Raw genomic sequence first — 57,671 nt, 5'->3', positions numbered from 1 at the left:
GTTGGCATAAGCGCCTTTTTCGTAGAACAAAGGAGCGTCGCCGTTAAAGATAGATTGGTGAACGTGCATGCCGCTACCATTATCGCCGAACAGCGGTTTTGGCATGAACGTTGCCACTTTTCCGTATTGGCGTGCAGTGTTTTGCACAATATATTTGTAAGTCAGCAGATTATCAGCTGTTTTCTTCAAGGTATCAAAACGGAAGTTGATTTCCGCTTGGCCTGCAGTTGCTACTTCATGGTGATGACGTTCAATTTCAAGTCCGGCTTCAGCCAGCAAACGGCACATTTCGCTGCGGATATCCTGTTGGGAATCCACCGGCGCTACTGGAACATATCCGCCTTTAACGCCAACTTTAAATGCAAGGTTGCCGCCTTCTTCCTTACGGTTGGTATTCCATGCCGCTTCTTCAGAATCTACGAAGAAGGAAGAGCTGTTCATTCCGCTCTCATAACGCACATCGTCGAAGATAAAGAACTCGGATTCTGGTGCGAAGAATGCTGCTGTACCCACACCGCTTGCCTGCAGGAATTCTTCTGCTTTTACTGCAATACCACGAGGGTCGCGCTCGTAACGTTCACCATCAGGGGTGAAAATATCGCACATGATGTTCAGCGTCGGATGAGCTGTAAAAGGATCGATATATGTAGTGCTTGGATCAGGCATCATTACCATGTCAGATTCTTCAATACCGCGGAATCCTTTGATGGAAGAACCGTCAAACGCAACACCATTTTCAAATGTTTCTGCTTCCACTGCGGATGCTGGCAATGAGATATGGTGAGCACGTCCACCCAAATCTACAAAACGAAAATCCACCCACTCGATATTGTTTTCCTTGATCGTCTGCAACACTTTTTCAACCGACATGAATATATTCCTCCCCAATTTCCGAACATTAGGCCGCTCACAGTATCAAATGTTCTTGTTTATAATTTTTTTGCTGTCGTCATTATAAATCTCAAACCTAACATCGTCAATGCTTATGTCAGGTATTTTTGAAGACAATGTAAGATATTCTAACGCTTTAGTGAAAAAAGCAACTTTCTCAATTCCTATGTCACATTCATTCAATACGATACATAAAAACCGTCCTCTCCCTACGCCCGTAAGCGGAGAAGAGGACGGCCTAAAGGCTGATTTCTGCTTCTTGTACTAAAGAATCGGGGCAGCCTCAAGAGACTCCGAGAACTTGCGTCCCACCAGCGGAGCAAGCTTCTCCAGATCTCTCAGCAGGGTGTCAAACTGCTCAGGGAACAGCGACTGGACCCCATCGCCTGTCATGGAATTGTCGGGATCGGTATGCATTTCGATAATAAGCCCGTTGGCTCCCGCAGCAACAGAAGCTTTGGCCATCGGCGCAACCAGTTCACGCCGTCCTGTACCATGGCTCGGGTCAGAAATCACCGGAAGATGGCTGAGGTTCTGAAGCACCGGAATTGCTGACAAATCCAGCGTGTTGCGGGTGTAGGTTTCAAAGGTGCGAATTCCGCGCTCACAAAGCATGACATCGCGGTTGCCGCCGGCCAGAATGTATTCAGCCGCATTGAGGAGCTCATCGTAAGTAGCACTGAAGCCGCGCTTAAGCAAGACAGGACGTCCGCAGGTGCCCAGCTTGCGCAAGAGGTCGAAATTCTGCATATTGCGTGTGCCCACCTGCAGTATATCAGCATGCTCTGCACAAATATCCACATACTCCGGTGTCATTACCTCGGTAATGGTCAGCAGACCATGCCGCTTGCCGGCTTCTGCCATCATTGTCAGTCCTTCTACACCGACACCCTGGAAGCTGTAAGGTCCGGTACGCGGCTTGAACGCGCCTCCACGCAATACTTGACCACCGGAAGCTTTCACCAGCCGGGCGATTTCGTCAATCTGCTCCGGGGATTCAACGGCACAAGGCCCACCCATAATGACAAGATTCTCCCCGCCGATCTTCACGCCACGGATATCGATAACCGTATCCTCCGGATGGAAATCACGGCTCGCCAACTTATAGGATTTGGAGATTTTCACTACGTTCTCTACACCTTTCATCTGGCGCAAATGCTCGGCAAGCTTCGGTGTGACACCACCGATCAGGCCGATAACCGTATGATCCGCCCCCCGGGAGAGATGAACCTGCAGCCCTTCCTTTTCGATAACGGCAATAATATCATTTACCTGCTCTTGCGGTGTTTGATTGGATGTAATAACGATCATATTATAGCTCCCCTTTTAAGCAATTATTTAGCAAATGTTACCTTATAAATCGCACAATACTATCACGCTACGACGCGTGTACGCTTTTAAGCACTAAAGTGATTTTACCGCATTTTGTTCTTTTCGTCAACCTTCAATTACGGTCCCAGCTGCACTAGTTACCATTTATTTGCATAACGAAGCTATCTCTCTGGTGTACATTGGAAAATCAGCTGGTACAGTATGGAATAATTAAAGGGATATCCATCCAATAACAAAGAGCACACAGGCTCCGCTGCCGGAATCTGTGTGCTTCATTTTCACCCAATTTATAAGTTCAAATACCGGGGTAAACCTTAGGTAGCGCTCGCAGTCTTGTTCTTCACCGGAGGCAGCAGCTTCGCCATATTCACCGTACGTTTGATTTCCCATGTCTCCGGAAGCGCCGGATCATACTGCTCCAGGTAACTGATAACTTCCTTCGTAATCGGTGTAGGCGTCGAAGCGCCGGACGTTACCCCTACCTTGGACACTCCCTTAAGCCACTCTGTATTCAGTTCCGACACGTCGGAAATACGGTGGGCAGGCACGCCTGCGATCTCTTCTGACACCTGTGCCAGACGGTTGGAGTTATTGCTTCTAGGGTCGCCAACAACGATAACCAGATCACATTGACCAGCCTGCTCCGCTACAGCTTCCTGCCGTACCTGGGTAGCCATACAGATCTCGTTGTGCACCTCAGCGCCGGGGAACTTCTCCAGCAGCTTTTTCATGATATTTTTAATATCCCACTGGCTCATCGTGGTCTGGTTCGTAATAACGATACGGGAAGAAGGCACAGATAACCCTGCAATCTCCTCTTCCTTCTCAATCAGGTGGACATGCTCCGGGGCAATGCCGACAGCGCCTTCCGGCTCCGGATGGCCCTTCTTGCCAATATAAATAATCTCATAGCCTTCCTCTGCCTTCTCCTTGATGAGGTCATGCGTCTTGGTTACATCGGGGCAGGTGGCATCTACGGTTGTCAGCCCCTTGGCGCGGGCCATCTTGCGTACCTCCGGCGAAACGCCGTGTGCGGTGAAGATAACGGTACCACTGTCGACTTTATCGAGAATATCCAGACGGTTATGCCCGTCTAGAGTTATAATTCCGTCATCCTCAAAAGAATTGGTAACATGACTATTATGAACAATCATGCCCAGTATATAAATTGGCCGGGGCAGATCAAGATTTTGTGCGGCCTGCCGTGCCATTACCATGGCGTCGACGACACCGTAGCAATAGCCCCGGGGAGATATTTTGATAACTTCCATGAATTCACCGGCTTTCTGCTGTCAATGACGGCTGTAATAGGACCTGCCTAATTATACCCTATTCCAGCGGCGGAGCAAAGAGAAGGGGCAGCCAGATGACAAAAGTAGTCCCCTCGCCCTGGCGGGTAACGACCTCCACTGAACCGCCATGCTCATCAATAATCCACTTGGCGATGGATAGCCCGAGACCAATTCCTTCCGTAATGCCCCGCGACTCATCGGCCCGGTAGAACCGGTCAAAGATATGCGGCACCTCATCCTTGTCCATCCCGATTCCGGTATCCGTGATGCGGATCCCCACCTGGCTCTGATAAAAGACAGCGTCCAGCGTCACTACTCCGGAAGGTGTGTATTTGAAGGCATTATCGATAAAAATGAATAACATCTGCTGCAGATAATCCTTGTTGCCGACAATATATTTACCGTTCAGATGCCCCATAGCCCCTACAGACCATTCCGCCTGCCGCGGCAGGAAGGACGCCCGGCGGGCGACCTCAGTCATCATCGGCTCGAGCGCTACCGGCTCCTTATCAAAGGTCCGCCCGGTATCGGAGCGTGCCAATGAGAGCATATCCGCGACCAGCCGGCTCATGCGCTGCGATTCATCGGCAATATCCTTCACCGACTCCATAGAGAGCTGGCGGATTTCCGCCTCGGTCATTCTGCTCTCTCCCGGCTCCATCTCCCATATTTTTTGCAGCAGGTCGATGTTCCCGCGAATCGTGGTAAGCGGAGTCCGCAGCTCATGCGAGGCATCGGATACAAACCGGCGCTGGGTTGCATACGAATCCTCAAGATCCTTATAGAAGCCCTCCATCCGCCCGAGCATGCTGTTGACCGTTTCAATCAGCCGCCCGATTTCATCCGGCGGACCGTCATATTCAATGCGGGAGCTCAGATCGGTTCCCGTCTGAATTCCGTTCGCAGCTTCAATGACCATGCCGATCGGGCTCATGGATTTACGGGCCAGGAACAGGCCGAAGGTGAAGGCTGCGATCAGCGTGGCAAAGGAGCCGACGAGCAGGATGTTCTTGAGCCGGGTCAGCATTGTCACTTGTTCCCCAATATATACAGCAACCTGAAGTACACCTGCGTGATTGCCACTGCTAGTAGCAACATCAACTGCCTGCTGGTAGATCAGAAAGGGATTCCCGCCATAATAGGACTGAGAGAATCCTTGCTGTTTCTGGACGTTATCTTTCGCAGGATATTTGAATTCCAAATTGATCTGTGTCATGTTCGTGCTGAGAATCAGCTTTTCCAGGTCATAAATATACACTTGGGCAAATAAGCTCTGCCCTGCAGGTCCTCTAAGCACCGGCCCCAAAGTACCGTCATTGTTCAGGCCCATGTCGGGTTGAACCTGCTGTGCCTGCAGTTTAAGCCGGTCCTTCAAATCACCATAAGTATTGAAATAGACGAAACCGTAAATTGCGGCTGATAAAGCCAGCAGCATAACGGCCAAAACCCCTGAATACCAGGCTGTCAGCCGCAATTTAATAGACATGTTTAATTGTCACCTCTTAGAATATAACCGGCTCCCCGGATCGTCTGGATCAAACGTTTGCCGCCGTGCTCCTCCGTCTTCTGGCGCAGCATGGCAATATAGACCTCAAGCACATTGGACTCCCCGCTATAATCATAGCCCCAAATTTTATCCATAATCAGGTCGCGGGACAATACACGCTTCGGATTCTGCATGAACAAATGCAGCAGTTCAAACTCCTTGGCCGTCAGCTCCAGACGTTTGCCGGCGCGAGTGACTTCACGCGAGTCCACATCCAGCGTAATATCCTCATACGACACTGCCTGATCTGCGCCGCCCCCCTGCTCGCTCTTGCGGCGAAGCAGTGCGCGCACCCGGGCCAGCAGCTCCTCCAGCGCAAAGGGCTTTACCAGATAATCATCTGCTCCAAGATCCAGCCCTTTGACCCGGTGTTCGATTTCATCCTTGGCTGTCAGCATCAGTACAGGCACACTGCTTCCGCCTTCCCGTAAACGACGGCAAACCTCAAACCCGTCTACCTGCGGCATCATCACATCGAGTATAACTACATCGGGATCGCTGTTCAGTACAGCACGCAGTCCATCGGCCCCGTTGGCCGCAGTTTTTACATCATACCCCTCAAAGGCAAGACCACGGCGCAGCATGGATATAATTTTTTCATCGTCATCAATAATTAGAATATTCGGTCGCATCAAGCAGCCCCCATTGTCTAAATCGTTTATCTCTATTGTAGCATGAATGCGCGGCCCAGCGCCCTGTGCAGCAAAAACGGAAGGGTTCCCCCCTTCCGCTGTTCACTTTACCGTCCGGTGTATTTTACTGCTTCTGAGTTTGGGTGGTGTCAAAATCATTTTTGTTGCCGATGGTAACCGGAAGCTCCAGCGTTTTGCCGTCACGGACCACATTCATTGTGACCTTGTCTCCAACCTTCAAGGATTGGATAAAAGTAATCAGATCCTGGCTGGTTGCATATTTCGTTCCGTTCACACCTGTAATGATGTCATAAGGACGCAGGTCGGCGGAATAAGCCGGTGATTTAAAGACAATCTCAGCAACCACAGATCCTTCTTTGATGTCAGTACCCATTTGCTTCGCCACTTCATCTGTAATGGTCATGAGCGAGGCACCGATAAATGGAACAGGTTCTTTCGGAATTTCCTGGTTGGCTTCAAGTTTGTCTACTACCTCTTTGATGGTGTTGACCGCAATGGCAAACCCGATACCTTGAGACTGCGTGCTAACGGCAACATTCATTCCGATAACCTGGCCGTTCATGTTAAGCAGCGGTCCGCCGGAGTTACCAGGGTTGATTGATGCATCGGTTTGAAGCAGGTTTTTGTAATTGCGTGTCCCGCTGCCGTCTTCTTCGTTAATATCAATGCTGCGGTCCTTCGCACTCAGCACACCAGCAGTGACTGTATGATCGAAACCTTGCGGGTTGCCGATCGCGACAACTTCAGAGCCTACCTTGATGCTGTCGGAATCTCCAAGAGCCACTGTAGGGAAGTCTGCCCCTTCGATCTTCAGTACTGCCAAATCCAGATCTTTGCTGGCGCCGAGCAGCTTCGCCTCATAAGGTTTGGTGGTTCCATCAACAGTTACTTGAATAACATCTGCATTATCAACAACATGCTGGTTAGTCAGTATATATCCGGTCGAATCATAAATGAAGCCTGTTCCAATACCGTAAGGAGTTAGCTGGGATGAATCCGACTCTGGTTCCGACTGGGAATTCCTGTCCGTCCCGGAAGATCCACTGCCTCCGAATTGATCACCGAAGAAAAATTGTGAGAACGGATCGCTCGTGTTTGGATTGGTTGAGCTTCTGCCGGAGCCCGTTTTGACCAATGTCTCGATTTTGACGACTGCCGGTCCAACTCCATCTACTACACTCGACACATCACCTGACCCGGTAACAAGTGCGGTGGTGGACGTCGAAGGAGTAATATGGGCATTGCCGACTGCCGTCTTGGCTGCCGGGCTGGCCACTGTAGCTGTTACCGCCTGTTCACCACCTGTGAACCAGTTACCGCGGTCTGCCATGAACATCGAGCCTGACAGCACGACCATCCCGGCGAGGAAAGAAATCAAGGCGGTTTTTATCGGTCTCTGGGGCTTGCGGTTATACTGCCAGCCGTTGCCGCCATCCGAACCGTTGCCGCCATTGCCGCCCCGTCCACCGCCGTCATTCCCGGTAGTGCGAAGTGAAGTGCTGTAAGGGGCCGGTTTGATCGGCTGCGGAGGAGTGACCTCTACCCGCTCCGACTCCATCCGGTTGTAATGCTGTACATCATCCGGATTCATCTCGTCTTTGTTCAAAGATTTAAAAGGTCCATAGGAATAGTAGTATGAGGATCCTGAATCGGTTGATTGGTTATCATTGCTGCTGTCAATGTTCTTAGTATTATCCCATTCCCGATCCGGTGAAGGTTCATTATCACGATTGAAGTTGTTTTTGTTATCGTCCATGTTTACGTTCCTCCCGTGCCTTGCCTGTTCGACAAGGAGTATTGTGTTGTTCTCTTGTTCTTATTTTGTACTTTAAACCTTAAGGTCACATTAAAAACAATTTAAGCGGAGATAAAAGATAATAGGGTTCAGACAAAACAAAAAGGCCCGCGCGCACATTGCCGCGCCGGCCCTTAACAACATCTTATAATAATCAAGCTTCATCTGTAATGAATCCATTTCCTTTATCCCTGCGCCCAGCCCTTGCGGTGGGCGTAAATCGCCAGCTGTGTGCGGTCGTCCAGTTCGCATTTCATCAGCAGGTTGCTGACATGTGTCTTCACCGTCTTGATGCTGATATGCAGCTCCTCACCGATGTCCTTGTTGGTCTTGCCTTCGGCAATAAGCAGCAGCACTTCCTTCTCACGCTCGGTTAGGCCGGAGGAATCCCCCTGTACGGTCCGCTGGCGGATGCCGCGGGTCAGCGCCTGTGAGACATCGCCGGTCATGACCGGCATGCCGCGGTACGCTCCTTGCAGCGCGTAGATCAGTTCCTCGGCCGAGACTGTTTTGAGCACATAGCTGACCGCTCCGGCTTCAATAGCGTCAACAACCAGATCATCTTCCAGGAAGCTGGTGAGGATGACAATTTTAAGCCCGGGGAATTCGGCTAGGACGGCCCTCGTCGTTTCGGCACCGTTCATCACCGGCATCATCAGATCCATCAGCACAAGATCAGGCAGACCTTCCTGTCCGCCGGCCTTCAGCATTTCCAGCGCTTCCTGGCCATTCGCCGCTTCGCCGATAACCTCGAAACTGGGCTCCAGCATCAGATACGTTTTGAGCCCCATCCGCACCATATCATGATCATCCACAAGCAGCACTTTTATAAGACTCATGTTCTATTCCCCCTGTTCCTGATAGCCCTGCACAAACTTTGGAATATGTACGCGGATCGTCGTTCCCGCTCCCTTGCGGCTGATAATTTCCACTTGGCCGCCAAGCTTTTCCGCACGCTCGCGCATCGTGGTGAGCCCGTAGGACCCCTGCTTGTGCTGCACATGCTCAAAGCCCTGACCGTCATCGCTGATGCTCAGTACGACCTGCCTCGGCACTTCGCGTAACGACAGGCTGACCACCCTTGCTCCTGCATGTTTGACGATATTGGCCATCGACTCCTGAATAATCAGGAACAACTGATGCTCGATCGCTTCCGACAATTCGCCCTGCAGTTCAAGCTCCTTCACGCCTTTTAGCCCATTCTGGCGGCAATAGTCCGGAAACCATTTCTCCAGCGCTTCAAACAGATTACGGCCTTCCAGTTCCACCGGGCGCAGCTGTGCAATCAGCGCTCTCATCTGCTTTTGCGCCATTTGGGACATCGTAATTAACTGGTTCATCACGATCTGGCCCTGCTCTTCATTGCGTTCCAGAACTTTAGGCAGCGAAGAAGCGGACATATGAATCGCAAAAAGCTGCTGGCTCACCGTATCATGCAAATCCCGGGCCATTCGCCTCCGCTCTTCCAGTACCGCGCTCTCCGCTGCCTTTTCTTTTTCAATCACTTCCTGTTCCCCTAGCCGTTGCAGCAATTGCATCTTGTTCTCCACGGTGTCCATCATAATGTTAAATTCATGGTAGACCCGCGCAAAGGACTGATCATCACTTTCAGGCATCCGTACAGACAAATTGCCTTTGGCCACCTGCAGCATGTTCAGATCCAGATGATCGATCCGGCGCTGAATCCGCTGTCCAGCCACATAGCCGATAACCACGGTGAACAGTACAATCCCAACACACAGGTACACCCACATGCGGTAATCCACAACTTCGATATAACCCAGGCATGTTCCGGCATACACAAGTCCGGCAGCCAAACCTCCGCTGAGCAGGAAGTAAACAAGCAGCATCCATTTGGTATTGCTAAAGATCGTCCCCATCCTTAACCTACCGTTTTGACTTTAATGTCGCCGATGAAAGCACTCACGTTAATACGAACCTTTTTGCCTGCTTCCTTGTAATAAGGTGTCTTGCACTGCACATTGCTCATAAACCCGCTACGGGACTGCTCCAGTACCTGCATGTCACCGATAAAGGAACTGCTGGTCACAGATACCCCAAGATTCATATCATCCGGAATATACACTTTGATGTCGCCGACAAACGCGGAAATATTAATCTTCGTCTCCCCGTAAGGAATTTGCGCATTGGTCAGGTCCAGCACCGTGTCACCGATAAACTGCGAAATGTTGGTATGCTTCAATTGAAAATGCTCACGTCCCATATGGACATCTCCGATAAAAGCAGACCGGTTAGTCGTTTCCTTATGATCCTCTGTCTGGTGAAACTCCTCATGCCACTCGCCGTGTCTACGGGCATGCCGGTCCTGGCGCTCCTGCCGTCTGCGTTCATGACGTTCCCGGTTCTCCTGCCAGCGCGATTCCGCAGCCGATTGAAAACGGCCATCCTTAGGGTCAATCTCGTCTTCATTAGTGTCTTTATTTAAATATTCATTCCAGTCACGCTCTCCGGCAGGTTTGCCGAACTTCTGCTCAAACTGCTCATCCAGCGTCGACTCCAGCGGCTTTGGAGGCGGGGCATCCGGCGAACCCTGGCCCGGCGGGTAGAAGCTTGGCGGCACTGGCGGTGCTGGCGGAACGGGAGGTACCGGTGGTGTAGCATTGCGCGGCTTGAAGATCACAAACAGTCCTCCGCCGATCAGCATGACGGGTATCAGCAATTTAAAGAAGTCGCCTGCTGAAACATCAAACCAGTCCAAGTTGCGCCCCAGAAAAAAGACCCCGAGCGCCAGAAAGAAAAATCCGCCAAGCGCTGATGAAAATTTAGATTGATGGTCGTCGGTGGATAGTAAACGCTGTACACCCATAAAAATGAGAATAACCGGCCAGTAGTCAGAAATTAGTGATCCTATGCTGAAATCGGTATAACCCATCTGTCTCAGCAGGAACACCGCGCCGAGTCCAATCAGGATCAGACCGCCAAGTACCTGGCTGGTGAACCTTCTTTTCATAATCCATTTCCCCTTTAGTTGTTATAGCAATCATGTCATCCGTTTCTTATAGCCTTAGTCTACAGAAATACTGGTGCGGGGAACAGCGGCGCGAGAAGTAAATAAGCCTCAGTCTCTGGACGGAGTCCATTGGTATTAATAGTAAGAAATTTCATGGATTATTTCAATGGCTACTCTTTAAAGCCGCAAAAAAAAAGCTGCCCCTCAGCTCATTATGAGCGTGATTGGGACAGCCTGTTTCATTGCTTTTAGATGTAACCCAGAGTCCATCACCGCATTACTGCTGCGGTTTTTGGACCGGTTTGGAGATCGTGTTGCTTTGCGTTGTTGTGCCTTCATTCTCAACAGCAAACTCAGCATTGTATTTTTCATTCGGTGTTTTGTAGTTTTCTTGTACCTTTGGTTTTTTAGCCACGGAATTCACCTCCCTTTTCGGAAGAGGCAAGTGTTTTGCCCCAGTCCGTATTATGGGAAGTGAAGTGCTGTATTATGCATACCCAAGTGAAAAAAACATCAAGCTGCCAAACGTCTGTAATTGCTTTTAAACGATTTCCTCCAGCAGGTCTTGAGGAACGGTCTTGTAAGTCTGGATCGCCCGGCTGAGACTCTTCAGCATGCTTTCCGTGCATTTTCCATTACCGCGTTTGATGAGCTGAACCACAACTGATTTTTTGCCCCACTCCTTATACACCTGCTTGGTAGTGGAAAAATATAAGTCAATCTTCCGTCCTTTAATCGCCGATCCGGTATCTGCAACAACAGCGTAGCCATAACCCGGAATATAAAGGATGCTGCCCAGCGGCAGAACCTTCGGGTCGGCTGCGATGGTGGAGACGGCATTTTTGTCCCTGCGTACCTTGACACCTGAATACGTGATCCCGTATTGCGGATGCTTCGAGGTTTTGCCTGTAGACTCAAATCCGGCCGTATAGCCGGTTGCCATAACCTTCAGCGAAGTGATGATCTGCTCGGGCGCTGGGGCAGCTACAGGCACGGTGGCCGGCTGCTTGGAAGCAGCATTGTTCCTCTTGCGCCCCTCCGTTCCTTCCGCAGGCTGAGGCGCCTGTATTGCGGCAGGACGTGTTGATCTTGAGGCGCCGCCTAGTGAGGATGCTCCGCTGGAGATCATTGTAATATCATCTGAAACCTTTGTATTTTGAGAAGCCTCTGACTCCGTTGTACGGACGTTTAGCGGATTGGCAGTGTCTCCCGTCCCGCTCGCCTCAACCGACTTGCGTCCATAATCCGGATAGATATCCGCAGCAGCCAGCATAAGCACGATGGTAACGAATAGACACCAAAACCTCTGACATAAGCCCATTTTGTTCATTTGTTAAACCTCCCCCTATTAGCGAAGGTTTCCCGTTTCACAAAATTTTATACATGAAGCACCAGCTTCCGGCTTCACGGGGCTTATGACAGAGGTTCATATCAGGTGACTAAATTACACGCTCGGCGATCTCTTTGGCAAGGGAATCAATAACTTCCTGCAGCGGCTGGGCACCGATATCGCCTTCCCCGCGCTTGCGGATGGAGACGGATCCCGCGTTCATCTCGTTCTCGCCGACGACGAACATATAAGGAAGTTTTTCCAGTTGGGCTTCACGGATCTTATAGCCCATCTTCTCGTTGCGCAGATCCACTTCAGCCCGGATGCCACTCTTCAACAGCTTCGCTTCCACTTCTTTGGCATATTCGTCAAAAGCAGAGGATACCGGAATAATCTTCACCTGCTGCGGGGAAAGCCACAACGGCAGCGAACCGGCAAAATTCTCCAGAAGGAACGCTACGAAACGCTCCATGGTGCCGAGAATTCCACGGTGAAGCACAACCGGACGATGTTTCTGACCATCATCGCCTACATATTCAAGCTCAAAGCGCTCCGGCAGCAGGAAGTCGATTTGCACAGTGGACAATGTTTCTTCCTTACCCAGAACTGTTTTGATCTGAACGTCCAGCTTCGGACCGTAGAAGGCGGCTTCGCCCTCTGCTTCGAAGAACGGCAGGCCCGCTTCTTCAACAACCTCGCGCAGCATCCGCTGAGCAGTCTCCCACATTTCATCGTTAGGGAAATATTTCTCGGTATCCTTAGGATCACGGTAGGACAACCGGAACCGGTAATCGGAAATCCCGAAATCGCTGTACACCTGTTTGATCAGCTCAAGCACGCGTGTGAACTCGCTCTTGATCTGGTCCAGGCGGCAGAAAATATGGGAGTCATTCAAGGTCATGGAGCGTACACGGTGCAGACCGGTCAATGCGCCGGACATTTCGTAACGATGCTGAATGCCAAGCTCGGCAATACGGATCGGCAGATCACGGTAGCTGTGCATCGAACTCTTATAGATCATCATGTGATGCGGGCAGTTCATCGGACGAAGCACAAATTCTTCGTTGTCAATTGTCATCTTAGGGAACATATCTTCCTGATAATGCTCCCAGTGGCCGGAAGTTTTGTAGAGTTCTACGTTGCCCAGCACCGGAGTGTACACATGCTGATAGCCAAGGCTTGCTTCCAGATCCACAATATAACGCTCCAGAATGCTGCGCAGCTTAGCGCCCTTTGGCAGCCAGATCGGCAGACCTTGTCCAACCAGCTGGTTGAATGTAAAGATCTCCAGCTCCTTGCCCAGCTTGCGGTGGTCACGTTTCTTAGCTTCCTCGAGAAGATGCAGATGCTCGTCCAGCTGTGCTTTCTTAAGCCAGGCTGTGCCGTATACGCGCTGAAGCATTTTGTTCTTGCTGTCGCCGCGCCAATAAGCACCGGCCACATTCATCAGCTTGAACACTTTGATCTTGGCAGTTGACGGCAGATGCGGGCCGCGGCACAGGTCAAAGAATTCGCCCTGCTCATAAATAGTAATCACGCTATCCTCAGGCAGCGCTTCGATCAGCTCCTGCTTATAAGGATCGCCCAGCTCGCCAAATCGATCCAGCGCTTCCTTGCGGCTAACCTCTTTGCGCACAATCGGCAGATTCTCGGAAACGATGCGATCCATTTCCTTCTCGATCTTCAGCAGATCCTCTGGATTCAGCGGATGCTCCAGATCCATATCATAATAGAAGCCATCCTCAATTACCGGACCTACTCCCAGCTTGACTTCCTTTGTGCCGAATAGACGTCTGACCGCCTGGGCCATCAAGTGGGCTGTACTGTGGCGCATGACTTCAAGGCCTTCAGGCGAATCCAGCGTTACAATTTCGACCAGCGCGTCTTCCTGCAGTGGAGTCGACAAATCTACGACAATCCCGTTCATTTTGCCCGCTGCGGCATTCTTGCGGAGTCCGCTGCTAATGGAGGCGGCCACATCATCGATGCTGCTGCCATCGGCGTATTCCCGGACCGAGCCGTCCGGTAGCTTGATACTTACTGACATTGTTGTTCCTCCTAAAAGTTTTGTTAGCATTTACTTCTTGAGTTTTCTTCGTACAAAACTACTTCGGAAGCATACGCTTAAGTTTTGTTAGCATTTACTTCGGAACGGAATGATCCACGCACACAAAAAACACCCGTCCCGCAAAGGGACGAGTGATTGCACCCGTGGTTCCACCCAAATTCGATTCCTCCCGGCTAACTACCTTAAATTAAAAAGCAGCCATTTACGGGATTACATCCTTCGTCAGCATGGGAATAACGGCCATGAACCGGCGGTTCTTACTGTCCCGCAGCTGCTGTCTTCAACAAGAAGCATTTCGGGAGTTCATAACCGCAGCTACAAAGGGGTAAATCGGAAGCCGGATACCGGAGGAACTTGCAGCCTTGTTTCCTCTCTCTGAAGCGGTCCTGAGCTAACGGTCCATATCTTTGTCGGAGCTGATAACGTGAATTATGGAGTAATTATAAATCTGTCCTCACCTTCCGTCAAGCCTGCAGCCTGCCCGAAATTCTGCAAGCTGTATTATTCTTCCCGGCGTTTACTTCCCGGCAAGCGGCCCGAACGCTTCAAAGACTCACGCAGCAGGTACTCTATATGTCCGTTTACGCTGCGGAATTCCTCTGCCGCCCAACGTTCCAGCGCCTCATGGAGCTCAGGATCGATCCGCAGCGGAAAGCTTTTTTTGGCCGCCATGATGAACCGCCTCTAGTACAACGAGCCGGCGTTAATGACCGGACTCGCTCCGCGCTCCGACACAATCGCTACCATCAGATTGTTGATCATTGCTGCTTTGCGCTCTTCATCAAGCTCAACGACTCCGCTCTCTTTAAGCTGGCGGATGGCCAAATCGACCATTCCAACTGCGCCTTCCACTATAATCTGGCGGGCAGACAGAATAGCGGATGCCTGTTGGCGCTGGAGCATCGTGCTGGCAATCTCCGTAGAATAGGCCAGATGAGTCAGCCGGGCTTCAATGACCTCTACACCGGATAAAGACAATCTCTCCTGCAATTCGGTTGCCAGCTCCTTGGCAATTTCATCCGCATTGGCACGCAGTGACATTCCTGATTCGTTGAAATTGTCATAGGGATACTTGCTTGCTACATGCCGCAGAGCCGTCTCACTCTGGATTTCCACAAAAGCCATATATTTATCTACATCAAACAACGCCTTGGCCGAATTGATCACTTTAAACACAATGACAGCGGCAATCTCGATCGGATTGCCTTCCACATCATTGACCTTCAGCTTGACGCTGTTGAAGTTGCGTACACGAAGCGATACCGTCTTGCGAATGCTGAACGGAATAACTGCCCATAATCCGCTGCTTGAAATGGTTCCGACATATTGTCCGAAGAAGGTCACTACCACTGACTTGTTAGGCTGAACTACTGTAATACTCGTACACAGCACAGCAGCTAGAGCAAACAGGATGAGCGGTACTGCCACATACTCCTGAGACGCACCGTAAATGCCTCCGCCTAGACAAATGACAATTAAAGCGACAACCCAGAAACCGCTGACCGGGCGCAGTGTTTTCTCTTTCATAAAGATACCTCCATTAGATATGTATTTGATATAATTATGATATCACTTTTGGTTGTATATGTAAATCCATTTTCTCGCGTACTTTTTCTATTCCCCCAAAAATATCACTGCATTATTCCTCATGTTTTCCTATACTACTAATCTAGCAAAGCTAATGTGATACACAAAAAATCAAACGAGGAAGTGGAAAACATGAGTGTTAAAGAACAGGTATTGGATATTATCAAAGCTTCGCCGAACCCGCTTAGCGCAGGTGAAGTGGAAAAGCTGTCGGGACTGGAACGCAAAGCCATTGACAAAGCCTTCACCGAGCTGAAGAAAGAAAATGCGATTGTTTCCCCCATCCGCTGCAAGTGGGAAGCTGCAGTGAAGTAATCCCTGAGCAGCCGCAGCAGTTTGCAGAGATCAATTTTCTGCCGGATAATCCTCGTAGTAAACAATGGAAGGCCCATGCGCATAACCGCATGGGCCTTTTTTATAAAGGAAATAAACAAAAAGATGTTCCGCTGCTCTCTAAGAGAGCCGGCGGAACATCCGGGTACAAGCTGAAATTAAGATGCTTTATTCTCCAGCATGCGGTAGATGATCACCGCTGCCTGAGCACGGTTCGCATTAGATTTCGGTGCAAACTTGGCGTCATCCATCCCATTCAGAATTCCAAGCTCTGTCAGCTGTGCAACAGCTTCCTGCGCATAGGAGGCAATGGAGGATTTGTCGGTGAACTTTGCCAAAACCGCAGTCTTGTCTACGGAAGGCAGCTGCTCTTTAAGCGCACCCGCAATCATAATCACCATTTCCTGGCGAGTAATTACACGTCCCGGCTCAAAGCGGTTATCTCCTGAGCCTTTTACAAGACCGGCATTCACCGCAATGGAGATCGGCTCAGAATACCAGGTTCCTTGCTTAACATCCTTGAACGTTGCACTTCCTGGCGTGCTAAGGTTCAGTGAACGAACAAGCATGGTTACAAACTCTGCTCTGGTCACAGTTTTCGCCGGAGCAAAAGTATTGCCGTCCAGGCCTTTGACTATGCCTTTGGCAGCCAAAGCACTGATCGCTTCCTGTGCCCAGGCTACCTTGCCCAGATCCTTAAATACAGGAACCGCTGTTGCACTCGGCACCGGCGTTGCACTAGGCGCTGAAGTTCCCGCCGGCGCAGGTGTTGCGCTAGGCGACGGGCTTGGTGATGTTGTTGGAGAAGGTTTTGGTGTTGCTGTCGGTAATGTACCGCCTCCCCCTGTGCTAGGAGCCGTAAGATTATTGACGATACGCCCTTCAAGCGCCGCAGTAATGGCACCGCCCTTGAATGTCTTCACAACGTAATCATAGAACACATCAAGGTCAATAGGTCCCGGCAAAGTTGCGCTTGCCTTCGTCAATACGCTGTAATTGTCACCACCTGCAGCCATGAAATTGTTGACTACTGCCGTATAGCTCTGAGTCATGCTGATCGCGGTTCCGTCAGCCTTGGTAAGATTGGCCACACGGTCAGCAACCGGCAGGTACATATTGGCCGTATATTTCAGACCAGAAATCTGCAGTGTTTTTGTATCTACCGTTCCATCAGCTTTAACGTTCCACTGCTGCTGAAGCAGCGTTTTGATTTGTTCGCCGGTAAGGGTAAGCTTCACCAGCGTGTTGCCGAACGGCTGGATTTTGGCCAAATCGCCAAATGCTACATTTCCCTTTGGAAGGTCGGCGCGGATGCCGCCCGGATTCATAAAGGCGAAATCAGCAGTCCCTTTGCCGTCACCGAAATCGGCTTGGCGCATCGCATCGGCAATCAGGTTGCCGAGATTGGATTCCTTGGTGTAGGCATCGTTACGGTTAATCGTTCCGTCTGTAGTGCCTACAGGCTGAGTCAGCTCCGGATGAAGCGCCAGATACTTATTCACCAGTGCCTGAGTCTCGGCATCAGGTGTGATATTTTCCTGGAATGTGGTCGTAACTACAGCCGTTTTGCTCTTCACATCACGGGTAGTAGGATCAATGACAAGCTTGATGTCTTCAAAAGCGCTGCCGTAAGAGTAAGCCTGTACAACCAGCTTGCCGTTCACAACCCCATTAGCCAGCGCATGGTTATCTCCGGCTACGATAACGTCTACCGGCGAGTTGGCCGGAAGCGCGTTGGCCAGATCGGCAGCTTCGCCAGTGGTCACATCATTTTTAGTTGTAGCGGGATCATGGGCAAGTACAATGATCGTTTCCACACCTTTTTGCTGCAATTCCTTGGCGTATTTCTCAATCGCCGCAACTTCTTCCTCAGCTGACAGGAATTTCACGCCAGCCGTACCGGCAGGGGATACTTTGCTTGGCGTCGCTTTGGTAACCACGCCAATAAAGCCGATTTGGATACCGCCAACTTCCTTAATAACGTAAGGCGTGATGATCGGTTCTCCGGTTTTGCTGTCAACTGCATTAGCATTGATGTAATCAAAATCCGAACCCGCATGATTAACTTTGCTGTTTATCGGGTCCACACCGCCGAAAATTTGTGTTTTCATTGCCGCAACACCTTGATCGAACTCATGGTTGCCCAAGGTTCCCACATCAAATTTCATCAGGTTCATCCATTCGTGGGTCGGCTCGTCGCGTTCAAGCGAGGATACCGGTGCAGATGCACCCACGGAGTCACCGTTATGGAACAGCAGGGAATTCGGATATTTCGCGCGCGCCTCTTTCAAATAGGTGGCGAGCACAGCTGCAGTACCTGCCTTTTTATCACCCACCATAGAAGTTGTATCCAATTGGCCGTGGAAGTCATTGATTCCGAGAAGGTGAACCTCGACATCCCCGGTAGGCGGAGGAGTGGTTTCCTTCAATTTCAAATTGTAAATTTCAAAATCACGTCCGTCACGCTCACCGGTATCCGTAATATTCCCGGTCATCACTGCTGCTGCAGCTGGTGAAGAGGTAAAGGTAACGTTGACATTCCCCTTGATCGGAGCAATCGACCAGTTGTTGTCAGCCGTTGGATCAATTGTACCGGCAGTGGTAATGTAATCCATCAGCACCTGACGGTTCTCTTCCTGGGAATTCAGGATCATGACCGAGTCCTTCACACCTGGGAAGTTGCCGCCGCCGCTGGCACGGTAGTTGTTCGTTACAACGACGAATTCCTGATTCATATCCAGCGGCTGATCGTTATAGGTGACTTCCGTCACCCGGCTGGAAGTTGCGTCATTGATAGTCCCGTCCGGCTTGTACTTTGCGTTCTTGGTCACATCAATTTGGTATTTAATTCCGTCAATTACATCGAAATTATACACGGCAAAAGAAGGATTAAGCAAAGACTGCGGCGTCGAAATGCCTGTTTTGATACGGTTGAAGGCACCGGCGCTCATTTCAAGCCATTCTTTGACTGTGCTGCCTTTGACCAAAATTGCTTTCAGCGTATTGTCATAGAGATAGAGGTCGCTGGCGCTGCGGATCGTCAAATCGCCTTTATCAATTTTGGTGTATTCGTCAGGGCCATTTCGTCCCGCTTTGAAAGGCGCCCCGACGCTGAGAATTGGCAGATCCTTGTATTCCGGTGCGCTGGTGGCGATGTAATTCTCCACGTACCATTTTTGCGCATAGGTTACGATCTGTACTGTCGGATCATCCTGTACCATAGCGAAGTAGCTGTTCATCGGAGCCGTAGTTTCGCCCAGCTTCTGGCCAGTGTACGCGATTGTAGCTTCATGGTCGGCAGCAACCGCCGCATCCACTTCGGCATCCGGAGCAACATTTGCGATGTTCACTTTGTTTTCTGTGCGGTAGATCGAACGTGTGGAGGATTCCGAGTTGGCCTTATCCACCTTCCAGCCGCTGTCTCCGTCTTTGACAACCGAGAGATCGATGATGCCCAGGTATGCACCACCGTAGCCGGCTTGTACAGCAGGAACATTATTGATGTGTCCCTTTGCATTGTCAATGACCGCTTTATCGTTGTTGTACGGCAGCTTGGTCACGGGATCTTTAAAAGAAGCATCCAGCAGGGTGTCATTCCCGTTGGTCGGGAATACCTTGTGGCTGTGGGAGAAGGTGATGGCGTCGATACCCGGCACTTTGCTCAACGCATTGACGTCATTTTCGGAAAGATCACCCTTCACGGCAGATGCATCAAATCCGGTATGTGCCATCGCCACGATTACATCTGCGCCCGCTTGCTCCATTTGGGGAACGAACTTCTCTGCGGTTTCGGCAATATCCTTGGTGATATATTTGCCTTCCAGATTCACTTTGTCCCATTCCATAATTTGCGGTGTTACCAGTCCAAGGAGTCCCACCTTGATTGTCTGCGTCTGCCCGCTGCTGTCAGTAACCGTCTTAGGAATGATGATATAAGGCTTATAGGCATTGACGTCATCTGCAGGATCCGCATTATGGTCGTCAATATAAATGTTTGCATTCACATATTTAAAATCAGCATTCGTAGCTTCGCTGTCTTCCTTGCTTCCATTAACTACCCGATCCAAATACTCCAATCCGTAGTTGAATTCATGGTTACCGAAGGTTGCTGCGTCATAGCCCATCACGTTCATTGCTGCGATCAGCGGATGAATTTTGCCCGCCTTTGTCATAATGTCCGATTTGGTTGCCATATAAGTGCCAAGCGGAGTGCCTTGAATCAAATCACCGTTGTCGAGCAAAAGATTGTTCGGATTCTCTTGTCTGGCCGTTTTGACCAATGTTGCCGTGCGGTCCAGACCTACCGTCAAGGATTTAACATTCTTGAAGTAGTCCCAGCCATAGACATTTGTATGCACGTCCGTTGTGCTCATAAGCCGCAGTTTAACTGTGGGCGAGGAGTCTGCAGCAGCACCTGCGGCTTCAGCCTTTTCCGCTCCCAAAACTGAACCTGCAAACATCCCCCCCAACACTTGCGCACCAAGAACCGTGGCCGCCAGTATTGAAGCGATAGGCTTGTTCCATCTTGTTACTTTCATAAGTTAATAATCCTCCCACTTTGTCACTTTATACCGACCGCAAAAAGTGTATCATGACAAAGTTAAGGAATCTGTCGAAGTTTATCAAATCTATTAAATAGTTTTGTAAAAATTTAAACTATTAGTAGATTCGACATAGTACTGGTCAGTTATCACCACGCAGGCACACAGCAAAAAGCACCCGCCCGTGAATTCCAAGTACACGGACAGGTGCTCTAACGCATTGTTATGAAGGTTTATTAAACTTAGAATATCAGCGGAGCTTCCTAGTTCTGCATGACAAAATCATTGTCGATCTTCGCATTGGCATCCTCGAACGTCCGCAGAATATCATAGCGTGTGTTACGCTGCGCAGGGATCTTGCCCGCCTCACGGATGAGTTGGGTGATCGACTCGATGTTGACCTTGTAGGTCGCACCCGCTGAGGAAACCACGTTCTCTTCGATCATTGTACTGCCGAAATCATTGCAGCCGTATTGCAGGGACAACTTGCCAACCTCAGGCCCCATCGTTACCCAGGAGGATTGGAAGTTCTTGATATTATCCAGCACAAGGCGGCTGATGGCTACCGTCTTCAGGTATTCCTCCGGCGTCTGTCTGTCCAGCTTCAGGTTGGTGTTGTCCGGCTGGAATGTCCAGGAGATAAAGGCCAGGAACCCTTCGGAGTCATATTTATTGGCGATACACTCATCTTGAGCTTCACGCACACGCAGTAAATGAAGCGCGCGCTCTTCCATACTCTCTCCCAGGCCAATAACCATCGTTGCGGTCGTGTTCATGCCGATTTTATGTGCGGTCTGCATGACGTCCATCCATTCGCGCCAGGAGCCTTTCAGCCGGCTGATCTTGCGGCGGGTACGGTCATCAAGAATTTCCGCTCCACCGCCTGGCAGCGAATCTAGTCCTGCGGCATGAATCTCCCGCACTACCTCTTCCAGAGAAAGGCCGGACACTTCCTTCATCTTCATAATCTCCGCCGGAGAGAAGGAATGCATCGTAATTTCCGGGAAACGCTGCTTAATGCCACGCAGCAGATCCGTATAGTAGCTGAACGGCAGATTCGGATTCGTGCCGCCCTGCATGAGGATTTCCGTGCCGTTTACGGCTATGGTTTCGGCAATTTTTTGATAGATGGTCTCATCGGGAAGCACATAGCCCTCCTCGGATCCGGGTCTGCGGTAAAATGCGCAGAAGCGGCAGTACACATCACACACATTGGTGTAGTTAATATTGCGGCCGATCACGAATGTGGCCAGCGGGTCCGGGTGCCAGCGTTTCATAATAATATCTGCGGCAGCGCCCATTTTCTCAATTTCGTTGCTCTCGAACAACCGGATAGTGTCCTCCAATTGAAGACGTTCGCCCTTCAGCGTCTTATCCAGAATAAGATCTATCGCACTCATCGTTCGCAGCCTCCTCTTAAGCCCATTTAGTATGATGGATGAATTAAATTTGTATAACATTTGAATAAGCTCGTTTCTTCATCGTATCACAATCCGGGCGGCTTGAGAAACTTTTTGCGTACACGTGATTCCTCAGCCGAGGCAGGCATGTTTTTACATTCCTAATAAGAGCAAAAAACAGCAGAGCCATCAAGCGGCGCTGCTGCCGGTACCTTTATCATCCGTCTGCTTTTCTTTAATTCGCAGCTTCCTCAAGCTCGATCCGCGCTGCTTCCAGCGCCTGGCTGAGATCGCTCTTCAGATCATTCACATGCTCTATTCCGACAGAGAAGCGCAGCAGGCGGTCATCCACGCCTACGGCATCGCGAATTTCGACCGGAATGTCGGCATGGGTCTGCACCGCCGGATAGGTCATCAGCGACTCGACACCGCCCAGGCTTTCGGCGAAGGCGATCAGGCGGATATGGCGGAGCAGCGGCTCCACATATCTGGCGTCTTTTACCTTAAAGGAGAAGATCCCGGTGTTGCCCGAGGACTGGCGGTTCTGAATTTCGTAGCCCGGGTGATCAGGCAACCCCGGATGGAATACCTCTGCAATAGCCGGGTGCTCCAGCAGATAATGAGCCAATTCCAGCGCATTGCTCTCATGCCGCTCCATACGCAGGGCCAGCGTCTTCATGCCTTTCATCAGCTGGTAGCTGTCATTTGGTGCAAGTACGGCACCCAGAGAGTTATGCAGAATGGCCATTTCTGCCGACAGCTCGGTGCCCTTGGTAACGATAAGACCCGCAAGGACATCGTTATGGCCGCCCAGATATTTGGTGGCACTATGGACAATAATATCCGCGCCGAGCTCCAGCGGACGCTGGAAGAACGGGGTAAGCAGCGTATTGTCTACGATTGTGAGTAGTCCTTGCCGGCGGGCCCACGTACACACGGCTGACACATCCGTAATCATCATCAGCGGATTGGTCGGGGTTTCAATAAATACAGCCTTCGTATTCGGAAGGCGCGCCGCTTCCAGCGCATCAAGATCGTTTGTATCCACATAGGAGGCTGTGATCCCGTACTTGGACAGAATCCGCTCCAGCAGCCGGTATGTGCCCCCGTACAGATCCAGCGAGACCACCAGATGGTCACCATGCCCGAACAGTGCAAACACTGTGGTCAGCGCAGCCATCCCGGAGCTGCAGGCAAAGCCGGCGTCTCCTGATTCCAGCTCCGCAGCCGCCTCTTCCAGCACGGAGCGGGTTGGGCTTTTGGTGCGGCTGTAGTCAAAACCTGTGCTTTGTCCGAGTCTAGGGTGGCGGAATGCCGTTGCATTATAAATCGGATAATTTACTGCCCCTGTAGCGGGATCTTCCTGTGAGCCAATTTGCGCCAGTCTGCTTTCAATCCTAAGTTTCTCGTCCATCTGTAAGCCTCCTAAATGTGGTGTAATCATTTCTATATGGTGTGAAGCAGCTAACGTCTTCTCTTTTAAATAATCGGACCAATATCGTAAGGGGTCTCCTGGTATACATAGTAATTGAGCCAATTGGCAAACAATAAGTTGGCATGGGCCCGCCAGACGGCCGGCGGTGTGCGCTGCGGATCATCCTTTGGATAGTAATGCTTCGGCAGTGCGACATCCATCCCCTTGGCTGCATCCCGGTCATACTCCCATTTGAGGGAAAAAGGATCATATTCAGAATGACCGGTAACGAAAATCTGTCTGCCGTCATGTGTCGCTACCAGATAAATTCCGGCTTCCTCCGATTCGGCCAGAATCTGCAGATCCGGATTAGCGAGGATATCCTCACGGGATATGTCGGTATGGCGGGAATGTGGAACATGGAACACTTCGTCAAATCCGCGCAGCAGCTTGACGTTATTATGGCTCAGGGTGTGCGGGAAAACTCCGAAGCATTTCTCGTCCAAGCTAACCTTGTGCACTCCAAAGTGGTGATACAGTCCTGCCTGGGCAGCCCAACAGATATGCATGGTCGAAGTAACGTTGTGTTTGCTCCATTCGAAGATTTCTTTCAGCTCTTCCCAGTAGTTCACATCCTCGAACTCCATCTGTTCTACCGGGGCGCCGGTAACAATTAATCCATCCAGACGGCGGTGGCTGATTTCGTCAAAGGTTTTATAAAAGCTCTTCAAGTGCTCTGCCGAAGTGTTCTTGGAGGTATGGGAGCTGGGATGCAGCAGAATCACATCAACCTGAAGCGGCGAGTTTCCGATTAGGCGCAGCAGCTGCGTTTCGGTTGTTTCCTTAGTCGGCATTAAATTCAGAATAGCGATTCTCAAGGGGCGGATGTCCTGGTGGAAGGCCTGGCTTTCATCCATTACAAAGATATTCTCCCCGGATAATACCTCTTTGGCCGGCAAGCTGTCGGGAATTTTAATTGGCATTGTTGTGTCCACTCCTTAACTGAATTTGAGTGCCGCTAATACGGCTTGTGTTTAAAATACAACCAAAAAAGACCTTTCTCGGGCGAGAAAGGTCATAGATTTGCAGTCATATGCGCCTCTCTCATCTGCCAGAGAACTTCTGCCGGGATTCAAATATCCCCTGCAAAGCTTCCGCAAGAATTAGCACCGTGCGTTCACACGCCGGTTGCCGGGTTTCATCGGGCTAGTCCCTCCACCTGCTCTTGATAAGATTTAGCTGTATTCAGTTAGAAAAATCTAAAATGTCAAACGTTGTTTTTCTTAAAATTCACTTTAAATCATGAACCTCCTTTTCGTCAAGCCCATACAATGCTAAAGAGCCCCTGAAAGTGAAAAGAATTTTGCTTGAAAGAGGCATACCCCGGCGTTATACTAGACAAGTGTTTCATACTATAAATGACGAAAAGAAGAGGTGAGAGAAGAATGGAAGGCGACCCGGGTGCGCAGTTAAGCGTGCAAAGTGAGCTACCACACAGGATTAACATCAGCTTGCCGGCGGCGGGAGCAGTTCTTCTTCATGCTCTCGAAACGTCATTTGGCCTTATTCGTTGATTGTACCACCGGCCAAGCTGATTTTTTTCTCTGTGCTTTAATTAGCATATCCCTGGAGAAGACTGGGGACAGAAGGAGTGAATCAGATGAAAATTCGGCAGGTGAACGCAGGAGTTTTTACAACTATTGAGGATATTGAAGAAACACTGACAGCCCCTACAGAGGGCTTCTACTGGATTGATGCGGATATTGAGGATTTGGAGCTGCTTCAGCCCTTATACAATCTGCATGACCTGGCCGTTGAGGATTGCCTCAGCGAAGAGGAGCAGCGCCCGAAGATTGAAATTTATGAAAGCCATTATTTTATAGTTGTCAACAGCATCCGTTTCGATGACGAGGAGATTTTCCTTCGTGCACTGAACGTGTTTCTCGGCAGACATTACATTATTACCGTCACCAAACAAAAGATCCATGAACTGCGTGTGCTGAAACCCATCCTGTGGGAGCAGGAGGTCAGCGAGCCGGACCGCTTCCTGTACCATCTGATCGACACTGTCGTGGATAACTATTTTTCCGTCGGCGACCGGATTGAAGTGCGGATTGAGAAGCTGGAGGAGGATATCCTTATGCATACCAAGAAATCGCATCTTAGCGAGATTATCGGTCTGCGCAGCGAAATACTCTGGTTGAAGAAGATGCTTGGACCGCAGAAAGAGGTTATCAACACCCTAAATAAAAAAGACCTCCGCCTGATTGATGACCAGCTGCAGAAGTATTTTAGCGACATTTATGAAAATGCGGTCAAAATCTCTGAAACCTTCGAGACCTACCGCGATCTTATGGGCAACTTACGCGAGGCGTACCAATCGAGTATTGCCAACCGTGCCAACGAAATTATGAGAGTATTTACAGCCATTACAACGATATTCATGCCGCTGACCGTAATTACCGGGATCTACGGGATGAACTTTGACAATATTCCCGAGACCCATTCAGAGTACGGCTACTATGGCGTTATTGCCGTTATGGTGACGCTCGGCTGCGGGATGCTGTTTGTTTTCCGCAAAAAGGATTGGCTATGAACAACAACGGACGAATACGCTAGGCGAAGGCACCGTTACCGCAAGGGAATGGAAGCCTTCGTCTTTTTGTTCAGAAGAAGCTGAATAGCATCTATTCTAATCTTCGTTAAGCATTGCCCATTGCTGAAATATTTGTAGGATCTCTTCTAAATTGTTCACTCCTCCTCTTCCCTGGAAAATATTATCGCTTACCTTGCCGTATACCCAGTCGACATCCGACCTGTCAATATTCAGCAGTTCAAAACCTTTATCCTCCAGTTCGGTTCCTCCCAAAAAAATGTCAACAGACCACCCGGGATTATCAAGTGTCGTAATACTGACAACCTGGCTGTGTTCCCAATCTCCGTCACATTGCCGTGAATACCACTCTTCAAGCCATTGTAAAACATTCATATATACAGCTCCAATCCAGAATATGTTCAGCGGCAATCCGCAAATTCCCTTTGATCATCTGCCTAAAGGTTAATGTCCATTACCCTGTTTGCATATTTTGTAATACAAATCGAAAAAAACCTAAGCGGAACTCTCTCCTGCAAGGGAGGAATCCCGCTTAGCTACAATTCTTTCGCTTAGGCAACTCCATTTCGCCTTGGCATCGAAAGCCTTATTCTAAAACCCCGTAGCCATTTCCACTCCGTTCTCCGTACCGCGCCGGAAACGGATCCGGATCAGCCGCAGCCGTTCATAATACATATCGAGCCCTTCGACAGGTGAAAATTCCTCTCCGTACGCTTTATACAGCACAGGCTTCAGGAATGAATCGCCCAACAGTTCATAGGCGGTCCATATACTGTCCTGCTCGTTTGGTGAGATTCCCTGTAGTTCCAGCTCAATCAGCTTCTCCACGGAATATCCGTCCTTCTCCAGTTCTTCTACCGCTTCGAGCACTTCACGGCGGCTAACGCCGCTCGTCGTTTTGAGCTGTTCCATTCCCAGGCCGTTTTCAATTCCCTGTAGCACTATGCGCCGCAGCCGCAGCCGTTCCAGCTGTTTCTTGTACTTAAGCTCTTTCTGCTTATAAAGCCATGAGCTGAAGGCCTCCTCTTCAACAGCCTCGTTGACCCAGCTCAGCGGATAACTGTGATCACGCGAAGCTCCCGAAGTAATGTTCAGCCATTCGGCCCCGTATTGCAAAGCCTTACCCTCGCCGACCCCCGGGATTTGCAGCAGTTCCTCCCGCGTGCGGGGAAGAAATGCGCTAAGCATCCGCAGCAGACGGTTACTGGCCAGAATATAAGGCGCTTTGCGTTCACTGGATGCTCTGCCCCTGCGCCAGGCGCAGAGCTCCTCATAAATGGCTTCGTTGGCGTGCTGTTCGCTGTAATGCTGCAGCTTGAGCTGCTCCTGATTACGGCTGTTCAGACCCTCTTCTTCATGGAATGCACCGTCGATTAACGGACGGTAGCCGTCCCCCATCTTTACCGCCAGCTCATGCCTGTATACACATAACATCTCATTCCATGAGCCGCCCTCATACCAAATGTTGTCGCTCAGCTCCTCGGCACCGGAAAAATCGCGCCAGCCCAGACTCCAAATGCCTTCTTCCTCGCCAATCCATAGCTGGGCAAACGCCTCCTGGTCTGCCCCTGACATTCTCGACAACCGGTTCATAAATACGATCTGCATCCCGATCCCTACCTTCCTCGTCTTACAGCAAGCATGATCGCGTCAACGCCGGAGCTTCCGATCTATAGAGCACGGCTGCTATACAGACCCTTGAACGCACAAAAAGCACCTCTCTCACGCTGAACGTGAAAGAGGTGCTCCCTCTTAAATGCTATACTGTTAAATCCTAGGATACCATAGATTGCCGAACAGTCAATCTCTTTTTGTGTTAGGCTCTGTCCAATGCCATTTTGGCTAATCCAAGCGCTCCGGACAGTCCGGCATTGTCTCCGAGCTGTGGTGAAACAACATAGTTGCCGATGCCTTCATTTAGCGCAGGATGCTGCACATAACCTCCCAGCAGCTCTTGCAGCTTGGCATGGATTAACGGGAACAGCTGACTTTGCTTCATGACACCGCCGCCCATAACGATCTTCTGCGGAGACAGAATAAGCACATAATTCATTAGTGCATGCGCCAGATAATGGGCCTCCATGGCCCAGGCCGGGTGATCCGCAGGCAGCTCGCCTGCCGGCTGGCCCCAACGGCTGCCGATCGCCGGACCTGCGGCCAGGCCTTCCAGGCAATCCCCATGATAAGGGCAAAAGCCGGCAAAGTTGTCCTCCGGATGGCGCGGCACCAGAATATGCCCCATTTCAGGATGAGATAAGCCGTGAATCAGCTCACCGCCGACCACTGCCCCGGCCCCGATGCCTGTGCCAACGGTAATATAAAGACAGCTGTCCAGCCCCTGAGCTGCTCCCCATTTGTATTCACCCAACGCTGCTCCATTCACATCCGTATCAAAACCGATCGGCACATTGAATTGTCCGCCTACGGCTCCTACCAGATTATATTGTCCCCAGTGAGGTTTCGGAGTCGTCGTAATATATCCATACGTAGGGCTTCCCGGCACCGGATCAATGGGTCCAAATGAGCCGATGCCGATGGCGCCGACTTGTTTATTGCCAAAATAGTCGATCACGAGTCCCATCGTCTCTTCGGGCGTTGTCGTTGGAAAGCTGACCCGGTCGATTATCGTCCCGTCCTCATTCCCCACTCCGCATACAAACTTCGTTCCCCCTGCTTCAATCGCTCCCAACAATTTCACTGCAGTGTTCCCCCTTCTCCATGAACGGCTGGCCGTTAACCGGCTCTACCGGTAGTTATATAATATTAAAGCGCTCTCTTGCCTTTATTATACGTGGGTTGCAGGGTTATGACAAGCGGTTGACATAGTTCTGTTTTCCGAAAAAAAAGGACATCACACGCTATCCCCTGTTTAACGGAGCTGCTGTTTTGTCCTTTGTCACAGCTGGTAAATATCTGGCTTACTTACGTTCATGATAGGCCCGGCATGCTGCGACAAACCGTGCGGCGGCCGGCAGATAAGAAGCCAGATGAATATGGGCATAAGCTGCCATCACATTGCCGCTTACATAACCTTCCGGCTGGCTGCCGCCCCTCCCTTTGCTCTCATACGCAAAGTTCCTCGGCTCTCCATGGTCATAACTCATGACGGAGTAATGAAATTCATGTCCGCGCAGCGTCTCTCCCTGCAGCAGCAGCAGGCAGTCCCGGATCGCGGTAACTTCCCGGTAACCAAGCGCCGCACGACGCTCCTGCATAACCGTATGAGCCGGAATAATCCCGGCCATCTCATGCAAGTTCCCGCTGCGGTCGGTCAGACTGCGTGCCAGTACCATATAGCCGCCACATTCGGCATAGAGCGGCATTCCGTCCGCCGCAGCTGACCGGATGCCGTTCAGGAAAGCCTTGTTCCCCGCAATCACGGAAGCGAACTCTTCGGGAAACCCGCCGCCGATATAGATTCCGTCCGCATCCGGCGGAATGCCCTCGCCGCGCAGCGGGCTGAATTCAGTCAGTCTTGCACCGGCGCGAATCAAAAGCTCCAGATTGTCGGTGTAATAGAAATTAAATGCCGCATCACGGGCAACGGCAAGAAACGGGCGGTAGCCGGCTGGTTCAAAGGACGGAGGGATGGGGTGAACTGGCGGCTCGTGGCTGGCTGACGCAAGTGACGGAGGGATGGGAAGATGGCTGTTTGGAGATACGGCATGGGATCCCGCCTTAGATTCGCTGCCGGTTGTCGGCTGGTCTGGCCGCTCGGAAGCCGCTCCCCGTTCACCTACCACACCCCCGGAAAGGTGCAAATCGGGAGCAGGATTAGTTGGCAATCTCGTTTCCGCGATGCCTGCCGGTTGATCTTCACGCAGGCAACCGGACGCCGCCGCCGGGTAGTCTTCAGCGGACGTCCCGCCCTGTGACGGGTTGCCAAACGGGGGGATTTCTGCCAGCGAGATCTCCGGTAAGAGGAGCGGATGCCGCAGCGGGGGCGCTGCTCCGGCAAGCTGCAGCAGCGCCGGGAGGTTGGTGCCCTCCGCCAGCAGATCGGCGGCACGGTCGAACAAGGGCTCCAGCTCCCCCCGCTCAACGGCAGGCAGCAGGCCCAAATGCCGCTCCGGAATGTCGAGCCCGCTATCCCGCAGCAGCCAGCCCAGCACGGGAATTCCGCAGGCGGCTTCAATCGCCGCCTTCACCGTCTGGTAATGGCTGGCACTCCCACAGCGGTTTACAATAACCGCGGCAATACGTACGCGCGGCTCCAGCTGCTGGAAGCCCAGCACTATTGCCGCCGCACTGCGGCCCATGCTGCGGACATCAAGCACCAGCAATACCGGACTGTCTGTCAGGATGGCGATCTCGGCGGTTGAGCCGGTTAGCCCTGTCGCTTCTTTGCCGTCATACAGCCCCATGACCCCTTCGATCACCGAAAGATCCGCTTCCGCTGAGGAGCGCAGAAAGTACTCCAGCAAATACTCGCCTGAGGTCATCCATGAATCAAGATTCCGGGGTGAACGTCCGGTGACAGCGGCATGATAGGCCGGATCAATGTAATCCGGGCCGCATTTGAAGCCCTGTACATTCAGTCCCTGCCGGGCAAACGCCCGCATCAGCCCAAGTGTTACCGTCGTTTTTCCCGAACCGCTACCTGTACCGGCTACAAGGATGCGGGCACGCCGCTGCAACGGAAGCCCGTCTCCTTCCCGCTCATACATCTGCATTTGCCTCCCCTCTGTCAAAAATAACCCTGGCCACAGCAATCGTCACATTGCCGCTTTTTTTCTTGGGCAAAAGCAAATCCTTCGCACCTGAAGACAAAAGGGCTGCAGGCTCGCAAACACCATAGGCTCCGGTCGCCTTGAATACGATCTCCGACGGCTGGTCCAGCGGAACCGTATTCAGCTGCTCCGGCGGATATAAAGCCAGCTCCCAGCCGTGCTTGGCGCACAAAGCGAGCAGGCCGGCTTCATCGCCTTTGATCCCGGCAGTGGCCGCGTTTCGCACGCTTAGGAGAGACAGCCCCAGCTGTGCAAGGGTTTCCGCCACCACCGCTTCCAGCTCCGCCGCCGAAGTGCCGCGGTTGCAGCCCAAGCCGAGCACCAGGCTGCGCGGACGGTACACTACGGTCCGTTCCGGCAAAGCCGCCGCTTCCGGCGCTTTCAGCAGCCGGTCGGTTACAACAATTGCTGCGCTGAAGGAAGCCGCGCGCATTTCAGCCATATCCCCGCAGAGCTGCACATGCTCGGGCAATGCCGCTCCAGGGTGCAGCCAGCCGCACTCCCCATGCTCCTGCAGGAAGGCTACCCGCTCGCCGTTCACCAAGGCGGCACTCACCGCCTTCATGTGTGTGAAGCTCTCCGGCCGCCAGCCGAATTCACGGCCGAGCAAATCCGCCGCGAACGTCCCCTGAACATCCGAGGCGGTTGTGATCACGGGATGGCTGCCCAGCAGCCCGGCAATCTGCAGCGTCAGCCTGTTGGCCCCGCCCAAATGACCGGAGAGCATGCTGATTACATGTTCTCCGCGTTCGTCAATCACGATGATGGCGGGGTCGGTTTTTTTATCCTGCAGTAAAGGCGCAGCTAATCTTACCGCTGCGCCAAGCGAGAAGAAAAGAATCAAAGCCTCATAACGTCGGAATAGAACCGGCAGCAGCTCTTTTAGGGGCTCAGCAAATATCCGGCGTTCCCCCGGTATCTCTTCAAGCTCCCCGCTGTACTTGGCGTAGCAGAACACTTCGGTACCGCTCAGTTGCTCCCCCAGCGTCAGTGCAAGCTTAATGCCGTTACGTGTAATGGCGATAGCCGCATATTTCTTATCCATGATTGCCGGTCCCTTCCCGGCAGCCGTGGGTAAACGTCTTGTCGTACAGCTTTGAGCGGTGAGCATCACAGTCGACCAGCCCGGGATCCAGTGCCCAGCCGGCCAGAATCATCGCATGCATCGTAATGCCCGCTTCACGCAGGTCAGCCTCCAGTTTCTCTACCGTTGTCCGCAGAATCTGCTGATCCGGCCAGGTGGCCCGTTTGACCACAGCTACAGGCGTGTCCGGACTCCACCCGGCGGCGAGGAATTCCTCCGCCGCATGTCCGGCCAGTGAAGCGCTGAGGAACAGTGCCACCGTGCAGTGATGGCTGGCCAGACGGCGCAGCTGCTCGCGCTCGGGCACGGGCGTACGTCCTTCGGCACGGGTCAGAATGACCGTCTGCGTCAGCTCCGGCACCGTCAGCTCCGCGCCAAGCGCCGCCGCTGAGGCAAAAACAGAGCTGACACCCGGCACGATCTCATAGCCGACGCCGCACAGCTTCAGCAGCGACATCTGCTCCAGGATCGCTCCATACATCGAGGGGTCGCCTGTGTGCACACGGGCTACGCTTTTGCCGGCCTGCACTGCTTCTGCCATCAGCTCCACCTGTCGCTCCAGATCCATCCCTGAGCTTTGCAGCACCTCAGCACCGGGCTTCGCGCTGGAGATCAGCTCTTCACTGACCAGCGAATCGGCGTACAATACGAGATCGGCCGAGCGCAGAATACGGCTGCCCTTAACGGTAATCAGCTCTGGATCGCCGGGTCCTGCCCCGACGATGTAGACCTTAGGTTCCAGCTGTGCTTCCGTCATTTGCTCACCACCATCAGACTCAAATACTCCAGATCCGAGCCGCGCAGCTCGCGGGCATCCCGCCAGACGGTCTCATAGGGAGAAGTCACCTTGGTGACAACGGACGCTTTTCCTCCAAGACCCAGTTCATCCAGCACCTCCAGCACCAGATCAAGCACCTTCGCCACCTTAAGGAACACTACAGTATCATGATGCAGCAGCGCTTCCTTCAGCGCCTCACGGTCTTCGGTAGCCGGAATGATACCCACCCGCTGGTCACCGTCGGCAAGCGGCTGTTCGAGTGCCGCAGCAGCACCCAGCACCGAAGAAATTCCGGGAACCGATATAATCGGCACAACGGGATGCTGCTCTTGCATTAAACGGGCCAGATGAATAAAGGTGCTGTACAGATTGGGGTCACCCTCCGTCACAAAAGCAACATCATTGCCAAGGCGCAGCTCATTCCAGCACAGCTCTACAGTCCAGCGCCACCCGTTCTCCAGCTGCACAGGGTCCTTGGTCATTGGAAACACAAGTCCCAGCATGACCTTTTCGTCCTCATTTACATAGGTGTCGACGATCTCCTGGGCATAGGATTTGCCGCCTTTTTTGGCAGCCGGATAGGCGATCACCGGACATTCTTTCAGCAGACGGCAGGCTTTGACCGTAATCAGCTCCGGGTCCCCGGGACCGACACCCACTCCATACATGGTACCTACAGCCAGCAAGGCAGCGTTAGACTCAATTACATTCTCGGCCTCCAGCTGGCCGTCAATAAACTCATACTCTTCCATAGCCGTTTGGGCCATCGCTTGGGCTGTCTCTTCACCGGCAATATTCTGCCCGCTTGAGGGTACTAGCTGCGGTTCCGCTTGATTGTTTGTCATCTCCAGTTTCTCCTTTTATTGAGCTGTATGTTTACTTGGATATATCCTTTGGTCATCACTACCTATGGCAGGAGGGGATTTATGCTGCGACAGTTTCGTGTATGTACGGCATGGCATTTTGCGGCTCAGGAATGCATACAAGAGTTCAGATTGGCACGCACGGGTGCACGTATGGACTGAAGCTATTAGTGACTAAATCTGGTAGTGACTAAATCTGGTAGTGACAAATCAGATATGGAATAATATTCCATGTGCTTCGCTTTAGATTGCCGATTGCATATCCGGACGATAGTCAGTTGATTCCCTTGCAGCTGCTGGATGCAGCACTCAGTTTCTCAAGGGGAGGACTGGCACAGAATGCTTGGTCCATCGCTTATGATCCGAGCAACTGGTAGCTACGCGGACTGGAGAGGCGCTATTTGCAGATTTCTTGTTGTTTTTCGCTCTTCTCGGACTCCAGAGACGTTATTCGCATCATTTATCTCCATGATACAGCCCAAGCGAGGAAATAGCGGCGCTGGGGTCCGTTTACTTGGAAAACTATGGCTCATTGATAAAATAACGTCGCTGGGGTCCGCCTCTGCACGTAGCTGTCTTCGTGATGTTACCTTCTTCGCACCGTGGCTATCTAGTCGTCCTCGTATTGATGTCTTCTTCGCATCGTAGCCGTCTAATCGTCTTCGTATCGCTATCTTCTTCGCATCGTAGCCGCATTCACAACTTTATCTTTTTCGCACCGAAGCCGCTGTACCCCTCATACCTATCTCCCGCTGCCCTGCAGCGTTCAACAGTTAAACCGTCTTATGGCCGCTGACCACATAGACGGGGTTCATCCCTTCAAACCGGGTCATGCCAAGAATCGGTTTGCCCCGTGAGGCCTGCAGCATCGTTACTTCCGGAGCAAATCCGGCGAGTGCCAGCGCCTCCATGCTGTTATGCAGCGTCTCAATCGTGATGGCTCCCACAACGATCCGCCCTCCGGGCCGCAGCCGGGCTGCACTATGTGCAATTATAGCTGCCAGCTCACCGCCGCTGCCGCCGATGAACACGGCGTCCGGGTCTGGAAGCTTATCCAGCCCCTGCGGGGCTTTGTCATGGATAATTGCAAAATCTGCACGAAACTTCCGCCGGTTGGCTTCAATGTTGGGCAGATTGTCTGCCCCTTTTTCCAGGGCATAGACCCTGCCAAGACGGGCAATCCGCGCACATTCCACCGCTACTGCACCGGAGCCGGAGCCGATATCCCAGACAATCGCATCCTCGGACAGATTCAGCTCCGACAGGACAAAAGCGCGGACCTCCCGTTTGGTAATCAGGCCCTTTTCCGGCTTCCGCTGCTGGAACACCTCATCGGGATATGCGAATCCGCGCCGCACCTCCACCGTACTTCCCGGCTTCCGCCGCAGAATTACCACATTTAGTGCCGCAAATTCCGCCAGCTCCAGCGCCTCCAGTTCCCAGAACCGGCAGACCTCTTCCGGGCCGCCCAACCGCTCGCAGACATAAGCCTCATACTCCATCATGCCAAACTCCCGCAGGTAAGCTGCAATCCGCGCAGGAGTATTGACTTCATCCGTCAAAAGAGCAATCTTCTGCCTGCCGTCAATCCGCTGGGCCAGCCCGTTAATCGTCCTGCCGTGCAGACTGATAAGCTCTGCATCCTGCCAGCTGTCACCCAGCCGGGAAAAAGCAAGCTGCACACTGCTGTAATGCGGAATCACTTCGACCTGCTCCGGCCCGAACCTCTTGGCAAGGTAGCCGCCAATCCCAAAAAACAGCGGATCCCCCGAAGCCAGCACAGCAATACGTTTTCCCGCTTTCCACAATCCCTCCAGCTTGTCGGCAAAAGGCTTTAGCCCGCCCTGCAGCGTGATCTTTTCCCCATCGTACCGGCTGAAAAACGACAGTTGCCTCTCCCCGCCGAGCAGTACCTCACTCTCCTGGACTTTTCTCAAGCTACCCGGCGTCAGCCCGCCTGCGCCATCCTCGCCGATACCGATGATATAAATTACATTAGCCACAGATTTCCGCCCTTCCCAGCACTCGGCCTTTCATCGTGATCAGCACCATTTCTACCGTCATCTCCCCATTCATGTGAATCAGGCAATGTCTGCAGGCATGAAGGCATAATTGTTCAAAAAAAGCGTAATTCCCGGCTGCCGTCATCATGTCCACAACCTGCGAAGCCGTATTGGCGGCAGCAATCTCCTGCACCAGTTCTTCGTCAGCCCCGGCTTCGGACGCTACTTGGGACAGGAAACCGAAATCAACCGGCGCATTTTTCGAGTGAATCAGCATGGCTCCCTGTGCTACTTTGGAATATTTGCCTGCCATGCCGACAAGCGTCACCTTGCTGAATCCATAAGCTTTGGCATGGCTGAGAGAGAACCCCACGTATTCGCCCATCTGAATAAAAGCTTCCTCCGGAAGCTCAGGGAACATTGCCATGGCATATTTTTCACTGCTGCCGCCGGTAGTGAGGATCAGCCCCCTGTTCCCTGTAGCAGCTGCAACCGATATCGCCTGAACCACACTCGCCTTATAGGCTTCAGTGGAGAACGGTGTAACCACTCCCCTTGTGCCGAGTATCGAAATACCGCCTACGATGCCTAGGCGCGGATTGAGTGTCTTGAGCGCAATGGCTTCGCCTTCGGGCACATTGATTACCACCCGCAGTCCCCGGGCGGCGCTATGCTCTTCCAGCACCTCGGATACAGCTTCCAGAATCATACGACGGGGCACCGGATTGATCGCGGCTTCTCCTACCGCTACCGGCAGCCCCGGCTTCGTTACTCTGCCGACGCCACGCCCGCCGTCAATCTCCACACCGGGATGTTCGAGCCAACTAACAGTGGCCTCGATCCAGGCCCGGTGAGTGGCATCCGGGTCATCCCCGGCATCCTTCACCGTGGCACAGGTTGCCATGGAATCATCCTGACGCTGCCATCCGGTCAGTTCGAAGGTATGCCGGAATCCCGCCGGCAAGTAAAGCTCCACACTCTCCGGCGCATCACCGGTGATCAGGAGGAGTGCCGCGCCTTTGGCTGCGGCGGCAGCACAGGCGCCGGTGGTATAACCCCGGCGCATAGGTTTCGAAGAGGTCTCCTCAGTCATGCCGATCCCTTCTTTGCTGTATGTTATGGGCTTGCTTGGTTCACTAGATTTTAACTTAGTGCTTCTGTGCTTCTGTGCTTATTGCTGCTTCTTAGCTTCTTAGCACTCTTAGCACTCTTAGTGCTCTTAGTGCTCTTAGTGCTTCTTAGTGCTTCTTAGTGCTTCTTAGTGCTTCTTAGTGCTTCTTAGCGCTTCTTAGCGCTTCTTAGTGCTTCTTAGTGCTTCTTAGTACTTCTTAGTACTTCTTAGTATTTCTTAGTACTTCTTAGTGCTTCTTAGTGCTTACTTGGCGTTACTTTTCACTTGTGGTCTGTGCATGTTCTACTCTCTGTTTGGCTCTCATTAATTCGCTTCTTCTTGTCTTGACTTGGCTTGGCTTGGCTTGGCTTGGCTTGGCTTGGCTGGCTTGACTTGGCTTCTTTCTTCTTAGTTAACGACTTCTATGTTTATTTATTCTTTATTCGTATAAAAACCTACCCTTTACTGCTACCGGCCAGATTCCTGTTGTTCAGTATCCTGCCGGACAGCCAGCAGGCTTAAGGCATTCACCGCTGCAACAACGACCGTACTGCCGCCTTTGCGGCCTATATTCGTAATGTAGGGAATGTCCAGCTTGCGCAGCTCATCTTTGGATTCCGCGGCGGATACGAAGCCTACGGGCATGCCGATAACGAGTCCGGGCTGGGCCGCTCCTTCTTTTACCAGACGAATCAACTCCAGCAGCGCCGTGGGCGCATTGCCGATAACATATATCCCGCCGGGGGCTTCGTTGCAAGCTTTGCGCGTCGCGACAATTGCCCGGGTCGTCCCCAGCATTTTGGCTTCTTCGATGACATCCGGGTCGGAAATATGCACCCTGACATCTCCGCCGTATTTATGTATCCTTTCCTTGGCGATACCGGCCTCTACCATCCGCACATCGGCAATGATCGGCTTGCCCTGCAGGATGGCAGCTATACCCGCTTCAATCGCCCGGGGATGAAACATCAGACTCCGCCCCAGCTCGAAATCGGCAGATGCGTGGATGATCCGCTGCACCACCGGATACTGCATAGCGTTAAAATAATGTACTCCCAGTTCCTTCGTGATCATTTGAAAGCTCAAGCTTTCAATTTCCTGCGGCTGCACCGTCAGCGGTTTGAAATCCGTCCCAAAGTCCACGCCCATTCCCCTTTTCATAATTCAATAGATGTTTCTACATCGTTTCATTCATGCACCGCCAGTACTGCTTTTACCGCACCTGCTATCTCATCCATTGCATGATAGACACTGCCAAAATCGCAATAAGGCGTGTCTGGACGCGTTATCAAAATGACATATAGCCCCATATCCAGTGCAGCATGCAGCTTCTCATCAAGAGATCCCTCTGCGCCGCTCTCCTTAGTGATCATGACCTGCGTGCCGTATTGCCGGTACATCGCTTCGTTCATTCCCCTTGAAAAAGGTCCCTGCATCCCAATAATATTCCGCTGTTCTATCCCAAGCGCAAGGCATTTATCGATGTTCTCCAGGCAGGGAAGCAGCCTGACCGTCAGGCGTACCTCCGGATCGCCGAGCAGCTGCTCCGCAAAAATCTCCAGTGTCTTCCCACCGGTGGTCAGCATGACCGAGCCTTTTAATTGTTTTGCTTTGCGGGCCGCAGCTTCATAAGAATCTACACAGATCAACCGGGGATGACTGTCATAATGAAGGCTTCGCCGCTCGTAGCGAAAATAGGGCAGCCCCAGCTCTTCCGCAGCAGCCATTGCATTGGCATGCGCCTCAAGTGCAAAGGGATGGCTTGCGTCTACTACAACACTGTAATTCCCCTCCTGCAAAAAGGAGATCATTCCCGGGCTGTCCAACCTGCCAACCGCAGTCCGTATTGCGGCTGCTTCAAGCCGCTCCGCTGCACTTGGCGTTACAACAGAAGCCACCAGCGGTAATCCGTGAGATGAAAAAGTCAGTGCTAATTCCCGGGCATCACTCGTTCCGCACAACATAAATATCATAGCGTTCAGAATTCCTTCGGTCCTTTGGCCGAAGATACTGTCTGTACTGAAAGGTCCCGCTGACGCGGCTGTATCTTGCCTTCCGTACCCATCTCGGAGTGATGCTCCTGTGCATGCTGCCCGCTGCAGCACTGATGCCCATGAGCCGTATAATTATGCCCACATTGCCCGTGCTCGTGATTATGATCTTCCTCACCATGATGGTGATACTCATGCTCGTGATTATGATCTTCTCCATGAAGATGATCATGTCTGTGATCATGTCCGTGGTCTTCCCCATGATGATGATCATATCTGTGGTCATGGCCGTGATCTTCCGCATGATGATGGTGATGCCCGTGTTCCTCTTCATCACCTTCCTCACCATGGTGGTGGTGGTGATGGTGGTGTGCGGCCGCCTCAACACGGTATTTACAGTTATCGCAGTTGGCGAAGGATTGGCCTTCCAATGTCTCTTCAATTCGCTCCGCAAGCATGTCGGACAGCAGCGGGTGAGACCCAAGATAACTGCCTTGCTCCACCTCGACCTCCGGATGCCCGGCAGCGAACTGCGAGATGATATCAGAAAACTGCTTCATCAGCACTCCGGTGAAAAGCAGGTACGGCAGCACCACAATTTTACGCGCACCCAATGCCAGACAACGTTCCAGCCCCTCGGGCAGCGAGGGTTTGGCAATGGCGATAAAGCAGCCCTCTACGCTTTTATAAGCAGTCCTTTCCCACAGCAGGCGGGTCAGCTTATAGAAATCACTGTTGGCATCAGGATCGCTGCCTCCACGGCCCATAACAAGAATAATGGTGTCTTTGTCCTCCACTTTCGAGGTGTTCATCTCAACTGCAGCAATGCCTGTATTGCCAGCTACGGAGACAGAAGATGCTACCCACGGACCCGCGTCATTCGCATTCCCCCCCGATGTCAGCATCTTGTCTTCCGGCTGGTCCGGCTGTCTCCACGCAGTTGCTTCTGCGATCCGGTCCAGCAAAATATCCACCGCCCGCTCCTGCACGCCGACCGGACGTCCGTACACAAATTCCACGCCCGGATACTTTAGCTTCGCCTGGTCCATGGCCAGCGGAATGTCCAGCTTGGAATGGCCAGCCGCGAACAAAATAATCGGCACCACGTAAACTGTCGAAGCGCCTCCCTTTACACAAAGCGCTATGCCCTCAGCAATCGAAGGCGAAGCCAGTTCTATAAAGCAGGTTACAAAGGTCAGCTCCGGCTTGCGGGCGGCAAGCTCACTTGTGAATTTCCGCAGCTCATCGTTGCCCTCCGTTACCCGGCTGCCGTGTCCTACGAGCAATACTGTTTTCATTCGTTGTGCCCCCCCTGCTGAAAAAATGTATAAAACCGTTCATTGATTTTGCCCTGCGAACCGTATCGCAGGGCAATCGCTGTAACTGCGGCTATGAGCTCATCTTCATTCATTCCTTCACGGACCAGGCTGCCTGCATGTGCGCCTCGTCCCGACCTCTTCCCGCCAAGGTACAGCTCGAAGCTGCCCTTGGAGTACACTATACCGATATCCTCCAGCACAGCTGAGCTGCAGGCCATGCCGCAACCGGCTACACCGATCTGAAGCTCCCGCGGCACCGGCCGTCCGTGGAGCAGCTTATGAAGGCGGATAGCTGCATTAAGTCCGTCTTCCTTTCTCAATTCACAGAAGCCGCACGTTTTCACTCGCACAAAATCCCCCGGCAGGCTCACATTCAGCCCGGCCTTTGCCAGCCGGTAAGCCTTATCCTCCTGCTCAGCCCCACTGCTGCGCAGCAGAAAATGTCCGTCCCGCGTACACACCAGCTGACCTTCATCACCTGCAAGCTCCGCAAGCAGCGCCATCTGTGCGCCGCTATATCTGCGGCTGCCAAGTGCCGGCGAAACCTCCAGTTCGGAGGCTTCGAATTGCGCCGCCGGCGAAACGGCGGAAGCAAAAGCCTTAGGCAGCTCCGTCCGGGCCGCTGCAGAAGCAGCTGCGCTGCCCATAGGGCCAGCAGCGTTATTCACCTCTGCTGCGGCCTCTGCTGCGGCCTCTGCGGCAACCGCTGCCGCAGCCAGCGACCACGGCTCTGCAGCTGTCCGCAGCCGCTCATGCGGCTTCAGCGCCTGCGTCTCGGCGCCAAGACTGTACTTGCGCTCATAGCCGCGCGGCGTCACCATCAGACCTTCATAGACGGTAGTCGCGGAGTTGCCGACCACAACTGTGGAGAGCATGCCGATCTCATGCTCCAGCATATCCTGCAGCGTAGTTACAACCGTCTGCTGGCGGTCACGGTAGGCACTTTTGACAATGCCAACCGGCGTGGACGGATCGCGGTAGCGAAGCAAAATGCTGCGGGCTTCCTCAATCTGCCGCTTCCGTTTGCCGCTACGCGGATTATAGAAGGCAATTACAAAATCCGCCGCACCCGCCGCATCGACACGCGCCGCGATGCTCTCCCACGGCGTTAGATGATCGCTCAGGCTGATCGTGCAGGCATCATGCATAATCGGCGCTCCCAGCAGTGAGGAGCAGGACTGGATCGCTGATATTCCGGGAATCACCTCCACTTCCACACCGCCCGCACGCTTCCAGCCCCGTTCGATCAGCACCTCGTACACCAGTCCTGCCATCCCGTACACACCTGCATCCCCACTGGAAATGACCGCAATGCTCTGTCCCGCTTCCGCCCTGCGCACCGCTTCCTGGGCGCGGCTAACCTCTTCCGTCATACCGGTGCCGACAATTTCCTGATGCTTCAGCAGCGGCTTGATCAGCTCTACATAGGTGTTATAGCCGATAACAGCTTCACTTTCCTCAAGCGCAGCCAGTGCGCGGCCTGTAATATGCTCCAGGGCACCGGGGCCAATGCCGATAATCAGCAGCTTTCCTTGTTTTTCCATCCTTTTTCCCCCGTCCACAAAATAACCTGATTTCATGCTTCCCCTGCTGCTTGCTACAAGACTCTATATCTAGCAGATGCTTCTGCCAAATCAGGTACATTCACATCTGTCATAGTCGTAATCATTCTATTTAATTTCCCGCTTCAAAATGGCTTTGAACTCTTCTGCATTCCGGGGAGCAGCCTGCCCGGCAGTCAAACGGCCGGGCAGGCTATGCCATAAATCAGCGAGCAGCGGCAGGTCAAGACCGAGCGCCCGCAGGTCTTCCCCGTCTGCAAGAATATCCTCCGGCGATCCGGCTGCCCGGCAGATTCCTTTATCCAGCACAATGATCCAGTCCGCCCAGCGGTAGGCCAGATTCATATCATGCGTCGCCATGACCACCGTGGTGCCCTTGGCAGAAATGCTTTCAAGTCCCGCAAGCAGCTGTCTCTCGGAGAGCGGGTCCAGATAGGAGGTCGGCTCATCCAGCAAAATCAGCTCCGGCTCCATCGCCATAACCCCTGCGAGCGCCGTGCGCTTTTTTTGGCCCAGACTGAGCTGATGAACCGGCTTATCTTGCAGAGCCAGCAGATTCAGCTGCTCCAGCACTTCCAGGCAGCGCTTCTGAATAGCGGCCTCATCCATGCCTGTCCCCCGCAGCCCGAAAGAGATATCCTCGATAGGCGTACTAAGAATCAGCTGTTGCTCGGGGTCCTGAAAGACGAGGCCCACGCGGCGGCGCAGGGCGGCCAGCTCTTTTTTGGAATAGGCCAATGGGGTGCCGCCCTGCAGCACCCTGCCTTTCTGCGGACGCAGTACGCCAACCGCATGCAGAAACAAGGTTGATTTGCCGGAGCCGTTGTGGCCGAGCACTGCTGTTTTTCGTCCTTTGGGGATGGAGACAGTCAGCTCCCGCAGCGCAGGTTCCGCCGTGTCCGGATAACTGTAGGCGACCCCCTCAAAGACCAGGCTATATTCGTTATTCATTGCAATCTCCTTACTCTTGTTCAGTCTCCACTTCTACTCCTGCCGTTGGCTGATTCCTGCATCAGGTAATCACCTGCTCCGCAAGATCCATAACTGAGCGAGCAGCAACAGGGAAATACCAACGCAGGCCTGAACCGCGAATCTGCGCGGCACCGGGCGTGACACGTAAGGCGGCAAAATAATCTCACCCATGTACCCCCGGGTTATTAGCCCCTGCGACAGCCCATAGTAGCGGTGCATCGTATTGGCAAACAGCGAGCCCGCCATTCCCGCAACTTCCCGCAGTTTGGCCACCCGTCCTCTTCTGCCGCCGCGCAGCCGCCGCGCCAGCATCATTCCATGTGCTGTATCGCTCAGCAGGAACAGAAAACGGTACATAATCAGCATGAGCTCCAGTACGATCTGCGGCATGCGCAGCCTGCGGAGTACCTGCAGCAATTCTCCGAACGGTGTTGTAAATATGATAAAAAAGCAGCAGGTCAGGCAGGCCAACACACGCGCCAGCAGCAACCCTGCCCGGTGCAGCCCCTCCGCCGTAATGTATAGCGAAAGAGTCGAAGCCGGGAGCTGCAAGGACATTACCGTCTCACCGGCAGTTGGAAGGCCAATTTCAAGCAACAGGGCCGGCAGGCTCAGACAAAAGAACAAAAGTGCCGTACCAAACAGCAGGCCGTAGGCACGCAGCGGGATTTTGGCGTACAGGACGCACCACACACTCATCCAGCCGGCAACCACAAGCTGCAAGGCCGGATGAAGCGCATAGGAAAGGATGAACATGAACGCTGCGAACAGGCTTTTCCACATCGCGGGCAGCTGCCTCAGCGCATTGCTATAGGATAACGCATCAATTCTTCTGATCATTAAGCTTGCGCCGGTCCTGTCTGCCTTTCAGCAGGCCGATGGAATAGCCAATCACTCCGGCCCCGATCGCCGCCTGCAGCGCGAACAGCATGCTTTCCGTTTCGCCGGGCAGCTCCGTCAGCGGTTTGAACCAGGGCTCATAACCGGGATCAATCTCTGTAATTACACCCTCTGCGGCATCGTCAGCCCCGCCGAATTCCCCGTTCACCAGCAGCAGAGGCAGCACCACCAGCAAAATCACCGCCAGTAGCATCAACCCATTTTTCCACTTATTGCTCATCACAGACTTCCTCCCTTGGTTTGCCGTTTCAGCAGCGACAGCTCATTCGGACTGTAGGATTTCAGCCAGTTCCAGAGCAGCACGGTCAGCAGCCCCTCGCTGATGGCGAGCGGAATCTGCGTCACGGCAAAAATACCGCCGAACTTAATCAGAGAAGCCAGCACACCTCCGTCTGCTGCCGGAAAAGCCACTGCAAGCTGAACCGAGGTCACCACATACGTCATGAGATCGGCCACTGCCGCCGCCATAAAGACAGCCAGCTTTTCACGTCCATTCACCTTCATCAGCAGCTTATAGACCGCATACCCGGCAAAAGGACCGGCCACCGCCATCGAAAATGCATTCGCTCCAAGTGTCGTTATCCCCCCGTGTGCCAGCAGCAGCGCCTGAAACAGCAGCACAACAGACCCGATTACGCTCATCGGCAGCGGCCCCAGCATTACAGTACCAAGTCCCGTTCCTGTAGGATGGGAGCTGCTTCCGGTTACGGAAGGCATTTTGAGTGCTGACAATACAAAGGTAAATGCACCCGCCAGCCCAAGCAGCAGCTTCAGCTCCGGGTTGTCCTTGGTCATTTTCTTCAGCTTAAGGACTCCAAGGGCAAAAAACGGCAGAAATGCCCCCCACCAGAATACGGCCCAGCCTACCGGCAGAAAACCCTCCATAATATGCATCGCGTTGGCCGTGCCCGGCTCATTCAGCAAAAAATAAACGGTAAATCCGGCAATGAGTGCAGCAAAACTCCAAAACTTGCGTTTGTTCATGCTTTTCCCTCCATGGATTCGTCATTTTGTGCCGCATCAAATCAAAAACTCCCGCCCCGGGGGGTGGGAGTGCTATGTACGTCATCAGATATGTAAGAGATGGTGGTCCCGCTGCAACAGCGAAGAATTCGCAGAATTGTAATTTGGGGTAGCTGAAGCTGGCACTTGCTCTGCACCAAATCTTCAACATCCACCGTCTCCAAAAATGCATGCCTTCATCTCTTTAACCAATTCGTACACCGCTCCTATCCGCGTAGAGTCGTGGTGCGCGCAAACAAGGTAGGTCTCCTGGCTCGGGATCATAACGCCTTCCTTCGTCTTCCCCGGCTGTTTGCCGAGTGACATGCTGAAGTTCAGCTCTTCCTTACAGTGGCGGGACCGCTCGGGATTTGCACCCGATTCCCTGTTACCCCTTGTAGTTACAAGGGCACCTTGTCTTATCGCTAATTTATCCTGTACATTATAGTGGACTTCGCCGGGGGGTGTCTGTGATAAAAGTGGAGCGGCAAAGTTCTCCAGCACACCATCCGGTGGACCCTACGGGTTGTAAGAAATTCATTTAAGTAATATAATCATTAACTATATAACTTGAATCCGGAGGCGTACCCAGAAAATGAAACTTGATCTTACCGAAGATTCCCTGCCGGTGTACGAGGCGCTCTCAAGCGCTGTACGTCTGCGAATGCTGCAGCTGCTCGCTGTTCAGCCCATGAACGTAAAGGAATTGGCGGGAGCGGTCAAGCTGAGCAGTGCCATTATGACAATGCATGTGCGCAAGCTGGAAACGGCCGGACTGATCCGCACCCATATGGCCCCCGGACGAAGCGGACTGCAGAAGATTTGTTCTCTTGCCGCTGAAGGGGTGGAGATTATCTTCCCACTCCAGGCCAAAGCAGAGCGCAAGGGTCACAGGAAAGAAATACCGGTCGGACATTATTCCGACTTTGAGATAGAGCCCACCTGCGGGCTGGCCACTACCGAGCATATCATCGGCAGCTTCGACGATCCGCGTTATTTCTGGGATATGGAGCGGATGAATGCCGGAATTCTCTGGTTTGGCAAAGGGTATGTCGAATACAAAATACCCAACTTCCTGTTATCCAGCCAACAGCCGGAGGAGCTCATCATTACGATGGAGATAGCCTCCGAAGCACCGTCAACCAATAATAACTGGCCTTCGGATATTGCATTCACGCTGAATGGCCAGAAGCTAGGGTATTGGACTAGCCCAGGCGATTACGGAGACAGCCCGGGGAAATATACCCCTGCCTGGTGGCCCGCGTACACCAATCAATACGGCCTGCTCAAGCAGCTGCGCATTACTCCAAAAGGAACCTATATGGACGGCTTAAAACTCTCCGACATTACGCTGGAACAGGTAGCAATCCGCAACAAGCAGTGGACCTTCAGGCTCTCGGTGGAAGAGGATGCCGAACATATCGGCGGGCTCACCTTATTCGGCAAAGGCTTCGGCAATTACAACGAGGATTTGGTCGTAGAGCTGTTCTATACCGATGGATTCAATAGTGCTGACGCGGATAAAACGGATACAGCAGCAAGGACTGACAATGGGAATGGAACAGTTTCCTAATCAAGCGAAGCCTTCACTGTAAAGTCCGCACATATATTCTTCTCTTCTCACATAAACGCCCCCATCCCTCGCGGTATTGCATCCACGAGTGATGAGGGCGTTTAAAATTTCAGTATGCCTGGGAATCCATGGGCTTCTTTCCGGTATCACAGCCAATGGACGCTTCCTCTGTGACAAAGGTTCTCTAACGGCTTGGCGGAACGCTACTCCGTGACCGGACTCCACAAACCGCCGCCCGGCAACGGACAGCCACGCTCCTTCAACTTGGCCACGACCGGAATGATACAACCGCAGGCCGTGCATGTTACGCCATCCTGGAGCTTCGGGCAGGCTGAGCAAAGGGCAACCCGCTGCCTGTATACTTCATCTGGAGCAGTGTTGTCCGGGGTGAACATTGATGAAGCCAGAATCCGGGCAATCTGGGCATCCGTCACCTTGTACTCTTCCCGGCAGCCCTTGCAGGTCGATAAAGTACTCATATCGTATGCTCCTTAAGCCTTCGGGGTAATTTCCAGCACGGTCACCGACATCGGAGGCAGCTCAACGTTTAGCTTGTCGCCTTCCAGCTTAAAGCCGGTAAACGGCTGTGGCGTCACTGCCTCCGGCTGGCTAAATGTATTGTGGGCATCAATTGCTGTTCCGGCCAGCGTCGTTCCTGTAATTTCAACCTCTTCCCCGGCAAGCCCGCGCAGCTCCAGCGGAAGCGATGCTGCTGCAGCATGATTCAGGTTGCACAGGCTGACATGAATTACACCCTCCGCCGTAATGGAAGCTGAGGCCGAGACTTCCGGAATCTCGCGGCCTTCAAAGCTATAGGTGCCACTCTCCAGCGAAAGATCAAGCAGCTCCGCATCCTGATGCACCTTGTACATGTTGAATACGTGGTACGTAGGAGTCAGCAGCATTTTCTCGCCTTCCGTAAGAATTACAGCCTGCAGCACGTTGATCGTCTGGGCAATATTCGCCATACGAACGCGGCCGCTGTGCTTATGGAAAATGTCGAGGGTCACACCGGCAACCAGCGCATCACGGATGGTGTTCTGCTGATAGAGGAAGCCGGGATTGGTTCCAGGCTCAACATCATACCAGGTTCCCCATTCATCGACAATGAGGCCCACACGTTTCTCCGGATCATATTTGTCCATAATCACGCTATGACGGGTTACCAGCTCATCCATGCGTAGTGCCTTCTCCAGCGTAGAGAACCATTCGCCGGTTTCAAATCCGGTAGCTGCCCCCTTCTGTTCCCAGGCAGGACCCGGAATGGTGTAATAATGAAGTGTGATGGAATCCATATAGCGGGTGGCTTCACGCATCAGTACCTCCATCCAGTGATAATCATCGACGTTCGGACCGCAGGCAATGCGATGGATCTTATTGTCTCCATAATTGCGCACATAGGTCTGATACCGGCGGTACAGATCGGCATAATATTCAGGACGCATATTTCCGCCGCAGCCCCAGTTCTCATTGCCCACGCCAAAATATTTTACTGCCCACGGCTCCTGCCGGCCGTTCTCCTGACGCAGCTCCGCCATTGGCGAAACCCCGTTGAACGTCAAATACTCCACCCACTCCGACATTTCCTGGACCGTGCCACTGCCGACGTTGCCGTTGATATAAGGCTCACAATCCAGCATGGCGCATAACTCCATAAATTCATGGGTGCCAAAATGGTTGTTCTCCACCGTGCCGCCCCAATGCGTGTTGATCATCCGTTTGCGGCCTTCGCGCGGACCGATGCCGTCTTTCCAGTGATATTCATCGGCGAAGCAGCCGCCCGGCCAGCGGAGTACCGGAATCTTGATTTCTTTAAGCGCTTCCACAACATCGTTACGGATGCCGTTCGTGTTCGGGATCGGCGAATCCTCGCCTACCCAGATACCTTCATAAATACAACGTCCCAAATGCTCGGAGAAATGTCCATAAATATTCCGGTTGATTGTTCCCTTGCGGATATCCGCATTTAATACTGCACGCTGAGCCATTTTAATAATCCACCTCTCAATAATTAATATATATATTAATTACTTAATGATTATATTAATATTATAAACACTGCTAAACCTCTTCGTCAATCTTTATATATGGCATGCTCCACCCCATTCGCAAAAAAAGCACTCTGGAACCTATATAGATTCAAGAGTGCTTTTGCAAAAAAATATTCAACCTGTATCAGCGGCTGGCGAAGGTCAGCCCAGATCGCCAAGCTCGATCTGCACAATACCCCGCTCATCCTGCACACTGCCGATCAGATGCATCAGGCTGCCGAATTCCAGCTCTTGGAACTTGCGGGCTGCCGTCTCGCGCTGCAGCGCCCACAGGCATTCAGCCAGCGTGCAGACTACCGGAACATCACAGCGGATTTCTGCCAGCTCACGGGACAGGTGAAGCATATCAAGATCGGCCTCAATTTTGGCACGCACGCCTTTGGGAAGCAAGTGAAGATTTTCGATTACCCCTTCCACCGTACCGTATTCGGTCAGCAGCTTCAGCGCCGTTTTCTCGCCAATGCCTTTTACACCGGGGTAGTTATCGCTGGTATCGCCCATGAAGCCCTTCAGATCGATTACCTGGGCAGGGGTGAGGCCCTTTTCCTCCAGCAATTCCGCCGGATCGTAAACTTTATAGTTCGAGCGGCCTTTTTTCATAATGACGACTTTGACGGTATCGTTGACCAGTTGCAGCATATCATGATCGCCGGTGAGAATGTACACCTCGGATTCCCCGCTGTAGCATGAAGCAAGCGTGCCGATGCAATCATCCGCTTCATAGCCCACCAGTCCAATATTCGGTACGCCTAGTTCAGCCACGACTTCCTTGACCAGATCAAACTGTGGAATCAGCTCCAGCGGCGCATCTATCCGGTTCGATTTGTAGCCGTCATACTTCTCGGTGCGGAAAGTCCCTTTGCCCATATCCCAGCAGCAGACCACATGGGAAGGCTCAAATGTGCTGACCGCATCGAAAAAATACTGCAAAAATCCGTACACCGCATTGGTCGGCAGTCCGGCCTTCGTCTTGCGGATATATCCTCCATAAGAGGTCGCATAAAAGGCCCGGAACAGCAGAGCCATTCCATCGACGATCATTACCCGGCCCGTTGTTACTGAACTCATGTGTAACCTCTCCTTATATTCCATCTTATTAGGCGTTGCTCCAGGCTTCGCCGTATTGCTCTTCTTTATAGCCTACAGTGACTTTCTTGCCGTCAGTGACTACCGGGCGTTTGATCAGCATCCCGTTGCTGGACAGCAGTTCAAGCTGCTCTTCTTCACTAAGGCTGGACAGCTTGTCCTTCAAGCCCAGTGCTTTGTACACCTCACCGCTCGTATTAAAAAACTTCTTCAACGGAAGCCCGCTGTTCGCGACCAACAAACGCAGCTCTGCCACAGTGGGCGGCTGCTCGGCGATATGCTGAAGCTCCAGCTCATGCCCCTGCTCCTTCAGCCATTTGACAGCGCTGCGGCAGGTTCCGCATTTTGGATATTGATATACTTTCAGTTGACTCATAGCAGCTCCTTTGGCAGTTCCCTTTTAAAATTTATAGTGAATTCAATTGCAGCCCAACTGCAGCTAAGGAGATGACCCGTGGGGCTGTCATGTATCATTCACAGATAGAATTGTAATTCCGGCCTATCTTTTCGTTTTACAGTGCATTAGATCAGTAATACGGGCGTTACTAGAGGGAAATATGCCCGCTAGTTCCAGCCGAACCATCAATTATAAAAGGATAGCGGGAATTACTCCCTCTATAATTGTAGAAATCACGCTATAACACACTATCGATAAAATTACAGGTAGTAAATCCCGCTATTCACTCCGCTACTTCCAAAAGCGATAATTACAGGGACCTTTTCCCATTAATCACGAGGTCCAGGTGTTGCGGCGGCATATGCTTGTGCAGGTGCAGTGCAGGTGCAGTACCGCTACTCCCCAGCCGTCTCCTTTTCCAGCTTCTGCTCAAGCAGCGCCATATCCGGCGGCAGCGGCGCTTCGAAGACCAGCTCCGCAAGCCCGACCGGGTGCTTGAACGACAACCGCACCGCATGCAGCGCCTGCCGCGGAATTGAGGCATCCAGCTCCGCAATGCCCGCAAGCCATGCCGCTTCCTCCGAAGTCAGCTCCTCCTTGCCATACAGCAGGTGGCGGTACATGCCGTCACCGATCAGCGGGCAGCCGATGGAGCTCATATGCACCCGGATCTGATGGGTGCGGCCGCTTTCCAGCTTCAGCTCCACCCTCGCCGCACGGCCCGGGTAGGCTGCCTTGACCTCATACCGGGTCAGGGAAGGATAGCCGTCCGGCGTCACGATGCGCCGGTGCGGTTCTGCCGGGTCACGGTCAATGGGACCGTCGATATCACCGCGCAGCACCGCAGGAATTCCGTGAACAAAGGCCGCATATCGTTTGTCCACGGTTCCGGCAATCATCTGCTCGGAAATATGCTGGTGACTATAAGGATTTTTCGCGATTACCAGTACGCCCGACGTCTCCTGGTCCAGCCGGTGAACCGGGCGGAAACGGTACTGTTCTCCCTTTTGCGCCCAATAATGGACGACTCCATTTGCCAGTGTGTCCGTATAATGGCCATGGGTCGGATGGACAATGATTCCGGCTGCCTTGTTCACGACCAGCAGATGCCCGTCCTCATACAGGATATCAAACGGAATATCCTGCGGCAAAATATCCTCCGACGTTTCCTGCTCCATCCGGATGTCCACGGTGTCTCCGGCGCTGACCCGGACGCTGATATAGACTCGCTCGCCGTTCAGCATAATCCCCTGCTCTGTCATCTTCAGGCGGGAGAGCAGCTTGCGGGACACATCCATCCGCTTCTGCAGGATGGTCTTCAGCAGCCAGCCGTCCTCGGACGGCGGCACAATATAGGAGATCGGTGAATAATAGCTTGTCATATTATTTGCGGAACACCTTTTTGCTGCGCACATACTCTACATCAGCAATCTCCAGCCGTGTATTCGCTGTGCGGGCCAACGCAAAGAAATAGTCCGAAAGACGGTTCAAATAAATCACAGCTTCCGGATTAATATCTGCGCTGCGGCCCAGCGTAACCGCCCGCCGCTCTGCACGGCGGCAGACGGTGCGGCAGACATGCAGCACTGAGGACAGCTGGCTGCCGCCTGGCAGAATGAAGCGCTCCAGCACCGGATTCTCCGCCTGCAATTCGTCGATCCAGCCCTCCAGGCGAACCGCCATCTCGCTCTTGACCTTATATTTGCTCTCGCTGATTTTCACAAAAGCCAGATCCGAACCGCAATCGAACAGCTCATGCTGGATCTCCAGCAGTTGTTCCCGGACATCGGCGAACCTCTCGTCCTCCATCAGACTGCGGGCCTGACCCACAAAGCAGTTCAGCTCATCAATCGTTCCGTAAGCCTCGACGCGGACATCATCCTTGCCTACCCGTCCGCCGATGACCGATGTTTCTCCCTTATCCCCCGTACGCGTATAAATCGCCATCTCTTTTCTGCCCCCTTCACTCTCAACATCACATATTCATAGTTTAATCGGTAGGATGTAAGGTTGGCAAATGAAGATCAGTATTTCTGCCATGTTAATAACTGCCTGAGTCCGGGCAATCCATGGCAAGTTCAGTCAAATTACGGTTTTCGCGTTTTTGTATAACCTCTTCAATCACACCTGCGCCTTCTGTTCCTGCAGGAAGCTGATAACCTCCCTGTTGATGATCTCCGGCTGCTCATGATTAACCCCATGCCCTGCATCCTCGATCACTTTATAGCGGAAATCCCCATCCTTCAAAATCTCCAGGAAATCCTTCTTGTGGCCCAGCTTGTAATCCCCCACCAGAAAGTAAAGCTTGTCTCTGATCGCAACCGCCTTCTCTTTATCATAAGGCTGAAGCTGATGAACAAACATGGCCTGCTGATTATGGTTCTTCATTAACAGCACCAGATGCTCGGCCACTTCAGGATGCTTGTCAAAAAGTCCGGAGTTTGGCGAGCTTAGCTTTCGGGTGACCTTAAGCAGGTTATTGCGGGTCGGAACAAGAATTTCCGGGAACATCATCATCAGCGTCTGGATCATCGCCTTCATCGGAGCAGTAATCATCCCGCCTTCCATGCACACCACCCCGAATACTCTTTCAGGCAGGCAGGTCGCATAATTAAAAGCCATGTAGGCACCATTCGATACACCCGCCAGATGGAATTCCCCGATCCCCAGCCCATCCGCTACGGCAGTAATCCAATCCACCTGTGAGAACATCCGCTTGCTGAAATTGGCGTTAGGAATACTTTTGCCGGGTCCGCCTATCGTATCTACCGCGATGCAATAGAAATGCCGGGATAATTCCTGCATATTGAGCATCCACATCACTGCAGAATTATCACCCACCCCGTGAAGCAGCAGTAAGGGCGGATTGCCTTCATTTCCTGCCGTTATACAATGCGTTGATCCGTATTCCGTTTCAATATCCAGCTCGCGGAATTCCGTCGCCCAGCGGCCCAGCAGCTCATTATAGGAATGCAGCACCCTCTCCTTGCCTGCTTCACGTTTAAATACCTTGACCATGCCTGTTCTCTCCCTTAGGTTCAATGTCCGCTTCTGTTAGCTTCTCTTCAAAAAGCGCAGCACCAGCTCTGTAGTAGGAAAAGACGTCTGCTCCGTGGCCTGAGCTCTTGCGATTCCCAGCCCCTGGATGAATGAAAAATAAGCAATCGCCAGCTCCAGCGGATCGCCTTCCACAATCTCCAGGTCCTGCTGGCCTTCCATAATAAGCGGAATCAGATGCTCAAAAGGCTCTCTTATCTTGTCCCTCGAGATCCGCTTCGCTTCTTCCGGGATAGCTTCGGAGGTTGCTGTCTGCAAAAGAATCAGCCGCCAATGCTGCATCGCAAGACTGCCCGGGGACAGAAACGCCTCGGTCAGCCAACTGATTCTCTCCATAGCCGTCCCTTCCAGCTCCGCTGCATATAGCACGGATCGTCCTGCCCCTTCCGACGCCAGTTCGACAATCTTGGTGAAGATCTCCTCCTTCGATTTGAAATACATATATACATACCCCTGGCTGAATCCTGCACTGGCCGCAATATCCTTGATTTTGGTCCCGGCAAATCCTTTCCTCGAAAAAACCTCGAGCGCGTGAGTTATAATTTGGCGCGTTGCCTGATCTGGAGCGAGTTGCTCAAAGCCGTCGATAAATCTCTGCTCCAGCATTTTGCTTTGAATGCTCATAGACACCTCCATGAAATGAATGATCGTTCATTCATAACCCATTATAAGGAATTTACTAGTAATAGGATACATCTATTTTCGGCACACAAAAAGAGGGCCCTAAGGCCCCCCATCTCCAAATGGATGTATGTGCAGTCAATCCCTGCGCATACGTCCTCTCATATATTCATTAATCTTCAGGTCCAGCAAACTGCTGATTTCAATCACAATATCCGAGGTGAACGATTTTTCCTGCATAAATAGCTGCTCCATTCTGCTGCGAAGTGCCTGAATTTCATCTTCCAGAGAGAGTTTGCGAGTTGAAGCATCCGCCTTGCAGGACCGTTTTCCGTTTCCCGGATAACATTCCCCGCTATAGGAAGGCAAGTAACAATCGGCACAGAGCACAATCATCCCTCCTAAACTTCATCTCACTGCCTTATTCAGTCCGTTCACGTTCCAGCTGTAAGACGAATTCACCTATCCGCTCTATCGCCTCGTTCAGCTGGGATACCGATGTGGCATAGGAACAACGCAGATAACCTTCACCGCCTAAGCCGAATACACTGCCAGGAACAGCAGCTACCTTGTACTCCAGCAAGAGACGTTGGGCAAATTGATCCGAGGTCAGTCCGGTGCGGCGTATGCTTGGAAAAGCGTAGAACGCGCCTTGCGGCTCATGGCAGTCCAATCCCGCATCGCGCAGGCCTTTGACGATCAGGCGCCGCCGCTGGTTGTAGGAATCCGTCATCCGGTCTTTCTCTTCCATACCGTTGGTCAAAGCCTCCAGCGCAGCTACCTGCCCCATGGAAGGGGCGCACATTACGGTATACTGATGAATCTTCAGCATGGCCGAGATCAAATCGGGGTGGCCGCAGGCATAACCCATCCGCCATCCGGTCATCGCAAACGCTTTGGAGAAGCCGCTGACCAGAATGGTCCGGTCGATCATCCCCGGCAGTGATGGGAAGCTCACATGATTGCTTCCATAGGTCAATTCGGCATAAATTTCATCTGAAATCACAATGAGATCATGTTTCTCGACGACTTTGGCAATCGGTTCCCAGTCTTCCCGGCTCATGATCGCCCCCGTCGGATTGCTCGGGTAACAGAGGATCAATATTTTCGAGCGCGGTGTAATTTTGGCTTCAAGCGCCTCTGCCGTAAGTTTGAAGTTATTTTCTCCAAAGGTCTCGATCCCGACCGGAATGCCGCCTCCAATTGCAGTGATCGGCGAATACGAAATATAGCAGGGTTCAGGAATAAGAATTTCATCTCCCGGTGCGATCAATGCGCGGAGTGCCAAATCAATGGCTTCACTTCCGCCTACCGTGGCGATAATCTGATTAGCGGGATTATACTCAACAGCGAAACGAGATTGAAGATAATTGGCAATGCCTTCGCGCAGCTCCGGCATCCCTGCATTGGAGGTATATCCGGTAAAACCTCTCTCAAGCGAATAGACACAGGCTTCGCGGACATGCCATGGGGTCTTGAAGTCCGGCTCCCCGACCCCGAGGGAAATGATATCCTTGCTGCCTGCCGCCATGTCAAAAAACTTGCGGATGCCTGAGGGCTGGATTTGCTGAACCAGCGGTGCCAAATATGAATTCATTGATTTACCTGTATCTCCGGTTGGTTTGGATTCATTGGTGATCATATCATTACTTCCTTTACGGAGATATCATCAGACGCTTGTCCTCTTCATGCTCTTCAAAGATGATACCGTCCTGTTTGTATTTTTTGAGAGTAAAGTTGGTTTTAGTAGAGAGCACCGAATCAATCGGAGACAGCTTCTCGGAGACAAAATTGGCGACTTCGCGCAGGTTGCGTCCTTCCACTTCCACTAATAGATCGTAGGCGCCGGACATCAAATAGACCGATTTGACCTGCGGGTACAGATAGATCCGTTCGGCAATGCCTTCAAATCCGCGGCCCCGTTCAGGCGTGATCTGCACCTCGATCAGTGCGGTCACCCGTTCGTCATCCACTTTATCCCAATTCACGACAGTAGCATATTTTACAATGACATGATCTTTCTCCATTTGCTCAATAACCGTCTTAACATCATCTTCTTCCGCTCCGAGCAACGTCGCCATCAGCGCCGTAGAGCTTCGGGCGTCCTCCTTGAGCAGTTCCAGCACTTTCCGCTTCAATTCATTCATTTCCTTCATGCCTTCCCTCCGGATAGTTCGCACCGGCAACTGCGTAAAGATCACGCTTCGTCCTGCGAAAAGAGTTTAATACTAATATGACACGAAAATGACAGTTCTGCAAACAAAATAACCCGCGGGAAAGACGGGGCAGTACTCGAAATAAAGGCCGCCAACAGAAAAAACCGTCCACCCCTCCGGAGGAAATCCGGCGGATAGCGGACGGCTTTAGCTGCAGAGGTTTTTACGCACGAACAGGTCTGGCCCTTCGTTGCTTCACCCCCCGGCAGGAAGGTTACATATAGTAGGAGCTCTGTACGTTCGGCTGGTGCTGGGGAACATTTCCATAATGTACGTTTGTTCCGGCTGCACCTGTTTTTTGCTGCACGAACTGCTGGCATTTCTGCTGGGTCTGGTGAGCGGTCTGAATCTGCTTGTCAATATCTTGGCGCAGTGCCTTGCCTGGCGTAGTGTACATGTTCATTTGGGACATCTTAGTGTACAGTTCCCCCTGCAGGCGTAAAGTATCCAAGGTCAGGTCGTTGAACGCCCGGCGTACCGTCGGACAATTCGACTCCGTAGCAGCGGTCGTATATTCGCGTACCGTCCGTTTCAAATCTGCAAGCACTGTGTTGAGTAAATCCTCATCTGACATAAATGCCGATCCGTTTTGTGCGTACACAATATTACCCCCTCAATAGTTTAGTGTTGAAATTGCTTTCCATACCAACACCCGGCCGCTTTATTGCGGCTGTGTCGGTGCGTATTGCTGATGCTGCTCCAACAGCTGTACAAGTGTATTCATATGACCAGTATGGCTTTGGATTTGTTGAACGCAGATTTGGTGCACCGTGGCGTTCTGAGTCGTTCCGGCGGTTGCAGCCAGCTGCTTGATCAACAGATCCTCATTAGAGATGGAGTCAGCGATGTATTCCACTTCTTTACCGCTAAGCGCCTGCATTTGGTTCGATTGCATAGTGTGTATTTCCCTCCTTCTAAATGGTTCAAGCAGTCGTTATTATGCCGCGTACCCAGGCACATTATGTGTGCATGGATGTTATGCGTGCTCCCGGATGAATGCCGGTTAAACCCGTGCATAAGAGCGGGTAAAGCCGGCGAAACTACCCTATCGGTATCTCATAAAGGAGAGATCAACAAATGAAACTAAACAGCGGGCAGCTGCCTTGGGGCAGCTCTTTTCCAAATCCTCCATCATATCCTGCGCTTGAAGGGGATATTACATGCGATTGCCTGATTGTTGGCGGAGGCATGGGCGGAGCCATGTCCTCCTACCGCTTATCTTTAAGCGGAGCAGATATAGTTCTCATTGATAAAAGAGCAATTGGAGGCGGAAGCTCCCATGCCAATACCGGCCTGCTGCAGATAGCCAATGACAAATCGCTGACTGCGTGCATGAATACGTTTGGGGAAGCAAACGGTGTGCTGTTCTATAAGCTATGCCAGCAGGCTACACAGAGAATTCTGGAGCTGTCTGACAATTTAAACATTGATCCGCACATTATTCCCCGCAGCAGCCTGCTGTATGCAAGCACACCGGAGGATGTACCAGCTCTGGAGCTGGAGCATGAGAATCTGGTATCGCACGGCTTTGATTCGGAATTCTGGGAGCAGGACAAGGTCAGCTCACATTACGCCTTCTCCAAACCAGCCGCGCTGTATTCCAAGGGCGATGCGGAGACTAATCCTTTCCGTACTGTTCACAGCCTGATTGACAAGGCCCGTGACAACGGAGTCCGCGTCTATGAGCATACCCGGGCAAGGCATTATGAATACAGCACCGAGGGTGTAACCTGCATTACCGGGAACGGACGGATCTTCGCCAAGAAGGTGATTTTTGCCTTGGGCTACGAAACCCAGGAGATGAAAAAAGACCGTGGCGCTAAGCTCATTAATACCTACGCCATTATGACAAAACCGCTTAAACATTTGCCTAAGTGGTATGAGCGGAGCCTGATCTGGGAAACTGCCCGCCCGTACCTCTATTTCCGTACTACGCCGGATAACCGCATTATTGCGGGAGGCAAAGATGAGCCGTTGACCGATCCGGAGCGCCGGGATATCCGCGTGCTCTCCCAGGGCCAGCGGCTGCTTGAAGAGCTGGAAGCCCTTTTCCCGGAAATCCGGGGGATTGAAACAGAATATTCATGGGGAGGCGTCTTCGGCTCTACCCGGGACGGACTGCCCTATATAGGCCCTCATCCAGAATTTCCGCATTGCTATTTCATTGAAGGCTATGGCGGAAACGGCACGGTCTACAGCATGATCGCTGCCGAGCTTATGGCCGACACCCTTGCCGGCAATTACCGGCAGGAACTTGAGCTGTTCTCGCTGACCCGGACAACGAAGCCGTCTCCTTCTCCCGCCGTACAGGCATAAAAGCAGCAAAAAGCTTGGACTCTGTTGAGCCCAAGCTTTTGTTTTGCCTAGTAGAAGAGGTATTGATTACTTATTGTGCTTTTACAAATTCAGCAGATTTAATACCTGCTTGACGGCCGAAAATAATGATTTCCGCTACAGAGTTGCCGCCAATCCGGTTTTGTCCGTGCAGTCCGCCCACAACTTCCCCAGCCGCAAATAGTCCTGTAATAGGTTTGCCGTCTTTATTCAGCACTTCTGTGTTCGTGTTAATTTTTACGCCGCCCATCGTG

Annotated in this window: 53 protein-coding genes and 2 riboswitches (2 of these 55 running past the window's edge); of the genes, 4 read left to right on the top strand and 49 right to left on the bottom strand. The window is 52.3% G+C overall.

Annotated elements, in window-relative coordinates:
• The 14 genes from glnA to NST99_RS09320 all read right to left on the bottom strand — a co-directional run.
• Nucleotides 1-870: the 5' portion of a type I glutamate--ammonia ligase gene (glnA, locus tag NST99_RS09385; RefSeq protein WP_341091254.1), read on the bottom strand. Its footprint begins 555 nt before the window's first position; only the first 870 of its 1,425 coding nucleotides appear in the window; it begins with the start codon at nt 868-870; its stop codon lies beyond the left edge, outside the window.
• A gap of 285 nt (nt 871-1,155) precedes the next feature.
• Nucleotides 1,156-2,202, bottom strand: coding sequence for a 3-deoxy-7-phosphoheptulonate synthase (gene aroF / locus NST99_RS09380; RefSeq protein WP_341091253.1), 1,047 nt, complete (start codon nt 2,200-2,202; stop codon nt 1,156-1,158).
• A gap of 335 nt (nt 2,203-2,537) precedes the next feature.
• On the bottom strand, nt 2,538-3,494 hold the full coding sequence (locus NST99_RS09375; RefSeq protein WP_038588386.1) for a 4-hydroxy-3-methylbut-2-enyl diphosphate reductase: 957 nt from the start codon (nt 3,492-3,494) through the stop codon (nt 2,538-2,540).
• 58 nt (nt 3,495-3,552) lie between these two features.
• Complete coding sequence (locus tag NST99_RS09370; protein ID WP_341091252.1) at nt 3,553-5,001, bottom strand: sensor histidine kinase; 1,449 nt, start codon at nt 4,999-5,001, stop codon at nt 3,553-3,555.
• 2 nt (nt 5,002-5,003) lie between these two features.
• Nucleotides 5,004-5,693 (bottom strand): response regulator transcription factor, encoded by a 690-nt coding sequence (locus NST99_RS09365; protein ID WP_341091251.1) that lies wholly within the window; start codon nt 5,691-5,693, stop codon nt 5,004-5,006.
• A gap of 124 nt (nt 5,694-5,817) precedes the next feature.
• A complete protein-coding gene (locus NST99_RS09360) occupies nt 5,818-7,470 on the bottom strand; it encodes a S1C family serine protease (RefSeq protein WP_341091249.1) in 1,653 nt (550 codons plus the stop codon).
• A 224-nt stretch (nt 7,471-7,694) separates the two neighbouring features.
• A complete protein-coding gene (locus tag NST99_RS09355; RefSeq protein ID WP_341091247.1) occupies nt 7,695-8,348 on the bottom strand; it encodes a response regulator transcription factor in 654 nt (217 codons plus the stop codon).
• A gap of 3 nt (nt 8,349-8,351) precedes the next feature.
• Nucleotides 8,352-9,389, bottom strand: coding sequence for a HAMP domain-containing sensor histidine kinase (locus NST99_RS09350; protein ID WP_038588372.1), 1,038 nt, complete (start codon nt 9,387-9,389; stop codon nt 8,352-8,354).
• 2 nt (nt 9,390-9,391) lie between these two features.
• Nucleotides 9,392-10,480 (bottom strand): cell wall-active antibiotics response protein LiaF, encoded by a 1,089-nt coding sequence (liaF, locus tag NST99_RS09345; protein ID WP_341091246.1) that lies wholly within the window; start codon nt 10,478-10,480, stop codon nt 9,392-9,394.
• Nucleotides 10,481-10,757: 277 nt separating this feature from the next.
• Entirely contained in the window at nt 10,758-10,895 is a 138-nt protein-coding gene (locus NST99_RS09340; RefSeq protein ID WP_341091245.1) for a hypothetical protein, read from the bottom strand.
• A 126-nt stretch (nt 10,896-11,021) separates the two neighbouring features.
• The gene (locus NST99_RS09335; RefSeq protein ID WP_445745020.1) at nt 11,022-11,609 is read right to left on the bottom strand and encodes a 3D domain-containing protein; all 588 of its coding nucleotides are present in this window, start codon (nt 11,607-11,609) and stop codon (nt 11,022-11,024) included.
• A gap of 310 nt (nt 11,610-11,919) precedes the next feature.
• Nucleotides 11,920-13,857 carry a threonine--tRNA ligase gene (gene thrS / locus NST99_RS09330; RefSeq protein ID WP_341091244.1) on the bottom strand — a complete coding sequence of 646 codons (1,938 nt, stop codon included), beginning with the start codon at nt 13,855-13,857 and terminating at the stop codon, nt 11,920-11,922.
• 522 nt (nt 13,858-14,379) lie between these two features.
• Entirely contained in the window at nt 14,380-14,550 is a 171-nt protein-coding gene (locus tag NST99_RS09325) for a toxin-antitoxin system HicB family antitoxin (RefSeq protein ID WP_038588362.1), read from the bottom strand.
• A 12-nt stretch (nt 14,551-14,562) separates the two neighbouring features.
• Nucleotides 14,563-15,405, bottom strand: a complete 843-nt coding sequence (locus NST99_RS09320) for an SPFH domain-containing protein (RefSeq protein ID WP_341091243.1) — start codon at nt 15,403-15,405, stop codon at nt 14,563-14,565.
• Nucleotides 15,406-15,597: 192 nt separating this feature from the next.
• On the opposite strand from NST99_RS09320, the gene NST99_RS09315 reads away from it, so the two are divergent.
• Nucleotides 15,598-15,780, top strand: a complete 183-nt coding sequence (locus NST99_RS09315) for a transcriptional regulator (RefSeq protein WP_341091242.1) — start codon at nt 15,598-15,600, stop codon at nt 15,778-15,780.
• A gap of 176 nt (nt 15,781-15,956) precedes the next feature.
• On the opposite strand, the gene NST99_RS09310 is transcribed toward NST99_RS09315, so the two are convergent.
• From NST99_RS09310 to metA, 4 genes are all read right to left on the bottom strand, one after another.
• On the bottom strand, nt 15,957-20,336 hold the full coding sequence (locus NST99_RS09310; protein WP_341091241.1) for a bifunctional 2',3'-cyclic-nucleotide 2'-phosphodiesterase/3'-nucleotidase: 4,380 nt from the start codon (nt 20,334-20,336) through the stop codon (nt 15,957-15,959).
• A gap of 266 nt (nt 20,337-20,602) precedes the next feature.
• The gene (gene mqnC / locus NST99_RS09305) at nt 20,603-21,739 is read right to left on the bottom strand and encodes a cyclic dehypoxanthinyl futalosine synthase (protein WP_038588354.1); all 1,137 of its coding nucleotides are present in this window, start codon (nt 21,737-21,739) and stop codon (nt 20,603-20,605) included.
• A 235-nt stretch (nt 21,740-21,974) separates the two neighbouring features.
• Nucleotides 21,975-23,153 (bottom strand): PLP-dependent transferase, encoded by a 1,179-nt coding sequence (locus NST99_RS09300; RefSeq protein WP_341091240.1) that lies wholly within the window; start codon nt 23,151-23,153, stop codon nt 21,975-21,977.
• 65 nt (nt 23,154-23,218) lie between these two features.
• Nucleotides 23,219-24,136, bottom strand: a complete 918-nt coding sequence (gene metA, locus NST99_RS09295) for a homoserine O-acetyltransferase MetA (RefSeq protein WP_341091239.1) — start codon at nt 24,134-24,136, stop codon at nt 23,219-23,221.
• A 118-nt stretch (nt 24,137-24,254) separates the two neighbouring features.
• A riboswitch (SAM riboswitch) is annotated at nt 24,255-24,388 on the bottom strand.
• Nucleotides 24,389-24,813: 425 nt separating this feature from the next.
• Here metA and corA point away from each other — a divergent pair.
• Nucleotides 24,814-25,749: a magnesium/cobalt transporter CorA gene (corA, locus tag NST99_RS09290; RefSeq protein WP_341091237.1), complete on the top strand. Its 936-nt coding sequence runs from the start codon at nt 24,814-24,816 to the stop codon at nt 25,747-25,749.
• A 96-nt stretch (nt 25,750-25,845) separates the two neighbouring features.
• Here corA and NST99_RS09285 read toward each other — a convergent pair whose 3' ends face one another.
• From NST99_RS09285 to NST99_RS09205, 17 genes are all read right to left on the bottom strand, one after another.
• Nucleotides 25,846-26,142: an immunity 53 family protein gene (locus tag NST99_RS09285; protein WP_341091235.1), complete on the bottom strand. Its 297-nt coding sequence runs from the start codon at nt 26,140-26,142 to the stop codon at nt 25,846-25,848.
• A gap of 216 nt (nt 26,143-26,358) precedes the next feature.
• Entirely contained in the window at nt 26,359-27,375 is a 1,017-nt protein-coding gene (locus tag NST99_RS09280) for an HRDC domain-containing protein (RefSeq protein ID WP_341091234.1), read from the bottom strand.
• A gap of 208 nt (nt 27,376-27,583) precedes the next feature.
• Nucleotides 27,584-28,465, bottom strand: a complete 882-nt coding sequence (locus NST99_RS09275; RefSeq protein ID WP_341091233.1) for an ROK family protein — start codon at nt 28,463-28,465, stop codon at nt 27,584-27,586.
• A gap of 220 nt (nt 28,466-28,685) precedes the next feature.
• Nucleotides 28,686-30,434 carry a cobyrinate a,c-diamide synthase gene (locus tag NST99_RS09270; protein ID WP_341091231.1) on the bottom strand — a complete coding sequence of 583 codons (1,749 nt, stop codon included), beginning with the start codon at nt 30,432-30,434 and terminating at the stop codon, nt 28,686-28,688.
• A complete protein-coding gene (locus NST99_RS09265) occupies nt 30,427-31,542 on the bottom strand; it encodes a cobalt-precorrin 5A hydrolase (RefSeq protein ID WP_341091229.1) in 1,116 nt (371 codons plus the stop codon). Before NST99_RS09265 ends, NST99_RS09270 begins: the two co-directional genes overlap by 8 nt.
• Complete coding sequence (cobM, locus tag NST99_RS09260) at nt 31,535-32,338, bottom strand: precorrin-4 C(11)-methyltransferase (protein WP_341091228.1); 804 nt, start codon at nt 32,336-32,338, stop codon at nt 31,535-31,537. The genes NST99_RS09265 and cobM overlap by 8 nt, the downstream gene beginning before the upstream one ends.
• Nucleotides 32,335-33,027 (bottom strand): precorrin-2 C(20)-methyltransferase, encoded by a 693-nt coding sequence (gene cobI, locus NST99_RS09255; RefSeq protein ID WP_341097596.1) that lies wholly within the window; start codon nt 33,025-33,027, stop codon nt 32,335-32,337. The genes cobM and cobI overlap by 4 nt, the downstream gene beginning before the upstream one ends.
• A 968-nt stretch (nt 33,028-33,995) precedes the next feature.
• Entirely contained in the window at nt 33,996-35,225 is a 1,230-nt protein-coding gene (cbiE, locus tag NST99_RS09250) for a precorrin-6y C5,15-methyltransferase (decarboxylating) subunit CbiE (RefSeq protein WP_341091226.1), read from the bottom strand.
• A complete protein-coding gene (locus tag NST99_RS09245) occupies nt 35,218-36,318 on the bottom strand; it encodes a cobalt-precorrin-5B (C(1))-methyltransferase (RefSeq protein WP_341091225.1) in 1,101 nt (366 codons plus the stop codon). Before NST99_RS09245 ends, cbiE begins: the two co-directional genes overlap by 8 nt.
• A gap of 486 nt (nt 36,319-36,804) precedes the next feature.
• Entirely contained in the window at nt 36,805-37,479 is a 675-nt protein-coding gene (locus tag NST99_RS09240) for a precorrin-8X methylmutase (protein ID WP_341091223.1), read from the bottom strand.
• Nucleotides 37,480-37,523: 44 nt separating this feature from the next.
• Nucleotides 37,524-38,309 (bottom strand): precorrin-6A reductase, encoded by a 786-nt coding sequence (gene cobK, locus NST99_RS09235; protein WP_341091222.1) that lies wholly within the window; start codon nt 38,307-38,309, stop codon nt 37,524-37,526.
• Between the two features lie 5 nt (nt 38,310-38,314).
• Nucleotides 38,315-39,625, bottom strand: coding sequence for a sirohydrochlorin chelatase (locus NST99_RS09230; RefSeq protein ID WP_341091221.1), 1,311 nt, complete (start codon nt 39,623-39,625; stop codon nt 38,315-38,317).
• Nucleotides 39,622-41,190 carry a precorrin-3B C(17)-methyltransferase gene (gene cobJ / locus NST99_RS09225; RefSeq protein WP_341091219.1) on the bottom strand — a complete coding sequence of 523 codons (1,569 nt, stop codon included), beginning with the start codon at nt 41,188-41,190 and terminating at the stop codon, nt 39,622-39,624. The genes NST99_RS09230 and cobJ overlap by 4 nt, the downstream gene beginning before the upstream one ends.
• Nucleotides 41,191-41,316: 126 nt before the next feature.
• Nucleotides 41,317-42,159, bottom strand: coding sequence for an energy-coupling factor ABC transporter ATP-binding protein (locus NST99_RS09220; RefSeq protein WP_341091218.1), 843 nt, complete (start codon nt 42,157-42,159; stop codon nt 41,317-41,319).
• Between the two features lie 69 nt (nt 42,160-42,228).
• Nucleotides 42,229-43,020: a cobalt ECF transporter T component CbiQ gene (gene cbiQ / locus NST99_RS09215; RefSeq protein ID WP_341091217.1), complete on the bottom strand. Its 792-nt coding sequence runs from the start codon at nt 43,018-43,020 to the stop codon at nt 42,229-42,231.
• Nucleotides 43,004-43,300 (bottom strand): energy-coupling factor ABC transporter substrate-binding protein, encoded by a 297-nt coding sequence (locus tag NST99_RS09210; protein WP_038588318.1) that lies wholly within the window; start codon nt 43,298-43,300, stop codon nt 43,004-43,006. Before NST99_RS09210 ends, cbiQ begins: the two co-directional genes overlap by 17 nt.
• Nucleotides 43,300-44,064, bottom strand: coding sequence for an energy-coupling factor ABC transporter permease (locus NST99_RS09205; RefSeq protein WP_341091216.1), 765 nt, complete (start codon nt 44,062-44,064; stop codon nt 43,300-43,302). The genes NST99_RS09210 and NST99_RS09205 overlap by 1 nt, the downstream gene beginning before the upstream one ends.
• A gap of 261 nt (nt 44,065-44,325) precedes the next feature.
• Nucleotides 44,326-44,514, bottom strand: a riboswitch (cobalamin riboswitch).
• Between the two features lie 163 nt (nt 44,515-44,677).
• Here NST99_RS09205 and NST99_RS09200 point away from each other — a divergent pair.
• A complete protein-coding gene (locus NST99_RS09200) occupies nt 44,678-45,655 on the top strand; it encodes an ArsR/SmtB family transcription factor (protein WP_341091214.1) in 978 nt (325 codons plus the stop codon).
• Nucleotides 45,656-45,858: 203 nt separating this feature from the next.
• Here the strand turns inward: NST99_RS09200 and NST99_RS09195 are convergent, their stop codons facing one another.
• The 13 genes from NST99_RS09195 to NST99_RS09135 form a co-directional block, all read right to left on the bottom strand.
• Nucleotides 45,859-46,134, bottom strand: coding sequence for a DUF6171 family protein (locus NST99_RS09195; RefSeq protein WP_341091212.1), 276 nt, complete (start codon nt 46,132-46,134; stop codon nt 45,859-45,861).
• A gap of 12 nt (nt 46,135-46,146) precedes the next feature.
• A complete protein-coding gene (locus NST99_RS09190; protein ID WP_341091211.1) occupies nt 46,147-47,643 on the bottom strand; it encodes an alpha-N-arabinofuranosidase in 1,497 nt (498 codons plus the stop codon).
• A gap of 204 nt (nt 47,644-47,847) precedes the next feature.
• Nucleotides 47,848-48,774 carry a 5'-3' exonuclease gene (locus NST99_RS09185; protein ID WP_341091209.1) on the bottom strand — a complete coding sequence of 309 codons (927 nt, stop codon included), beginning with the start codon at nt 48,772-48,774 and terminating at the stop codon, nt 47,848-47,850.
• Between the two features lie 28 nt (nt 48,775-48,802).
• The gene (locus tag NST99_RS09180) at nt 48,803-49,168 is read right to left on the bottom strand and encodes a Spx/MgsR family RNA polymerase-binding regulatory protein (RefSeq protein ID WP_341091207.1); all 366 of its coding nucleotides are present in this window, start codon (nt 49,166-49,168) and stop codon (nt 48,803-48,805) included.
• Nucleotides 49,169-49,584: 416 nt separating this feature from the next.
• The gene (locus NST99_RS09175) at nt 49,585-50,571 is read right to left on the bottom strand and encodes an RluA family pseudouridine synthase (protein WP_341091205.1); all 987 of its coding nucleotides are present in this window, start codon (nt 50,569-50,571) and stop codon (nt 49,585-49,587) included.
• Between the two features lies 1 nt (nt 50,572).
• The gene (locus NST99_RS09170; RefSeq protein WP_038588302.1) at nt 50,573-51,136 is read right to left on the bottom strand and encodes a cob(I)yrinic acid a,c-diamide adenosyltransferase; all 564 of its coding nucleotides are present in this window, start codon (nt 51,134-51,136) and stop codon (nt 50,573-50,575) included.
• A gap of 174 nt (nt 51,137-51,310) precedes the next feature.
• Entirely contained in the window at nt 51,311-52,207 is an 897-nt protein-coding gene (locus NST99_RS09165; RefSeq protein WP_341091203.1) for an alpha/beta fold hydrolase, read from the bottom strand.
• Between the two features lie 36 nt (nt 52,208-52,243).
• Nucleotides 52,244-52,870, bottom strand: coding sequence for a TetR/AcrR family transcriptional regulator (locus NST99_RS09160; protein ID WP_341091201.1), 627 nt, complete (start codon nt 52,868-52,870; stop codon nt 52,244-52,246).
• A gap of 135 nt (nt 52,871-53,005) precedes the next feature.
• Nucleotides 53,006-53,257 carry an aspartyl-phosphate phosphatase Spo0E family protein gene (locus NST99_RS09155; protein ID WP_341091199.1) on the bottom strand — a complete coding sequence of 84 codons (252 nt, stop codon included), beginning with the start codon at nt 53,255-53,257 and terminating at the stop codon, nt 53,006-53,008.
• Between the two features lie 31 nt (nt 53,258-53,288).
• Nucleotides 53,289-54,509, bottom strand: coding sequence for an aminotransferase class I/II-fold pyridoxal phosphate-dependent enzyme (locus NST99_RS09150; protein WP_341091198.1), 1,221 nt, complete (start codon nt 54,507-54,509; stop codon nt 53,289-53,291).
• Between the two features lie 13 nt (nt 54,510-54,522).
• On the bottom strand, nt 54,523-55,023 hold the full coding sequence (locus tag NST99_RS09145; protein ID WP_038588292.1) for an Lrp/AsnC family transcriptional regulator: 501 nt from the start codon (nt 55,021-55,023) through the stop codon (nt 54,523-54,525).
• Nucleotides 55,024-55,297: 274 nt separating this feature from the next.
• The gene (locus NST99_RS09140) at nt 55,298-55,684 is read right to left on the bottom strand and encodes a spore coat protein (RefSeq protein ID WP_341091197.1); all 387 of its coding nucleotides are present in this window, start codon (nt 55,682-55,684) and stop codon (nt 55,298-55,300) included.
• Between the two features lie 60 nt (nt 55,685-55,744).
• Complete coding sequence (locus tag NST99_RS09135; RefSeq protein ID WP_076111483.1) at nt 55,745-55,978, bottom strand: hypothetical protein; 234 nt, start codon at nt 55,976-55,978, stop codon at nt 55,745-55,747.
• A 182-nt stretch (nt 55,979-56,160) separates the two neighbouring features.
• Between NST99_RS09135 and NST99_RS09130 the strand changes: the two genes are divergently transcribed.
• On the top strand, nt 56,161-57,399 hold the full coding sequence (locus tag NST99_RS09130) for an NAD(P)/FAD-dependent oxidoreductase (protein WP_341091196.1): 1,239 nt from the start codon (nt 56,161-56,163) through the stop codon (nt 57,397-57,399).
• A 70-nt stretch (nt 57,400-57,469) separates the two neighbouring features.
• Here NST99_RS09130 and NST99_RS09125 read toward each other — a convergent pair whose 3' ends face one another.
• Nucleotides 57,470-57,671, bottom strand: the end of a protein-coding gene (locus NST99_RS09125) for a flavocytochrome c (protein ID WP_341091195.1). The gene runs 1,349 nt beyond the window's last position; the window shows 202 of its 1,551 coding nt (coding positions 1,350-1,551); its start codon lies off the right edge, out of view — the gene reads right to left on this strand; it ends in the stop codon at nt 57,470-57,472.

The organism is Paenibacillus sp. FSL L8-0470 (assembly GCF_038008625.1).
Classification (GTDB): Bacteria; Bacillota; Bacilli; order Paenibacillales; family Paenibacillaceae; genus Paenibacillus_AQ.
The sequence above is the reverse complement of the archived record's forward strand: the minus strand, read 5'-3'. Positions and strand labels throughout refer to the sequence as shown.

Bases quoted from the DNA above. Each gene is read 5' to 3' on its own strand.
- NST99_RS09365 (WP_341091251.1), bottom strand. From the start codon at position 5,693: ATGCGACCGAATATTCTAATTATTGATGACGATGAAAAAATTATATCC.
- NST99_RS09205 (WP_341091216.1), bottom strand. From the start codon at position 44,064: ATGAACAAACGCAAGTTTTGGAGTTTTGCTGCACTCATTGCCGGATTT.
- NST99_RS09300 (WP_341091240.1), bottom strand. From the start codon at position 23,153: ATGGACGAGAAACTTAGGATTGAAAGCAGACTGGCGCAAATTGGCTCA.
- NST99_RS09185 (WP_341091209.1), bottom strand. From the start codon at position 48,774: ATGAGTTCAGTAACAACGGGCCGGGTAATGATCGTCGATGGAATGGCT.
- cbiQ (WP_341091217.1), bottom strand. From the start codon at position 43,020: ATGATCAGAAGAATTGATGCGTTATCCTATAGCAATGCGCTGAGGCAG.
- NST99_RS09355 (WP_341091247.1), bottom strand. From the start codon at position 8,348: ATGAGTCTTATAAAAGTGCTGCTTGTGGATGATCATGATATGGTGCGG.
- mqnC (WP_038588354.1), bottom strand. From the start codon at position 21,739: ATGAGTGCGATAGATCTTATTCTGGATAAGACGCTGAAGGGCGAACGT.
- NST99_RS09175 (WP_341091205.1), bottom strand. From the start codon at position 50,571: ATGACAAGCTATTATTCACCGATCTCCTATATTGTGCCGCCGTCCGAG.
- NST99_RS09350 (WP_038588372.1), bottom strand. From the start codon at position 9,389: ATGGGGACGATCTTTAGCAATACCAAATGGATGCTGCTTGTTTACTTC.
- thrS (WP_341091244.1), bottom strand. From the start codon at position 13,857: ATGTCAGTAAGTATCAAGCTACCGGACGGCTCGGTCCGGGAATACGCC.
- cobM (WP_341091228.1), bottom strand. From the start codon at position 32,338: ATGACGGAAGCACAGCTGGAACCTAAGGTCTACATCGTCGGGGCAGGA.
- NST99_RS09195 (WP_341091212.1), bottom strand. From the start codon at position 46,134: ATGAGTACTTTATCGACCTGCAAGGGCTGCCGGGAAGAGTACAAGGTG.
- NST99_RS09145 (WP_038588292.1), bottom strand. From the start codon at position 55,023: ATGAAGGAAATGAATGAATTGAAGCGGAAAGTGCTGGAACTGCTCAAG.
- NST99_RS09150 (WP_341091198.1), bottom strand. From the start codon at position 54,509: ATGATCACCAATGAATCCAAACCAACCGGAGATACAGGTAAATCAATG.
- cobK (WP_341091222.1), bottom strand. From the start codon at position 38,309: ATGATATTTATGTTGTGCGGAACGAGTGATGCCCGGGAATTAGCACTG.
- cobI (WP_341097596.1), bottom strand. From the start codon at position 33,027: ATGTATGGAGTGGGTGTCGGTCCCGGGGACCCGGAGCTGATTACGGTC.
- NST99_RS09325 (WP_038588362.1), bottom strand. From the start codon at position 14,550: ATGGCGGCCAAAAAAAGCTTTCCGCTGCGGATCGATCCTGAGCTCCAT.
- NST99_RS09245 (WP_341091225.1), bottom strand. From the start codon at position 36,318: ATGACTGAGGAGACCTCTTCGAAACCTATGCGCCGGGGTTATACCACC.
- NST99_RS09280 (WP_341091234.1), bottom strand. From the start codon at position 27,375: ATGCAGATCGTATTTATGAACCGGTTGTCGAGAATGTCAGGGGCAGAC.
- aroF (WP_341091253.1), bottom strand. From the start codon at position 2,202: ATGATCGTTATTACATCCAATCAAACACCGCAAGAGCAGGTAAATGAT.
- cobJ (WP_341091219.1), bottom strand. From the start codon at position 41,190: ATGGAAAAACAAGGAAAGCTGCTGATTATCGGCATTGGCCCCGGTGCC.
- NST99_RS09180 (WP_341091207.1), bottom strand. From the start codon at position 49,168: ATGAGTCAACTGAAAGTATATCAATATCCAAAATGCGGAACCTGCCGC.
- NST99_RS09335 (WP_445745020.1), bottom strand. From the start codon at position 11,609: ATGATCTCCAGCGGAGCATCCTCACTAGGCGGCGCCTCAAGATCAACA.
- NST99_RS09220 (WP_341091218.1), bottom strand. From the start codon at position 42,159: ATGAATAACGAATATAGCCTGGTCTTTGAGGGGGTCGCCTACAGTTAT.
- NST99_RS09370 (WP_341091252.1), bottom strand. From the start codon at position 5,001: ATGTCTATTAAATTGCGGCTGACAGCCTGGTATTCAGGGGTTTTGGCC.
- NST99_RS09210 (WP_038588318.1), bottom strand. From the start codon at position 43,300: ATGAGCAATAAGTGGAAAAATGGGTTGATGCTACTGGCGGTGATTTTG.
- NST99_RS09170 (WP_038588302.1), bottom strand. From the start codon at position 51,136: ATGGCGATTTATACGCGTACGGGGGATAAGGGAGAAACATCGGTCATC.
- corA (WP_341091237.1), top strand. From the start codon at position 24,814: ATGAAAATTCGGCAGGTGAACGCAGGAGTTTTTACAACTATTGAGGAT.
- NST99_RS09160 (WP_341091201.1), bottom strand. From the start codon at position 52,870: ATGAGCATTCAAAGCAAAATGCTGGAGCAGAGATTTATCGACGGCTTT.
- NST99_RS09310 (WP_341091241.1), bottom strand. From the start codon at position 20,336: ATGAAAGTAACAAGATGGAACAAGCCTATCGCTTCAATACTGGCGGCC.
- NST99_RS09190 (WP_341091211.1), bottom strand. From the start codon at position 47,643: ATGGCTCAGCGTGCAGTATTAAATGCGGATATCCGCAAGGGAACAATC.
- NST99_RS09285 (WP_341091235.1), bottom strand. From the start codon at position 26,142: ATGAATGTTTTACAATGGCTTGAAGAGTGGTATTCACGGCAATGTGAC.
- metA (WP_341091239.1), bottom strand. From the start codon at position 24,136: ATGCCAATTAAAATTCCCGACAGCTTGCCGGCCAAAGAGGTATTATCC.
- NST99_RS09360 (WP_341091249.1), bottom strand. From the start codon at position 7,470: ATGGACGATAACAAAAACAACTTCAATCGTGATAATGAACCTTCACCG.
- NST99_RS09230 (WP_341091221.1), bottom strand. From the start codon at position 39,625: ATGAAAACAGTATTGCTCGTAGGACACGGCAGCCGGGTAACGGAGGGC.
- NST99_RS09165 (WP_341091203.1), bottom strand. From the start codon at position 52,207: ATGGTCAAGGTATTTAAACGTGAAGCAGGCAAGGAGAGGGTGCTGCAT.
- liaF (WP_341091246.1), bottom strand. From the start codon at position 10,480: ATGAAAAGAAGGTTCACCAGCCAGGTACTTGGCGGTCTGATCCTGATT.
- NST99_RS09315 (WP_341091242.1), top strand. From the start codon at position 15,598: ATGAGTGTTAAAGAACAGGTATTGGATATTATCAAAGCTTCGCCGAAC.
- NST99_RS09265 (WP_341091229.1), bottom strand. From the start codon at position 31,542: ATGGATAAGAAATATGCGGCTATCGCCATTACACGTAACGGCATTAAG.
- NST99_RS09270 (WP_341091231.1), bottom strand. From the start codon at position 30,434: ATGTATGAGCGGGAAGGAGACGGGCTTCCGTTGCAGCGGCGTGCCCGC.
- NST99_RS09130 (WP_341091196.1), top strand. From the start codon at position 56,161: ATGAAACTAAACAGCGGGCAGCTGCCTTGGGGCAGCTCTTTTCCAAAT.
- NST99_RS09320 (WP_341091243.1), bottom strand. From the start codon at position 15,405: ATGAAAGAGAAAACACTGCGCCCGGTCAGCGGTTTCTGGGTTGTCGCT.
- NST99_RS09135 (WP_076111483.1), bottom strand. From the start codon at position 55,978: ATGCAATCGAACCAAATGCAGGCGCTTAGCGGTAAAGAAGTGGAATAC.
- NST99_RS09375 (WP_038588386.1), bottom strand. From the start codon at position 3,494: ATGGAAGTTATCAAAATATCTCCCCGGGGCTATTGCTACGGTGTCGTC.
- NST99_RS09200 (WP_341091214.1), top strand. From the start codon at position 44,678: ATGAAACTTGATCTTACCGAAGATTCCCTGCCGGTGTACGAGGCGCTC.